Genomic DNA, 42096 nt, shown 5'->3' with positions numbered 1-42096 from the left:
GACGCCAAGAAGAGCCTCGACGCCCTCCTCCCTCTCATCGACTGAACCAGACCGCTCAAACAAAGGGCCCCGGTTCACAAACAACCGGGGCCATTGCCTGCAAAGAAGCCCGAAAGCATCACTCGGCGGCGATCGCATGCCCGCCGCTGAGCAAGCCCGCGAAATAGTCGATCGTCTTCACCAGACCCTCTCGCAGGGGCACGCGCGGTTCCCAGCGGAGTATCTCCCGCGCCTTCGAAATATCGGGGCGACGCTGCATCGGATCGTCCTGCGGGCGAGGATAATACACGATCTTGGAGTGTGATCCTGTCAGATCGATCACCATCTCCGCCAGCGCCCGAATGGTAAACTCACCGGGATTGCCGATATTGACCGGACCGATCACCTCGCCGTCCGTCGCCATCATGCGGATCATCGCCTCCACCAGATCGTCCCGATAGCAGAAGGAACGGGTCTGCAAGCCGTCGCCGAAAATAGTGATCGTCTCGCCCCGCAGCGCCTGCATGATGAAGTTCGACACGACGCGACCATCCTGCGGATGCATGCGCGGGCCGTAGGTGTTGAAGATACGGACCACTTTGATGGCGACCTTGTATTGCCGGTGATAATCGAAGAACAGGGTTTCAGCGCAACGCTTACCCTCATCATAACAGGCCCGGATGCCGATCGGATTGACATTGCCCCAATAGCTTTCACGCTGGGGATGGACGAGCGGGTCGCCATAGACCTCCGATGTCGAGGACTGAAGCACCTTCGCTTTCATGCGATCGGCCAGTTCCAGCATGTTGATCGCCCCGATCACGCTGGTCTTCGTCGTCTGCATTGGATCGTGCTGATAGTGGACGGGCGAAGCCGGGCAGGCAAGATTGTAAATCTCGTCAACCTCCGCATAGAGCGGCACAGATACATCGTGACGCATAAACTGGAACCGCGGATGACCGGCGAGATGTTCGATATTGCTGCGCGTTCCCGTGAGGAAATTGTCCACACACAGGATCTCGTTGCCCTGCGCGAGCAACTGCTCCGAAAGATAAGAACCGAGAAATCCGGCGCCACCGGTGATCAGAATACGCCTCGACATGATCTTCCCCCTGGTTTGTCGCCCTTCTGGGCAATTCTCTTCCGGAGGCGAGAAGCCGGGATTACCGGTCCTGTGTTGGATAGGATATACTCAGGAGATCAAGATCTTTTGCGCTGAAGCACCACAGTGAATGTAAGATTTGCCAAGGCTCATCCGGGCAATGGTAAATTCCTCAAGGCGTCACTATTTCTTCAACAGACGAAACTTCAAAGATCAGACCATTCTCTTCTGAACCCATACACAACACCACCCGCCACCGAGGATTAATAAAACATTAATAACAATATAAATTTAACATTATCGGCATTCAATCACTCCGCATCCATCAAATCTGTTTAATCAGATTTGATGGTTCCAACTCAAAATACTTACTATTCATCATGGTCGCATCGCGCGGGCCAACGCGCGATCAGCCGCCGGCATGACCGGTTTCGAAACCAGCGGCCTGTTCATAAGCGAGTGCAAATTCGAGCGTTGCGCGGTCTCCCCGCGGCGGGCCGACGATCTGGATGCCGCTCGGCAGGCCGTTCGCCCCGAAACCGGCGGGCATGGCCGCGACGGGCAGGCCCGCCATGGTGGGGCCGATCACCACTTCCATCCAGCGGTGGTAGGTGTCCATCGGCTTTCCGGCGATTTCGCCCGGCCATGGCAGGGTCACATCGAACGGAAAGACCTGCGCGGCTGGCAGGAGGACGAAGTCGTAGCGCGAGAAGAGCACGCACATGTATTTATACCAGTTCGTGCGGACGACGGAGGCCGCATGGATATCCGCCGCGCTCTGCGAAAGCGCCAGATCGAACTCGTAGAGATATTGCGGATTGAACAGCGCCCGCGTTGCAGGCTTGTCGTAGAAGCCGCGTAGCCCGTGCGTCACGTTGAAGCTGCGCAGGGTGATCCATGCCTCCCAGAGCTTCGGCAGGTCAAAATCGGGTGTGATTTCATCGATCTCGCAGCCAATCCCGGCAAGAACGGAGAGCGCCTGACGATCCACGTCGAGCACACCGGGTTCGAAAGGCAGATAGCCGCCGAAATCGCCGAGCCATGCGATCTTCATGCCCTTCGTCTGCGCTGCGCCACGCAACGCCAGATCCTCATCGGCCAGCGACAGCGGATCGCGCGGATCGTAGCCGGATTGGGTGGCAAGAAGCCGGGCTGTATCCGTAACCGTCTTGCCCATGGGGCCGGAAATGCCGAGTTGGCCCATGAAGAATTCCGTACCCTTGCCATTCGGCACGCGCCCGAAACTCGGTCGGAAGCCGATGACATTGTTGAACGCGGCGGGGTTGCGAAGCGAACCCATCATGTCGCTGCCATCGGCCACCGGCAGAAGCCGCGTGGCCAATGCCGCCGCAGCACCGCCACTGGAGCCGCCGGCGCTCTTCGTGCGGTCGAAGGGATTGCGGGTCGGCCCGTGGACAGGGTTGGTCGTGTGCGAGCCAAGGCCGAATTCCGGCGTGTTGGTTTTGCCGATGAAGATGGCGCCCGCCTGCCGCACCCGCTCGACATGAATGGAGTCCACCGTGGAGACGAAGCCCTTGAAGATGGGGGAGCCCCAGGAACAGGGCATGCCCTTCACTTCCGAAAGGTCTTTCACCGCCTGCGGGAACCCGTGCATCCAGCCACGCGAATGGCCATCCGCCAACTCGCGGTCGCAGGTTTGCGCCTCGTCCAGCAGTTCGTTGCGCGGGCGAAGGTAGAGAATGGCGTTGATATCAGGATTAAGCCGGTCGATGCGGTCCAGATAGGCTTCCATGACCGCGACGCAGGAGACACGCTTTTCATGGATGGCGTTCGAAAGGGCGACGGCGGAAAGCCGGGTCAGGTCGTCAGTCAATGCACGTCTCCTCAATCCAGCAGGGCGAACAACCCGGCCATCAGGCGGCCACGGTCGATCAGGCTGTCGATTTCGATATGTTCTTCCAGCGTGTGGTAGCCCGCGCCCCGTACACCGAGACCGCACAGCGTGGCAATGCCCATGGCGCCGGTGAAATTGCCATCCGACCCGCCACCGGAACTGCCATGCGGCAAGGCAACGCCCAGCCTGCCGGCCAGCGTCGCCGCCTTGTCGTAAAGCGCCATGGTTTCCGGCCGCCCGGGCTTCCACACCGGGCGCGTCACGCCGCGGGAAACCGTGAACTCCACCTCATTCTCAACGCCCGACAGGGCCAGCATGCGGGCGATCCCGGCCTCCAGATCCTCATCTGTCTTGGCCATGGACAAGGCTTGCGCCGTGCAGAGCGACGACACGCAATTGACCCATTGGCCACCCTGGATGACCCCGACCGAGAAGGTGCAATCCTCGCCGCTCATCGCGTCGATCTCCAGCACCTTGCGCGCCATTTCACGAATGGCCGAACGCCCCGCTTTCGGCGAAACACCCGCATGGGAAGGTTTGCCGCGCGCAACGAGATTGTAGCGGGCAATGGCGTAGCGCCCGGTGACGACGCCGTTGTTCTCGCGCGCCGGTTCCGGCACCAGAACATAACGGTTACGCGCCGCCTCCATCTCGATCAGTTCGCGGGTGGATGGCGTGCCGATCTCCTCGTCCGGCGTCAGCAGGAAGGTGACGGGCAGTTTGGTTTCGATACCAGCCCGGATCAACTGCCTCATGGCCTCGAAGGCAATGAAATTGCCACTCTTCATGTCGAGAATGCCGGGGCCGTACGCCCGGTTTCCCTCGATGCGGAATGGCAAGGCACCGAGCGTTCCAACGGGATGAACGGTATCGAAGTGACCGGAAACGAGAATACCCGGCATGTTGGCCCTGGGATGGCCAAAGCGGGCGCGCAGACTGCCGCCCAGCCCCATCCGCCCGGGAATGCGCTCCACCGTTGCGCCGAGCGTCGCGAAGTCGTGGGCCGCGAGGTCCATCATGCGGTTGACCGCATCGGCATCATAAGTCGGGCTTTCGCACTCCACCCAGGGCTTGAGGCCCTGCAGCATTGTGTGGGTATCGAAGGGAAGTTCCGTGAAATCCATGGCTCAGTTCTCCCGTTTCGCCGGCTGACTGACCGGGCGACAGGTAAAAATCCGGAAAAGCCCCGGCCCCTTGCAAGGCCGGGCCAGGCGGAGGGAAATCAGGCGGCGAGGCGCTTTTCCACGATGCGGGCAAGCAGGCTTGCCCCGACCGGCAGAATGCCATCGTCCAGCACATAGCCGGGATTATGCGGCGGGACCGAACCTGCATGGCCAACGGTGCAATAGACACCAGGAACCTTGAACAGCATGTCGGCGAAGTCTTCGCTACCCATCACCGGCTCGCTTTTGGTGTAGACGTTTTCGACCCCCACGATGTCGCGGGCGGCGTCGGCAAAGCCTTCCACCAGCGCATCGGTATTCACCAGCACGTCGAAGACGTTGCGAATGTCCGTCTCGATCTCGACCTCGAAGGAGGCCGCCAGACCGGCAGCGATGGCGCGCATGCGTGAACGGATCTGCTCATTCACCTCCCGGTCGAGATAGCGCACCGTGCCGGAAACCGTCGCCTCTTCCGGCACCACATTATAGGCCGTGCCGGAATGAATCTGCGTAACCGAGAGGACGGCGGCCCGAAGCGGCGAGATGTTGCGCGAAACGATGGATTGCAACGCCGAGACGAGTTGCGTCGCGACGATGATCGGGTCCTTGGAAACTTCCGGATGCGCGCCGTGGCTGCCGCGGCCCTTGATGCGGAAATCGAAGAAATCGGCACCCGCCATCGACGTGCCGGGCTTGATGCCGATCTTCAGCGGATCGTCGTTCGGCGCATTGTGCAGGCCATAGATTTCATCGCAGGGGAAGCGCTCGAACAGGCCGTCGGCGATCATGGCGCGCGCGCCGCCACAACCTTCCTCGCCCGGCTGGAAGATAAAGACGGCGGTGCCCGCGAAATCGCGGGTTTCGGCCAGATAGCGCGCCGCACCAAGCAGCATGGTGGTGTGGCCATCATGACCGCAGCCGTGGAACCGGTTCGGGATCTTCGAGGCATAGGGCAAGTTGGTGCGCTCCTCCATCGGCAGCGCGTCCATGTCGGCGCGAAGCCCGATGGTGCGGCCCTCGCCCTTCGCCCCCTTCAAGATGCCGACAACGCCGGTCTTGCCGATGCCGCGATGCACCTCGATGCCGTAGCTTTCGAGCTTTTCGGCAACGATGCCGGAGGTGCGCACCTCCTCGAAGCCGATCTCGGGGTGAGCGTGAATATCGCGGCGAAGGGCGGTCATTTCATCGTGCCAGGAGGCGATTTTCTCGATAACGGGCATTTCTACATATCCTTGCAGATCAACAGGCGGGGGTCAGGAAAAGACAGGGCCAAGCGGCGAAAGGCGAAGGCCGGGACGGAGTTTCATCCACGGCAGGGACGCAGGGTCCACAGCCATCGGGCCGGGCGCGGCGCAAACGAGAATGGTTTCGGCAATCGGCTGAAAATCGGCGCGGAAGTGCACCGAACTCTTGTTCACGAGGATGCTCGCCGTCTCCGGCTCGATGCCGAGATAGCGGAACAGGCCCCGATCGGCCATCTGCACCTTGTGCGAGGCCACGGCCACCCGAACGCCGCCGATGCGCAGGCAGGCCGACGGCCCGAGCCGCATCAGCGTATCACCGTAATAGGGACCATTGACGCGGGTGAAACCATCCGACAGCGCTTCCACCACGAAATCGGCCTCGAACGGCGCATCGCCGGGAATGTTCGACTTGCCGCCAAGGGCGATGTGGATCGTCGCTCCGACACCAGCGGCCTGCGCCGCAAGCGCGGCCTCGGGATCATAGAGCAGGCCGAGCGCGGCATTCTGCGCATTGTTATCCACCAGCGCCCGCAGCATGCCGGTCGTGTCGGAATCACCGCCGGCACCGGGATTGTCCTGCGTGTCGGAAATGATCACCGGCCTTGCGGCGGTGTCGGCAATCCGCATCGCCTCCTTAACCCCTTCATCCGGCGTATAGACCTTGCCGGCAAAGGCTTCCTCGCTGGCATCGATCAGCGCCTTCAGGTCGTCGGCAGCCTTGTCCGCCGCGTCCCGTGTTTCGCCATAGGCCAGAACCGTCGCACCACAATCGGCAAAATCGGCGGCGGGAAAGCCGGTGAAGAAGGACATGGACACCACGCCATCCCGTTCTTCCAGCGCTTCGAGCTTCGCATAGATCGACCGCGCCGGCTCCATTTCCGTGCATTGCCAGGAGATGGGAATGAGGTAATCGATCTGGCGGAACGCCTTGGCGAAACGGTCACCGTTCATGAGCTTGTCGAGCAGCACGGCGGCGCGGTAGCCGGTCAACGCCATATCGACATGCGGATAGGTGCGGTAGCCCACCATGACGTCGGCGTCCCGCATCGACTGCTCGGTCATGTTACCATGCAGGTCGAGGCTGACGGATACGGGGATGTCGTAACCCACGGCCTTGCGGATGCGAGCGATGAGTTCCCCCTCACCGTCGTCCAGATGCTCGCACACCATCGCGCCGTGCAGATCGAGATAGATACCGTCGAGCGGCAGCGCCGCGACGATGCCAGCCACGATGTCGGTGGCGATCCGCTCGAACGCCTCTTCCGTGACATGGGCGGAGGGGACTGCACTGGCGCGCAGCACCGGCACCACCTCCCAGTTCGCTTCGCGGGCATAATCGAGCGCGCCCTCGATCCCGGTATTGGCGCCCTTCACAAGTTCGATCATCTCTTCCCCCCGGCAGAGCGGCAGATGGCCGGACCCTTTCAGGAAGGCTTCGTAACTCGCCTTGGTCGGAGCGAATGTATTGGTTTCATGAATGAAACCGGCAAAGGCAACGCGCCGGGACTTCATTGTTCATTCTCCTGATGATTATGCGGCTTCCGGCGCAAGCGGCCGAAAATTGGCGAAATCCCAATGCCGTCCGGGGGCGGCATCGATAAGTTGGCGGGTATAGGCATGGGCCGGGTTGGTCAGCACCTCATAGCCTGTGGCATATTCCACGATGCGGCCTTTCTGCATCACGATCACATCGTCACAAATCTGCGCGGCGACGCGCAGATCGTGCGTGATGAACAGGATGGCGATACCGAGCTTTTCCTGCAAGTCCGCAAGGAGGTCGAGAACCTGCGCCTGCACGGAAACGTCGAGCGCCGACACCGCCTCATCCGCCACCAGAACCTTGGGGTTCATGGCAACGGCGCGGGCAATGGCGATGCGCTGGCGCTGACCGCCGGAAAACTGGTGCGGATAGCGGTTCACCGCATCTTCCGGCAAACCGACGATGGCCAGCAGTTCGCGCGCACGCTTCAACGCATCGGCCCTCGAAGTACCATAATTCATCGGCCCCTCGGCAATGCTTTCGCCCACGGTGATGCGCGGGTTGAGCGAGCGATAAGGGTCCTGGAAAACCATCTGGATATGCTGACGATGGGGTTGCAGCGTCCGGCGCGAGAAATCGGCGATTTCCTGGCCCGAAATGCGGATCGAGCCCGAAGTCGGATCGATCAACCGCATGATGCAGCGGGCAACGGTGGACTTGCCCGAACCGCTTTCTCCGACGATGCCGAGCGTGCGGCCCTTCTTCAGCGTGAAGGACACATCCGTGGCCGCCTTGGCGCCGGTGGGCGCCTTGCCGAAAAAGCTCTTCTTGCCATAAACCTTTTCCAGTTCGGAGGCCGACAACACCACCTCGTCGGACACCGGCGGACGCGGTTCGCGCGGCACGAGACTCGGAACGGAGGACAGCAGCGCGCGGGTATAGTCCTTTTCCGGCGCGGTCAGGATCTTATCGATCGGGCCGTTTTCGACGAGATTGCCCCGGTTCATGACATAGACCGTATCCGCGATCTCGGCCACCACGCCCATGTCGTGGGTAATGAAGAGAACGGCTGTGCCCTGCTTTTCCTGAAGCTCGTCGATGAGCTTCAGGATCTGCTTCTGGGTGGTCACGTCGAGCGCCGTGGTCGGCTCGTCGGCAATCAGCAGCTTCGGCTTCAGGATCAGCGCCATGGCGATCATGATGCGCTGGCGCTGGCCGCCGGAAAGCTGGTGCGGATAGGAGGCGAAGATGCGCTCCACCTCCGGCAAATGCACCTCACGCATCATCTCCAGCACGGCTTCCTTCTGCTCACGGGCCGAAAGCTTCGTATGCTCCTGCAACACTTCGCAGATCTGGTGCCCGACCGTCAGAACCGGGTTCAGCGCGGTCATCGGCTCCTGAAAGATCATGGCGATCGACCGCGAGCGCAGTGCCCGCATCCGGGCGGCGTCGGCCTTGAGCAGGTCCTCGCCTTCAAACAGGATCTCACCGCCGCGCGGCTCCAGCGACTGGCGCGGCAGAAGCCCCATCGTGGCAAGCGAGGTCACCGACTTGCCGGAACCGGATTCACCGACGAGGCAAACCGTTTCCCCGGCGCGGATGGTAATCGAAATGCCGTTCAGCACCGGCGCGCTTTCCTCGTCGCCGGTCAATGCGATGACGAGATTGTTGACGCGCAGAACCTCCGGCGCACCGGCGGGATCGAATGGGGTCGTCGTGGTCATTTCGAGGCCTCCCTCTTCTTCATGCGCGGATCGAGCAGGTCGCGCGCGGTATCGCCGAGAAGGTTGATGGAGAGAATGCACAGCGACAACGCGATACCGGGCCAGAAGATGAGTTCCGGCTTGATCTGGAAATAGGCACGCCCCTCGGCCATGATATTGCCCCAGGTGGGGATCTCGGTCGAAACACCGGCGCCGAGGAAGGACAGGATTGCCTCCGTCAGGATCGCCGAGGCGCAGACATAGGTCCCCTGCACGATAAGCGGCGCCAGCGTGTTCGGCATGAGATGCCGCCAGAGGATTTTCGGCAGGCTGGAGCCCGCGGCAATTGCTGCTTCCACGTAGGGTTCCTCACGGGCCGACAGCACCACCGAACGCACGAGGCGCACGACGCGGGGAATTTCCGGCACGGTGATGGCAAACATTACGGTCCAGATACTCGCCCCCGTGAGCGATACCACGGCGATGGCGAGCAGCAGGCTCGGAATGGCCATCAACGCATCCATGATGCGCATGACGATGGCATCGAGAATACGGAAGAAGCCGGAGACAAGCCCGATGCCGAGCCCGATGGCGACGGAAATGACTGCGGCGCCAACGCCGATGAACAGCGAAATGCGGGCGCCATAAAGAACGCGCGAAAGCAGATCGCGGCCATAGGCATCCGTGCCGAGCGGATAGAGTTCGCTTGCCGGCTTGAGGCGCGCGGACGGCGTCATGGCCACCGGATCGTGCGGTGAAAGCAGCGGTGCGAGGATTGCGAGGAGGACGATGACCGCCAGCACCAGAAGCGCCAGAGCGGGAATGAGCATCGACCGGCGGTTTTTGCCCTTGCTCAGGAAGAGGGGCAGGCGCATGGCAGCGCCAAAGGGTGAAGACTGGGCCATCAGTACCGAATCCTCGGGTCGAAGAAGGAATAGGAAAGGTCGATCAGCAGATTGATCAACACGTAGATGCCGCTGGTCAGCAGGATCATGCCTTGAATGACCGGATAGTCGCGGGCAAGGATCGCATCCACCGTGAGACGCCCGATACCGGGAATGTTAAAGACGCTTTCGGTGACGACCACCCCGGAAATAAGCAGCGCGAAACCTGTGCCGATGATCGTCAGAACCGGCACCGCCGCATTGCGCAGCGCGTGGCGGAAAAGAACGATGTTTTCACGCAGGCCCTTGGCGCGGGCAGTGCGGATATAGTCCTCGCCCAGCACTTCCAGAACCGAGGCGCGCGTCATGCGGGCAATCAGTGCCACATAGATGGAGGCAAGGGTGAAGGACGGCAGCACCGCCCGTTCAAGGAAAGCACCCAGCCCGGCCGACAGGCTCTTGAACCCCTGAACCGGGAACCATTTCAGATCGATGGCAAAAATCTGGATCAGGATGTAGCCGATGACGAAGACCGGCACGGAAAAGCCGATGACCGAAACCGACATGACCGCGTAATCGATCCAGGTGCCATGACGCCATGCGGCCAGCACGCCGAGCGGCACGGCGATCAGCACCGAAAGCGTGATCGTCATCAGCGCCAGGCTGATCGTCGGTTCGATATGCTTGGAAATCATCGCCGTGACCGGCGTATTGGAAATCAGCGACGTTCCGAGATCGCCCTGAAGCAGAAGCCAGAACCACGAGAAGAACTGCACCGCAATCGGCTTGTCGAGGCCGAGCGACGTGCGGATCTTTTCGAGCTGTTCGGGTGTGGCCATATCGCCGGCGATGATCGCGGCAGGGTCACCCGGCGTCAGGCGAAGGAGAAGGAAAACGAAGACCGCGACCGTGACCATCACCGGGATGGCCGCAAGAATCCGGCGAAACGTATAGGCGAGCATGAGCATCCTCACGTCGGTTATTCGGGACGGCCGGCGGCGCTATCGCAGGGCGCGCCGCCGGCTTTGGCGAACCGGGCCGGAAGGCTCAGTCCTTCTTTTCGACGTTCCAGAACACCGGAACCGGCGCCTTCAGCAGGCCGGTGAGTTCATTGCGCCACACGCTCGGGATCTTGTACTGGCCAAGCGGAATGTAGCTCACCTCGTCCATGGCATGCGCCTGAAGCTCGGCGGCCGCAGCCTTCTGCTCGTCCAGCGTCTTGGCGGCAATGTACTTGGCGCGCAGCTCTTCCATCTTCGCGTCCGTCGGCCAGCCGAAGAAGCCCTTGGTGCCGCGCCCGTTCAGCATCGGGTTGTTCAGCGGCGTCATGATTTCCGGAACGATCCAGTTGGTGAAGAAGAGGTTCCAGCCGCCTTCCGCCGGTGGCTTCTGAGAGGCGCGGCGCGTGACAAGCGTCTGCCAGTCCATGGCCTGCATATCGACGTTGAAGCCGGCGGCCCGCAGTGCGGCGGCGGCCACAACCGGCTGCGCCTTGATGGTCACGACATCGGTCGGCTGCATCAGCACGACCGGCGTGCCGTCATAGCCGGCTTCCTTCAGCAGTGCCTTGGCGCCTTCGATATCGCCGCTCTTGGTCAGCGTATCCGCACCCAGTTCGGATTCCAGCGGCGTGCCACAACCGAACATGGAGCCGCAGATCGTGTAGTAATCCGGATTACCGATCAGGGCGTCGAGCACGTCCTTCTGGTTCATCGCCTTCATCGCCGCCTGACGGATCTTCTTGTTGTCGAAGGGCGGATAGAGGAAGTTCATGCGGCCCATGGTCTGCGAGCCGAGGTTCATGACCTCGACGGTCAGCTCGTCATTGCCCTCGACAAGCGGCAGAAGATCGACAGAGGGCGTTTCCAGATAGTCGATTTCCCCGGACTGAATGGCATTGACCGCCGTCTGGGCATCCGGCATCGAAATCCATTCGACCCGGTCGACCTTGACGACCTTGCCCCCCGCAAGCCCGCTCGGCGCTTCCGAACGCGGCACGTAATCGGCAAACTTCTCGTAGACCGACTTGACGCCCGGCTGGTATTCCTCCTTGACGAACTTGAACGGGCCGGAGCCGATGATTTCGGTGATCGCCGTGTCCGCAGGCGTTTCGGCAATCCGCTTCGGCATCATGAACGGCACGACGGAAGACGGCTTGGCCAGCACGTCGAGCACATAGGTGAAGGGTTCCTTCAGCTTCAGCACGATGGTCTTGTCATCGGCGGCTGTCAGGCTTTCCGTCTTGTCGAACAGAACCTGGCCGGAGGTGTCGCGCTTGCCCCAGCGCTGCAGCGAAGCGATGCAGTCCTCGGCCGTCACCGGCGCGCCATCATGCCATTTCAGGCCGTCGCGCAGCTTGAACGTATAGGTCAGCTTGTCGTCGGAAACGGTGAAATCAGCCATCTGCGGCTGCGGCTTGAAATCCGCGTCATAGGACAGAAGCGTGTCCCACACCATGTAACCGTGGTTACGCACGATGTGGGCCGTTGTGATGATGGGGTCGAGAATGCGCAGGCCCGAATGCGGAACGGCAACGAGCGTGGTGGCGGATGCGTTTTCCGCAAAGCCGGTCACGCAGGCTGAAAGGGCGAGGAAGGCGGCGGCAATATGGCTTTTCAGCCGGCCTGCTTTTCTGGTCACTGGTGCATGCATTATTCGCTGTTCCCTTGTTATGATTTGCAGGTCACGAGCCGGCAAGCCGAGGGCGTTGGCCCGTGCGCAAACGCACGGAACCCGTCATCAGGCCGGACCGTTTTCTCAAACACCCGTCGCCGTCATTCGCGGGAATGCAGGCAACGGGAAACCGTTGACCACCGTGCCCGTCAGGGCAAGGCAGAGCGCAGGACGCACGTTTCCACACGCCGGAAAGGCGTCAAAAACAGCGTCAGCGGAAGCCGGGAACCATAGCGATCAATGATCGCCGCAGGTGCAAACCTTCATTCGCATCCGGACCGATCCCCGTGCACCTCCTGTTAAATCATGTGGAATGGAGCATCTGATGCATAGCGTTCCCCTTAGGATTATTTTACCGCGATGCGATTGCCATTCTTGTTATTCGATTATAGAGTTCCGAATAAGGTTGTCAACTTTATGCCGCATCGCGAAAGATGAATTCAGCAATCGCCTCTCCCGCACCCGCCGACCGTCGCGCCCGCATCGCAGCGCTGGAGAAGGCTTTCGCCGTGCTCGAACTGTTCGGGCCGGAGGCGCCGGAACTGAGGATCGCCGACATAGCATCGCGCGCCGGCATGAACCGGTCCAGCGCCCAGCGTCTCGTTCACACGCTTGTGAAGTCCGGCTGGCTGCGGCGCGATCCGGCAAGCGGGGTTTTCGCGTTGGCGCACCGGGCCGGTTACCCGGCCCATGTCTACCTCACCTCCAACCAGCTTATCGATCTGGTCATGCCACTGGTCGTGGAATTGAATGCCCGCACCGGTCTGAGCTGCGATCTCTGGCTGCTGGATGGTGGCGACGCCGTGACGCTGGCACGCGTGCCCTCGCCCGCGGCCTCGCTGGCGCTGACACCGGTCGGCAGTCGCGTCGCCCTTTCGGAAGCCGCCCCCGGCCGCGCCATCCTTGCCGCCATGACACCGGAAAATGCCGGCCGCCACCCTATGAACGACCAGACAGCCGCGCGTATCATCGGCGAACGCGAGGCCGGTTATGCCCATGACACCCCTCGCGCAACCGAGGCGGGCCATGTGGTGGCCGCTGCTTTTCGCGATGCAGCAGGTCAGCCCGTCGGCGCGATCTCCGCTTCCGGGCTGCGCAATGAAGCAGCCGTACACGAAATCGCGGCCCGACTGGTGGAGGCCGCAGCGCGCGCCGGCGACCTGCGGGTAACGCCGACGGTCCGGCCCGCCAATATCGAACCCAACGCCCGCTACATCTGGCCGCTCATCGATGACGAGGGCGATCCTCTGGCGGTAACGGCAGTGGCCAAGGGCCTCCATCTCCTGCAGTTTTTCCATCCGGACACGCCGCTTCTGAGCCTGACCGGGCTTTCTCGCCAGACGGGCTTTCCCGTGCCCACCGTCCAGCGCATCACCGACACGCTGATTGGCCTCGGCTATCTGGAAAAGGACGAGCGCAAGCGCGCTTTTCACATCTCCGTGCGATCGCTCGATCTCCTCTACCGCTTCCAGATGGGGAATGATCTCATTCGCTCGCTGTGGCCGCGCCTCATCCGCCTGCGCGAGGAGTGCGGCTTGCGCTGTTCCTTCTGCATTCTCGACGGCACGGAAATCGTGCATCTCCTGCATGTGCAAAGCCGGCCGCAACCGGCCTTCCGCACAGCCTATCCCGGCCGGCGTCTGCCGGCAGTTTCCTCGTCAGGGGGCCGCGCGTTGCTCTCCTGGCTGCCGGAAACGGAAATGGACGCCATCCTCTCAGCCAGCGCGATGGCGCCCGGCACGCCTTACACCATCACCGACAAGCAGGCGATCCGGAGCGATATCATTGCAGCACGCTCGCGGGGCATTGCGTTTACCGACCGCCAGTCGATCCGCGACGAGGTGAATGTCGCTGCCGCCGTTCCGGGCCCAGACGGTCGGCCCTGCGGCGCCATCGTCGTCTCCGCGCCGGTGCGAAGCTGGACTGCCGAACGGCTTGAAAAAGAGGTGGTGCCGCTGCTGATCTCCCACGCCCGAGGCGGGTTGCTGCTGGGCTGAGCCAGCCCGCGCTCGACCCCGGCGACATTTCGCCGCTTGCGATGGGCAAAACGCCTCCTTATACCCTCGGCAAAACGATCAACGAGACCACCGGAACCCGCCATCTTGCCGAACGTCTCTCAGAAAGCCGTCCGCCGCAGGCGTTCGGACCGTCATGGTGCGTTTCCCGGTCCGGGCCGCGCCGCGGTCATGCTTGCCGTCATCGCCCCCCTTTGCTGGCTACCGCAGGCGGCACTCGCCGCCCACACCATCGGGCGACTGGCGGAGGGCGCAGGCGTTGGCGATATTCTTCCGGGCGCCATCGGCTTCGCGCTGTTCGGCCTGTTGCGCGCCGCCCTCGATGCACTTGCCGGACGCCTCGCCTTCAAGTCCGCCCGGCGCGAATTGAGCGCAAGCCGCGACAGGGCGCTTGCGGCGCTCACCGCACGTTCGCCTGTCGATATTTCCCGTCCCTCTTCCGGACAGGCGGCCAGTGTCCTTGCCGAACAGGCGGAAATGATCACGCCCTGGCTTTCCCGTTACCTGCCCGCCAAGATCAAGGCGATGACGGTTCCCTTCGTTATCGTGGCCGCCGTCCTGCCATTTTCATGGATCGCTGCGCTTGCGCTGCTTGTCACCGCTCCGGTCATTCCGCTGTTCATGGCGCTGGTCGGAATGCGCGCCCAGAAGGCCAGTGAGCGTCAGCTAGCGCGCATGGGCGATGTCAATGCCTTCCTCATCGACAGACTGCGGGGCCTTGCCACCATCCGCACCCTTGGCGCCGTGGCGGATACAGCGACACGCTTGCGCACCGAAGCCGACGACCTGAAGCGCCGCACCATGACAGTTCTGAAGATCGCCTTCCTCACCTCGGCCACGCTCGAACTGTTTTCGGCACTCGGCGTGGCGCTGACAGCGGTCTATATCGGTTTTCACCTGCTCGGCTTCATCGACGTGGGCACCTGGGGGACACGGCTGACATTGGCCGAAGGCCTGTTCGTGCTGATGATCGCACCCGCCTTCTTCGAGCCCTTGCGCGAACTTTCCGCCGTCTGGCATGACCGGGCGGCGGGCGAGGCTGCGCACAAGGCGCTGTCCGCCCTTTCCGAGCAAGGCATGGCCTTGCCCACCGCAACCGATACCCTTGACGCCGGAACGTTTGCGCTTTGCGCCCAAAACCTGCGCTACACGCATCCGGGTCGCGAAGCCGCAACCCTCGACGGCTTTTCGCTTTCCATTGCACCCGGCGAAAAGATCGCAGTCATGGCGCCGAGCGGTGCAGGCAAATCCACACTGCTCTCGCTACTGGCCGGGCTCGCCAGCCCGGAAAGCGGCGCGGTGAGCATTTTCGGCCAGGACCCGGCTGCGGCACGCAAAGCCGGGGAAATCGCCTGGGTGGGACAGACCGCGCATGTCTTCTCCGGCTCCATCGCCGCCAATATCGCGCTCGGCCGCCCGGAGGTTGATGCGTCCGCCATCGCTGAAGCGCTCAGGGTCGCGCGTCTTTCGCGGGTTGCCGAGTTGCACGGACGCACACCGCTTGGGGAAGGCAGCACCGGCCTGTCCGGCGGAGAAATCGTGCGACTGGCCGTCGCGCGGGCCGCCGCAAGCAAAAGCGCACGGCTGATCCTTGCCGATGAGCCCACCGCACACCTCGACGCCGAAACGGCCCGGCTCGTCACCGAAAGCCTGCTCGATCTCGCGAGGGGCCGCACGCTGATCGTCGTCACCCATGATACGGAACTTGCCGCCCGCATGGATCGCACCGTCATGCTTGCAGCGGAGGTGAACGCATGAAGGCCTTGCTGATCGTCCTCAAGACCTTTCTGGCCGAAAAACGGCTGATGCTGGCGCTCGGCTTCCTGCTGGCCGCGCTGACCGCGCTCGCGGGCATTGCGCTTCTATCGGTCTCCGGCTGGTTCATCACGGCAACCGCCCTTGCCGGGCTTACCAGTGCAGCGGCCCTTGCGTTCGATGTTTTCGCGCCGTCCGCCGGCATCCGCTTTCTCGCGCTGTTTCGCACCGCCGCGCGCTACGGTGAACGCGTGGTCAGCCATGATGCAACGCTTTCGGTCCTTGCCGGCATGCGCGAAACCCTGTTTCGCGCCTTCGCGACTGCCCGCGAAGCCCGCGCGCTGGCGCTCAGCCCCGCCCGGCTGCTGTTTCGCCTGACGCTCGATGTCGATGCGCTGGACGGCCTTTACCTGCGTCTGCTGATGCCCGCCGGCGTCGCACTCGTTTCCGTGCTTTTCACCATGCTCTGTCTCGCCTTCATCGATGGCTGGGCGAGCATCGCCATCGGACTGTTCCTCATCGGAGCGGGTTTTACGATTGCCACCGTCGCCGCACTGCGGGCGCAGAAGCCGGCGCGCTTTCGCGCGGCGGCGCTGGAAGCCCTGCGAGGACAGGTCATAAATCTCGTCTCCGGCGCCACCGATCTGCTCATGACCGGACAGATCGCCGCCCGCCGGCAAGCCGCTACCTCTGCCGAAGCACGCCTTGCCGCAACGGACGACCGGCTGAACCGCATCGAAACCATCACCGGCTTCGGGCTTGCAGCGCTGGCGCCGCTCGCCGGTGGCGGGCTGCTCCTCGTGCTTGCCCTTCTCGTGGAACGCGGCGTGATCGGCGCACCAGGGGCCGCCTTCGCGCTGCTTCTGGTTCTTGCCGCCGCCGAACCCTTCACCGGATTGCGGCGCGGGGCGCTGGAAGCCGGCCGCATTCTTGTCGCCGCCCGCCGCATTGCGCCACGCCTCGCCGCGACAGCACCGGAAATCATCCACCAATCGCCGCCGGAAGGCGAGGTCGTGCGCCTCACCAACGTCACCGCCCGGCATGCGGGTGCCGCACGCGCGGTCCTGACGGACCTGTCGCTGACGATCACCGCAGGGGAGATCGTGGCGCTTACCGGCCCGAGCGGTGCCGGTAAATCCACGCTAATGGCCCTGATTGCCGGTGAAATTATCGCGGAAAGCGGTGAGGTCGCCGTAGCGCGAGCGAGCCTTCTCACCCAGCGTGCCGAACTCTTTGCCGACACGCTGGCCGGCAACCTGCGGCTTGCGCGACCTGGCGCGACGGATGCGGAGTTATGGGCGGCACTGGAGGCCGCAGGCCTTGCCGAAACCGTTCGCGCCCTGCCGGATGGGCTTGCCACCTGGCTGGGGGAAGGTGGGGCCGGCCTTTCCGGTGGCGAGCGCCGACGCTTGTCGCTGGCACGCCTCCTGCTCACCGATTGCCCGCTTCTTCTGCTCGACGAGCCCACCGAGGCGCTCGACCTCGAAACCGCCCGCGACATCATGGCGCGCCTCACCTTGGCCCGGGGCGATCGCAGCCTGCTGATTGCAACCCACAGAACCCATGAAGCCGCCATTTCCGACCGCATGATTGTTATTGAAAGCGGTCAAATATCCGGAAATTTCAAGCGTATGGATGCAGGATACGGCGAAGTTGCATCCCGACTGCGGAAGGATTGACGCGCTGCCATTTTGTCGCATTGCGTGCAAAGCGGGATAACAATAAGCAAATTACAGACGGTGTTTTCAGCAGTCCAGAGACATCATGCACCTTTCCGGCTTCATATCGCAATTCGTGCGCATCCTGTGCGCCGTTGCCCTTCTCTCGGTGGGCTTCGGCCACCGGGTTCCGGATGTGCGCGCCGTCGAGTTCGTCGCCACAGCCTATGCATTGCCCGATGGCTCGCTTCCTGATCTCTGTCTCACGCTTGGAGACAAGGATGCGAGTGGACAATTTCATTATCGTGATGGAAGCTGTGATGCCTGTCTGATTTCCGGGGCGATCACCCTGCCCCAGCCTGCGGCTGAGGTCGGCCCTCGCCCGATGCCACAGGGCTTTGTCCTGCGACCGGACAGGGCGCGTTTCGACGCGCCACCCGTGCTGATATCCGAGGCAGCGCCACGGGCACCGCCTCGCGCCTGAAGGCTCCAGCGCGCCCAATGCCGCACCCGCCAGCGGCATCGGGCAACATTCCGGCATTACATTTCTGGAGATCGAGATATGGAACTCGATATCGTGGCGCTATCGCGCCTGCAATTTGCGGTTACCGCGCTCTACCACTTCCTTTTCGTGCCACTCACCCTAGGCCTGTCGGTCCTCGTTGCCATCATGGAAACGGTCTATGTCATGACCGGTCGCGCGATCTGGCGGCAGATGACGAAGTTCTGGGGAACACTTTTCGGCATCAACTTCGTGCTCGGCGTTTCGACGGGCATCGTCATGGAATTCCAGTTCGGCATGAACTGGAGCTATTACAGTCATTATGTCGGCGACATCTTCGGCGCGCCGCTTGCCATCGAAGGGCTCATGGCCTTCTTCCTGGAAGCGACCTTCGTCGGCCTGTTCTTCTTCGGTTGGGATCGCATGTCCAAGGTCGGGCATCTGATCGCAACCTGGTGCGTGGCCATCGGCTCCAACTTCTCGGCCCTGTGGATCCTCATCGCCAATGGCTGGATGCAGAACCCGGTCGGCTCCACTTTCAATCCCCAGACCATGCGCATGGAAGTGAGCGACTTCTTCGCGGTCCTGTTCAACCCGGTCGCCCAGGCCAAGTTCGTGCATACGGTTTCCGCCGGTTACGTCACCGCCTCGATCTTCGTGCTCGGCGTTTCCGCGTGGTATCTCCTGAAGAACCGGCACGCGGAACTCGCCAAGCGTTCCATGACGGTTGCCGCATCCTTCGGCCTTGCCGCGTCGCTTTCGGTCGTCGTTCTCGGCGATGAAAGCGGTTACGGCGCTGCCGAACACCAGAAGATGAAGCTCGCCGCCATCGAAGCCATGTGGGAAACAGAACCGGCGCCCGCGGCCTTCACCGCTTTCGGTTTCCCGGATACGGAAGCCCGTGAAACACATTATGCGGTGCATATTCCGTGGGCCATGGGCCTCATCGGCACCCGCTCTCTCACCACGGAAATTCCCGGCATCGAGGATCTCGTGAAGAGTGCGGAAGCCCGCATCCGCAAGGGCATCGTCGCCTATGATGCGCTCCAGACCATTCGCGCCGCCGGCGCAACCGGCACGGTCGATCCGGCCATCAAGGCGAAATTCGAGGAGAATGGCGCCGATCTCGGCTATGCGCTTTTGCTGAAGCGCTATGTGGACGATCCGCGCACGGCCAGCGAAGAGCAGATCGTCAAGGCGGCCAACGACACGATCCCGAGCGTTCCGACCCTGTTCTGGGCGTTCCGCTTCATGGTCGCGCTCGGCTTCTACTTCATCGCGCTGTTCCTGGTGTTCTTCGTGGTCACCAGTCGCCACACCCACACCAAGCGTCCGTGGCTGCTGAAACTCGCCGTCTTCTCCATCCCGCTGCCGTGGATTGCCGCTGAACTGGGCTGGATCGTCGCTGAAATGGGGCGCCAGCCGTGGATCATCGAAGGCGTTCTGCCCACAGCGGCGGCCGTCTCCAACCTCGGCGCGACCACACTGCTCGTCACGATCGGCGGTTTCGCCGCGATCTACACCGTCCTGTTCATCATCGAAATGGGTCTGATGGTTCGCTCCATACGCAAGGGCCCGGAAGCGGACGATCACCGTCCGGAGCCGGAACTCATTTCCACGACCATCGTACCGGCGGAGTAAGACCATGATCCTTCATACGCTTCTCGACTACGAAACCCTCCGGGTCATCTGGTGGCTGCTGCTGGGCGTGCTGCTGATCGGCTTTGCCGTGATGGACGGCTTCGACCTCGGGGTGGCGACCCTGATGCCCTTTGTCGGCAAGACCGACACCGAACGGCGCGTTGTCATCAACACCATCGGCCCCGTCTGGGAAGGCAATCAGGTTTGGCTCATCCTGGGCGGCGGCGCCATCTTCGCCGCCTGGCCGCCGCTTTATGCCGTATCCTTCTCCGGCTTCTATCTCGCGATGTTCGCGATCCTCTTCGCGCTCATCCTGCGTCCGGTCGGCTTCAAATACCGCTCGAAGCGCGAAAGCGTCGTCTGGCGCACAAGCTGGGACTGGGCACTGTTCATCGGTGGTCTGGTGCCGGCGCTGGTCATGGGCGTGGCCGTCGGCAACGTGCTCCAGGGCGTGCCGTTCCATTTCTCGGACGATCTGCGCATCTTCTATGACGGCACGACGCTGTTCGAACTCCTGAACCCCTATGGCCTTCTGGCCGGCCTCCTCTCCGTTGCCATGCTGGCCATGCACGGTGCGGGCTGGCTGACGCTGAAGACCGCAGGCGAGGTCAATGCCCGCGCCCGCAGGATCGGCATGATCGCTGCCATCGCGACCATCGCGCTCTTTGCGATCGGCGGCTTCTGGCTCACCCTGATCGATGGCTACCGCTTCACGAGCACCATCGATACGGGAGGCCCTTCGAACCCGCTCTACAAGACCGTGGAAGTGACTTCGGGCGTCTGGTTTCAGAACTACGCCGCCCACCCGTGGATGATGATCGCTCCGGCGCTCGGCTTTCTCGGCGCGCTCGGCTCCCTCCTTGCCTTTGCGGCAAAGAAGGATGGCCTTCCCTGGCTGATGAGTTCGGTGTCGATCCTCGGCATCATCTCGACGGTCGGGCTCTCGATGTTCCCGTTCATCCTGCCGTCGAATGTCGATCCGAAATCCAGCCTGACGGTGTGGGATGCCTCGTCCAGTCACATGACGCTGTTCATCATGCTCGTCTGTGCCGTCATCTTCGTTCCGATCATCATTGCCTACACCTCCTTCGTCTACAAGGTGCTGTGGGGCAAGGTCGCTGCGAAGGATGTCACCGATCCCTCGAACCACGCCTATTGAGGAAAGGAAACGCTGATGTGGTATTTTTCCTGGCTTCTCGGTCTGCCGCTGGCCGCCGCTTTCGCCGTGCTCAACGCCATGTGGTACGAGCTGATCGACGACAAGAAAAAAGCCGACGCCGCCAAGCGCGGTTGAGACCCATGACATAGCGAAGCCGCCGGGAAACCGGCGGCTTTTTCATTTCGATCGAAAAATGCTACGTACGGTCGTCAACGCCACGGGGTAACGACCATCAGGCCGGATCAGGCTTCATCCTCTTCGGAATGACCGGTATTGGCCAACTGCCGCACAAGGCTCACGATGCGCTTGCGGACATCCTGATCCTTGATCTGGTAGAAGGCCTCAACCAGATCGCGACCCTGCTTGGAGAACTGCCATTCCGGTTCCGCCCCAGAGGTCTCGGCTTCCGGCTTTTTCAGGCCCTGAACGAAGTAGCTCGGCTCGAGGTTGAGCGCTTCGGAAATTGCGACAAGCTTGCTGGCGCTGACCCGATTGGTGCCCTTCTCGTATTTCTGCAATTGCTGGAAGGTTACGCCGATCTGTTCGCCAAGGCCGCTTTGCGACATCCCTCGCATCACGCGCGCCTGGCGAATGCGCGTGCCAACCTGAATGTCAACGTGATGCGGCTGCTTTGTCATTTGAATCCCCGAATATTGGTCGTCTGGCGACAATCTAAGGTCCTTCAAATTCGCGTGTTGTCAATCCCTGCGAATGCCTCTGCCAACGAGAATCCAGGCCATACTGCTTCATATCTGTCGGAGACTGGCATGAATCTCATCGGCAAGATGCTGGACAAAATGTGGATGTTCGCTTGTACCACCCCGCATGAGGGCGATGTCGATACCCTTTACCTCGGGAAGTCCGATGCCCGGCGCGAGGATTTCCAGATCATCGGGAACCGAGCAGCGGGCAATGGCCGCAATCGCGAGCCCGGCCCGGACCGGTGAAAGAAGACCGGCAATGCTGGGGCTGGAATAGGCGATACGGTAATCGCGGCCCGCCTTCGCGCAGGCCTCGATTGTCTTGGCGCGCGCCACGCATCCCGGCTGAAACATGGCGAGCGGCAGCGGCTCGGACTGATCAAACCGCTTGCCCTTGGCTGTTGCCCAGACGATCGGCTCAAGGCGAACGGTGCGCGAGATCTCGTCATGGGGTCGCCGCGTGACCATGGCGAGATCGAGTTCGTTGCGGCCTATCCGCTCGGACAGGTCTTCGCTGGGCTCGCAGGTCACATCGATCTGCACATGCGGGAACTTCTGGGCATAGCGCTTGAGGATATCCGGCAAAAGCGTGTAGGCATAATCGTCCGGCGCACCGAGACGTACGCAACCCGGTCCATGCGTCTGCGCCATTTTCTGCCAGAGCGAATCGTTCAACTGAAGAATGATCCGGGCGTGGGCGAGAAGCTGCTCGCCATGGGCCGTCAATCGCTTCGTCCGCCCCTGATATTCAAAAATCGGATTGTGCTCGAAAAGCGTCTCCAGACGCTTCATCTGCATGCTCACGGCCGATTTCGTGCGCCCGACCCTGTCGGCAGCCGCAGCAAAACTGCCGCTATCAGCAATTGCGACAAACACTTCCAGCAGCAATGGGTCAATTTTCCGAAAGCCGGACATCCAAACAGTTCAACCCTTTTGACCAGATAGGTGAATACAATTCGATTGTTCTCATGAAGTCAAGAAGATAGCGTTTTGTCAGAGGGCGCGTCCCTCATTGATTTTCACCCTGATCGCCAATCGGCACCAGCCGGCTGCGGAGCCTGAACGCTTCCGCGGGTTTGTCGCCGTGCGCCTATCTGCAACCGAGGAGATTATGAATGTCGAACAGTTTTCCGTTCAAGTCCAACGTCTATAAGTCGTTTCCGGCTGGCGATTTCTATCGTGCGAACGCCAAGAACTTCCCCGTCCTGAAGGGCCTTGCCGTTCAGGCGCTTGATCTCCAGCCGGGCGGCGTGCGCGAACCGCATACGCATCCGAATGCCAACCAGCTCGATTTCTGCATCAGCGGCAAGGGCGTGGTCGGCATCGTCGGGCCGGAAGGCGAAACCCACTATCTCGAACTTGGGCCGGGCGACATTTCCTTCGTGCCGCAGGGCTATCTGCACTGGATCGAGAATGTCGGGGACGAACCGCTCTCCTTCCTCGTCGTGCTGTCCCACGAAGAGCCGCAGACCATCGAGTTTTCCGAAATGTATTCCGGCGTTCCCAAGCAGACGCTCGCCAAGATGTACGAAATCCCCGAGACGGCTTTCGCGCAGATTCCCGAGCGCACCGTCGTGATCGGCGGGGCACCGGTGGAACGTGATTTTCGCGAAGCCGCTGAATGACATCAAAGCCATCGGCGGATCACGATCATGCGACTGAGAGACATCCTCATTCTTTGCCTTGTTGCGTTCCTGTGGGGATTCAACTTCATCGTGATCCGCTGGGGGCTTGATGCGTTCCCTCCACTGCTGTTTTCAGCGCTCCGTTTCGCGGTCTGCCTTGTGCCGATCGCGTTCGGGGTCGCCAGGCCGAATATCCCCTGGTCGCAACTTCTTCTTCTCGGCACGACACTCGGGCTTCTGGTCTTCGCGCTGCTTTATCTCGGCATTCATTTTGGCCTCGGCGCAGGTCTTGCCTCGGTTGTCATGCAGGCCCAGGTGTTTTTCACCCTGCTGCTGGCCAGCGTGGTTCTCGGTGAGGAACTGACCGGCCGGGCAATCGTCGCGTCGCTGGTCGCTCTCCTAGGCCTCGTCCTTATCGCGACCGGAGGAGACGCCTCTTTCACCGTGCTCGGCTTCGGCCTGACCCTTGGCGGCGCCTTCGCATGGGGCGTGTCCAACGTGCTGATGAAACGCCTTCCTCCCGTCAACGCGCTGAACCTGATGGTCTGGATCAGCCTCGTTCCACCGCTGCCCCTGTTGCTGGCTTCCTACGTCTTCGAAGGCCCCGAAGCCATCTCGACGGCCCTTCAGGGTGTATCGCTGCCGGGTACGCTCACCATCCTCTACACCTCTGCGGTCTCGACCATTTTCGCTTACGGGGTCTGGGGCAATCTCATGCAGAAATATTCGGCCTCCCGTGTCGCGCCCTTCGCATTGCTCGTTCCGGTCGCTGGCCTTGCCAGTGCCCGGTTCTTTCTGGGCGCCGAACTGAATACGGCCGAATGGCTGGGTGCCGCCGGCATCCTTCTGGCGCTCGTCATCAATACCGTGGGCCAACGTCGTCCCTTCGCCCCTCCCCTTCTTGAAACTCACCATTCCCTTGCAGCGCGCAAACACTGAACGCTGCCTCGCAGTCAAACCGGAACAGGCTTCTGCCCATGGAAAACGCAAACAAGAACGACAAGAACGACAACCTGCCGACCATCTTTGCGGAAATCACACGCATCCGGCAGATGGCGGAGGAGAGCAAGCTCGATCTCCTCGCCTATATGCTGCGCACGGCGGAATGCGAGGTCATGGAGTTGTTGCTGAAGGATCGCGCGATCCAGAAAGTTCGCAGGAACTGACCGGCTGACACAGGGAAGGCTCAGGTGAACAGGGCGGCAACCCTGCTCATAATTTCGGGGTCAGCATGTCGAAGCGGTCGCGAATGGTCGAGCAGGTGTCGCCACCCAACCGGGCGATGGCGTCGATGCCGGCGGGATCGACATGCAGCCGCTCGTCCACCACGCCTTCGCGATAATGGGCATAGACGATCTCGCCCATGATGATCTGTCGCGACTTGCCAAGCTCAAGGGTGATATGCCGGCGGCATTCGAAGGCGGCGGGCGCTTCCCTGATCCACGGCGCGGCGATCTTCCTGCCGGGCATGGCCGTCAGCCCCGCTTCCTTCAACTCGTCCACACCGCGCGGATATCTCGCCGCGCAGGCATGCATCGCCTCGGCAATATCGAAGGACACGATGTTGACCGTGAACACCTCCGTCATGCGGATGTTGTGGGCGGTGTCCTTGAACGACATGTCCGGATTGTTCTCCACACCAAGCGCCAGAATGGGCGGATCGGCGGAGAGGCAGTTGAAGAAGCTGAAGGGTGCTGCGTTGATGCGTCCTTCCTCGTCCACCGTCGTGACGAGCGCGATGGGGCGCGGCACGATGGTGCCGATCATCAGCTTGTACTTGTCGCGCGGAGAAAGGGCCGCGAAATCGAAGCCGGTAGAGGCGGCTTCGGCTGTCGATTTGTTTTCAGGTGTCATCGGCAGCAACCTCCTGCCCTTGCAATTTCGGATGTGACACGGTGTCGGCTGAAAAGCTTTTTTGAATACCGCCTGTCCCCGTGTGGAAAATTTCGGGATAGCCGTTCCAGAAGGAACGCCGGCCCCGGTGCCAGCCGCCGATGACCCGCGAAACGCGCTGCACGGCATCCGCCGGACCAAGGGCGTCGAGCAGAACGATGGTTGCCTCGCCCCCGACCGTCAGTGCCGCCGTTTGTCCCATGATCCCGGCCGCCGTTTCCGCGACGAACGAGAAGACACGCTCGAGGTCATCCCTGCGGGAAAGCTGAGCAACATTCGCATAGAGATTGGCCATCCGGATCAGCGAGGCATCGCCATAGGGCGTAAACGGGTTGAGAACATTGTTGGTGGCGATCGCGGTCGCCACACCCTGTTCGGCCAGACGGTGCACCGGAGCCACGCCGCGCGGCACCAACCGGTCGGCGTCGCGCCCGTTGAGGAAAAGATCGGTGGCCGGCAGGGTCGTCAGCGCGATGCCGGCCTCGGCGAGTTGGCGTCCCCTCGCCTCCAGCCGATCCGGAGCCATCGCGGAGAGATTGGTCAAATGACCAACAGAAACCCGCCCGATATAGCCGCGTCGGATCGTTTCGGCAATGACGGCCGCGAGGTCGCTGCGATCGGGGTCGAGGCTGAAATCCAGATGAAAATCGACGGCGACGTCATGCTTTTGCGCGAGATCGAAGATCATCGCCACATGCCGCACCGGATCCGGGTCCGTATAGGGGCAACCGCCGACGAGATCCGCGCCATCGGCGAGAGCCCTGTCGAGCATGCCGAAGGTTTCCGGCTCCTGGGTCAGTCCCTCCTGCGCGAAGGCGCAAAGCGTGATGTCGATGGCGAAGGCATACTCGCTGCGAATGCGCTTCAGCGCATCGAAGGAGCGAAAGCCGGCGCGCGGATCGATTTCGACGAAGCTCAGCATACGCGTCGTGCCGTGGGTAATCGCGCTCTCCACCACCCGCGCCGCCCGCGCGTAAACATCGCTTTCGGTGAAGTCGCGTTTTGCCCCCGCAGTCTCCCTGACCGCTTCGGCAAGCGTACCCTCGCAGATGGAGCACCGGTCGAGAATGCACGCCTTGTCGAGATGGACATGGCTGTCGGCAAAACCGCCGAAGGCAAAGGCGCCCCTGGCGTCGACGACCTCGACAGCCTCGCAGCGCAGACCGGCGGCAAGCGCCGTGATGTGATCCCCGCAGACCGCGATGTCGACCGGTGCGCCGGTGTTACCGACGACCGCGTTGCGAATAAGCAGATCGACTGTCGTCATGCATCCCCCGGTATGCGGCAGGCTTTCGCGCTCAAAGGCTGTCTCCCGCATAGTGGCAGGCAACACGGCCGCCTTCCGGGCGCGGGCGCACCGAAGGCGCCTCACGTCCGCACCGCTCGGTGGCCATCGGGCAGCGGGGATGGAAGGCGCAGCCAGCAGGTGGATTGAGGGGGCTCGGCGGTTCGCCACCCATCAGCGCCCGCGTCCGGTTCGGCGCCCTGACATCCGGGATCGTCTGCAGGAGAAGCCGGGTATAAGGGTGCTGCGGATTGGCGAACAGCGCTTCCGTTTCCGCTTCCTCGACGATGCGGCCGAGATACATGACGGCGATGCGGTCAGCCATGTGTCGCACGACGGCGAGGTTGTGGCTGATGAACAGATAGGTGAGGCCGAGTTCATCCTGAAGGCGGCGCATGAGATTGAGGATTTGCGCCTGCACCGACACGTCGAGCGCCGAGGTCGGTTCGTCGCAGACGAGGAATTCCGGCTCGGAGGCGAGTGCGCGGGCAATGGAGATACGCTGCCGCTGGCCGCCCGAGAACTCATGCGGATAACGGCCTGCGTCATCCGGCGAGAGGCCGACGATCTTCAGCACCTCCGCCACGCGGGCGTTCGTCGCCTCGTCGCTGTCGCGAAGGCCGAATTCCCGGATCGGCTCGGCGATGATGTCGCCGACGCGCCAACGAGGGTTGAGGCTTGCATGCGGGTCCTGGAAGATCATCTGTGCTTCCATCGGCGCGCCGTTGCGGTCGGGTGCGAAGACGATGGAACCTTCGGTCGGGGCGTAGAGGCCCGTGACGAGGCGCGCGACCGTCGATTTGCCGCAGCCCGATTCCCCGACGAGCGCCAGGCATTTGCCGCGCCCGACGGTGAAGGTCACGTCCTGGACGGCGCGCAGATAGCGCTTCGGCTTGCGCTCCAGCACCCGGTTCAGCCAGGGCGCCGAGACATCGAAGGTACGGGTCAGTTGATCCACTTCAAGGGCATTGTCGGGACTTCTCATGCGACGCCTCCGTCATGGATGAGGCAGGCGGCGGAGCCTGCGCCAGCGGGAACAAGGGATGGCCGCAACTCGCGGCAGCGCGGTCCGGCATCTGGACAGCGCGGATTGAAGGCGCAGCCCGGCGGAATGGCGTTGAGGCGGGGCATGGCCCCGTCGATCTGGGCGAGACGTTCGACGCGCGCACCCAGCGCCGGGATCGATCCCATCAGCCCGCGCGTATAGGGATGCTGCGGTCGGTTGACGACCTCATCGACCGGCCCGATCTCCACCACCCGCCCGGCATACATCACCGCCACGCGGTCGGCGGTTTCGGCGATCACGCCCATATCGTGCGTGACAAGCATGACGCCCGCGCCGTGTTCGCGGCACAACGTCTTCAAAAGGGCGGTGATCTGGGCCTGAATGGAGACGTCAAGCGCTGTCGTCGGTTCGTCGGCAATGATGAGCTTCGGATTGCCGGCCAGCGCCAGAGCGATGACCACCCGCTGGCGCATACCGCCGGAAAACTGGTGCGGGTAATGATCGATCCGCTCCTCCGCGCCGGGAATACCGACCTGTTTCAGGAGTTCGACGGCCCGGCGGCGACCGCCAACGCGGTCGAGATCGGTATGAAGCCGGATCGTTTCCACGAGTTGCTGGCCGACAGAGAACAGTGGGTTGAGCGATGTCAGCGGGTCCTGAAAGATGGCGCCGACCAGGCGCCCGCGCACCTTCGCCATCTCCTTTTCCGAGAGATTGTCCGTACGCTCGCCAGCAATGCGAATTTCGCCGCCGCTGATCCTTCCGGGCGGCTCCAGCAGACCGAGCACCGACATGCCGGTCATGGATTTTCCGGCTCCGGATTCACCGACGACACCGAGAATTTCACCCTGATTGACGGTGAGCGAGACATCGCTCAACGCGTTCAGAACGCCATGGCGGGTTGGAAACTCGACCGACAGATCCCTGACGTCCAGTGCTTTGGTCATCGCGAAGGCTCCGGGCGTGGATAGCTGGGGGGAAAGATCACCTCGACGGACGGGTGCAGATAGGTCCGTTCCGGATAGCGCGCGACGAGCCCGTCGAACTGTTTCTGTGCCGTGATGCGCGCTGCCTTGAGATCGAAGCCGGCCACCGCGCCGTCGCGCATCGAAAGGCGGCCATCGACGATGGTCGCCTTCGTAACCCGGCCCGTAGCACCATAGACCAGCGTCTGGACGGGATCGATGCGCGGCGCGATCATGCCGTCGGCCATGTCGAAAACGGCGATATCGGCCTTTGCGCCGACGGCGAGACGACCGAGATCGCCGCGGTTCAGCGCGTCGGCCCCGGCAATCGTTGCGGCGTCATAGAAATCGGCAGCCGAACCGGCGTCACCGGTGCCCGAGGCGACGCGGTTCATCATCAGGCCTACCGCCATGTTCAGCACCATATCGGGCGGGGCGGTATCTGTGCCCATGCCGATGCGAATGCCCAAGGCCTTCAACCGGGAGAACGAGTTCAGCGCCGAACCGTGACGCGCAGAAACCAGCGGACAGTGGGCAACCGTGACGCCATGGGTAGCATAACGAGCGAGGTCGTCATCTGTCGCGACGGTGGCGTGCGGCGCGATCAACCGGGAAGACAGCAGGCCGAGCCCGTCCAGCCATTGCGGCGCGGTCATACCGTAAAGCCGCTTCACGGTTTGCAGTTCCATCTCGCCCTGGGCCATGTGCAGCCGCACGGGCACGTTCAGCTCATCGGCCCGCGCGAAGGTTTCGCGTAGCAGCGTTTCCGTGGAGGTTTCCACCCGGTCGGGCGCGAACATGCCGGAGACGAGCCCATTGGCGCTGCCGTGAATGCGGGCGGCGAAATCGGCGGCCTCCTTCAGCCCGGTAAGGCCGCGTTCCTCATCGAAAAAGGGCTGCATCGCGCCCGCTTCGTCAAGGATCACGCCACCGGTGCGATAGGCGGGGCCAAGCCAGACGCGCAGGCCAAGCTCTTCGGCAGCCAGAGCCGCCGCCTCGAATTCGGCAACGGTTTCGCCCCACTGCCGGTAGAATAGCGAGGCGATCGGCAGAGCGGAGGTGATGCCGTTCAGAAGAAGCTGCGCGAAGGCGAAACGCTTCTGGAAGGCCAGTTCCTCCGGTGAATACATTTCATAGGCGCGCGGCGCATAGTCATGGGCCCAGACGCGCCCCTTTTTCCAGCCGGGCTGGTTGTCCATGGCCAGCACGGTCGTATCGAGATCGGAGAGCGCGTCGAGATCAACAAAACCCGGACCGACCAGCGCCTCGCCCATATCGTAGCGTGCAGCGACCTCGCCTTCGAAGTGGGAGCCCACAAAGATCACGCGGTCGGCCTCAATCACAACCTCGCCGTTTTCGATCAGCCGGCGTCCTTCCGGCAGATCGGCAATCACGAAACGGGCACAAAGCGCCCAGCGGCCCTCGGGCCGTTTGCCAAGCGGCAGATCGGACCATCTCATGGGCGTTCTCTCAGGCTCTTGCCGTCGCGCGCCGCGATATTGCCGGCGGTGACGACGAGCTTGCGCGGCGCATGGGTGACAACCGCTTCGGCAAGGGTTTCTCCCGCCAAAAGCACGACATCGCCGCGCCCGCCGGCAACGAGTGCGTGGTCGCTCCGCTCCATGACCGCCGCGCCGCCCGTGGTGCAGACATTAAGCGCCATGGCCACCTCGTCGTCGCGGCGCAGGTTGTTCTTCATGCCGAGCAGCATGGCGCGCTCCAGCATGTCGCCGTTGCCATAAGGCCCCCAGGTGTCGCGGAACCCATCCACACCCGCGCCGAAGCGTACACCGGCTGCGTGAAGTCGCTTGAGGGACGGCGCATCCCGCGAGGGCGGCGCGGTGGTCAGGATCGGCACGTCGAGTTCTGCGCAGGTGTCGATCAGGCCCTGCGTCATGGTCCAGTCGGGGTCGCCAAGGCAGAAGGCGTGGCTGACAGCCACCTTGCCCTGCATGGAATGGGCGCGGATGCGCTCGAAGATCATCTCCATGGAAAAGGCGCCAAGCTCGGCGCTCTCATGCAGATGGATATCGATGCCCCTGCCGTATTTTTCGGCCAGAGCAAAGATGGCGTCGAGATGGCCTTTGGGATCGCGGTCCATGCCGCAGGGGTCGAGACCGCCAACGAGATCCGCCCCCATCGCCATCGCCCTGTCGAGAAGCTCCAGCGTGCCGGGACGGCGCATCAGGCCGGATTGCGGAAAGGCGACGATCTCTATTTCCACCACGCCGGCGAGCTGGCGACGGGTTTCCATCACGCCTTCGATAGCGATAACGCCCTGATCCGTATCGACATCGACATGACTGCGGATCAGCGTCGTACCGTAGGACACCGATTGCAGCGACTGACGCATCGACTGCACATGGGCGTCGAGCCCGTAGTCCCGCTTCACCTTGCGTTCATTGTCGATCTTGTCGATGAGCCGGGGGCCGACCTCGTTGCGATACCAGGGAAAGCCAAGGAGAGACTTGTCGAGATGGGTATGAGCGTCGACGAGGCCGGGAATGGCGATGGCGCCCCCGGCATCCTCGGTCACGACACCCTCAGCTTCAATCCCGGCGCCGATCGCCGCGATCCGTCCGTTACGGATCAGAATATCGGCGGTCGCTTCCCCCATGGGTCTCGCGTTCTTGATCAGAAGATCGGACATGACATTACCTCAGCGAAGTTTGGGGTTGAGCGCATCGCGCAGCCAGTCGCCGAGCACATTGATCGACACGACGAGAAGACAGAGCTGGAGTGCGGGAAAGAGGACGATCCACCACAGGCCGGAAAACAGATACTGGTTGCCGATGCGGATCAAGGTTCCAAGCGAGGGCTGCTCCAGCGGCATGCCGACACCCAGGAACGAGAGTGTCGCCTCGATGAGAATGCCGAGGCCGAAATTCAGCGTCGCGGTGACGAGCAGCGGCGTCGTGGTATTGGGCAGGATGTGACGCAGCATGATGCGGCGTGCGGGAACGCGGATGAGACGGGCGGCCTGCACATATTCCTTGTCGCGCTCCACCATGGTCAGTGCCCGCACGGTACGCGCATATTGCACCCAGCCGGAAAGCGAGATGGCGAGAACGATAACGGCGGAGGCTCCCGCCTCGCGCAGACCCGGCGGCAGCAGCGAGCGGGCGATGGCCGAGACAAGAATGGCGATCAGCATGGTCGGCATCGACAGGAGCACGTCGCCGACACGCATCAGAAGGCCATCGGCCCATTTGCCGTAATAGCCGGCGACGAGGCCGAGCGTCGCGCCCACCGTGAGCGACACCGCGACGGAGGCCGCACCGATGATGAGGGATGCCCGCGATCCGTAAAGAATGGCCGACAGCATGTCGCGGCCCTGAAGATCGGTACCGAGCAGGAAGGGCCATTGACCGTCCGGATGCCAGATCGGCGGTATCTCGGCGTTAAGCAGTTCCAGCGCCGCGAGATCGTAGGGGTTCTGCGGCACGATGAAGGGCGCAAAAAGGGCCGACAGGACGAGCACCGCAAGCACGATGGCGGCAATGACGGCCGAGGGATGGCGCTTGAAGCTCCACCACAGGTCGGAATTGCGCAGGCGAGCGAGGCGTGAGGCGCGTGGTTTTGCGGCAATAGCGGTCATGGCGGTTTCCTGTCTCAGCTTTTGCGCAGGCGCGGATCGATAACCGCATAGGCGATGTCGACAACCGTGTTCAGCACGACGAAGATGAACGAGACGATGCAGAGATAGGCCGCCATCACCGGAATATCGACGAAGGTCACCGCCTGCATGAACAGCATGCCCATGCCCGGCCACTGGAAAACCGTTTCGGTGACGAGCGCGAAGGCGATGAGATTGCCGATCTGCATGGCGGTCAATGTGATGACCGGCATGAGACAGTTTTTCAGCGCATGGCGGAACCACAGCGACCGGCGCGGAACGCCGCGAGCGCGGGCGAACTTGATGAAGTCGGCGCGCAGCGTTTCCAGCATTTCAGCCCGCACGAGACGCATGACGAGGGTGATCTGGAAAAGCGAAAGCGAAAGCGCCGGCAGCACCACCGCCGCGCGGCCGGATGACGTGAGGAGGCCCGTCGTCCACCAGCCGAGCGGAACCACTTCGCCGCGCCCGTATCCCGGCAACCATCCGAGGGATACGGAAAACGTCAGGATGAGCAGGATGCCGACGAGAAAGCTTGGCAGGGATACGCCGACGACCGATGTGAACTGCAGGCTCTCCGCCCACCAGCGCCCGCGCCCGATGGCAGTAAAGACACCGAGCGGGATGCCGATCACGAGCGAAATGAACGTCGCTATGAGCACGAGTTCGAAGGTGGCCGGAAACCGCTCGGCAATCAGCGTCGTAACCGCCTGCTGGTTGCGCCAGGACAGGCCGAATTCGCCCTGCGCGGCATTCACGACGAAACGTCCATATTGAACGAGGAAGCTGTCGTTAAGGCCAAGACGGGCGCGAAGTTCGTCGCGTTCCACCTGCGTCGCACTCTCGTTCATCATCATCTCCACGGGGTCGCCGAGGAAGCGGAAGATCAGAAAGGCAAGAAAGGCGACGGTCAGCATCACAAGGATGGCGTTTCCGATGCGCTTGATGAGAAAGACGATCATGGTCGACAGTCCGATCCGGGATGGACAGAAAGAGAGCGCACCGCCGGCCGGCAGGGGCTGGCGGTGCGCTGTGTCTTACTTTTTGACCAGCCACAGACGCGGCAGGTTGTCGGGCATCAGCGGCAGGTCGGCCACCTTGTCGGTCGTCGCCCAGGTCAGCGGCTGCTGGTGCAGCGGGATCATCAGGGCATGATCCCTGGCCACCTTGAGCGATTCCGTCACGAGCGCGAGACGCTTGGTGCGGTCGAGTTCAGTGGAGGAGGCTTCTGTCAGCTTGTCGAATTCCTTGTCGGACCAGCCGCCCCAGTTGAAGATGCCGAAAGTGCCTTCCTTGGTGTGCAGAACCTGTGACGTGAGGCTGTAACCGTCCAGCATCGGCAGGGTCGCCCAGCCGAGCGTGTAGACATCGACCTTGCCGCCGGAACGCTTCGGCGTCTGCACGGCGCGCGGGCCCTGATCGAGCTTCGGCTTGAGGCCGATGCGTGACCACATGGAGGCGATGGCCTGACAGATCTGCTCCTCATTCACCAGCGTATCCGAACAGTTGAAATCGAATTCGAAGCCTTCGGCGCCTGCTTCCTTCAGCAGCGCTTTCGCCTTTTCCGGATCGGCCTTCACCGGCGTGTCGAGGGCGGCGTCATAGCCGGGGATCGGCGGGGCGACCAGCGTGCCGGCATTGCGGGACTTGCCACGCATGACGCGTTTCTGGATGAGGTCCAGATCAATGGAGATCTGCAATGCCTGACGCACGCGCAAATCCTTCATCGGGTTGGGCGCGCCGGAGATGAGCTGGTCGCGCTGGGAAAAGCCCAGCATGACCGTACGCAGGTCAGTGCCTTCGAGCAGCTTGACGTTCGGCGAGGCTTCAAGACGCGGGATATCCTGCACCGGAGCCTTGTCGGTGAAGTCGATATCGCCGGCCAACAGGGCGGCGACGCGCGTCGCGTCCGAGGCGACCGGCGAAAACTCGATACGGTCGAGATTGTGGACCGGCTTGTCCCACCAGCCATCGAACTTGACGAAGACGGATTTGGCGTCGGGCTGACGGCTTTCGACCTTGAAGGGGCCAGTGCCATTGGCGTTGTAGGTAGCGTAGCCTTCCACGCCGGCGCCGACATCGGTCGGGGCTTCGGCATTGTTGTCCTTCAGCCAGCCGGCGTCGAAGATGTAGATGGTCGTCAGGTCATTGAGGAGAAGCGGGTAGTTCTCCGTCACGTCGATCTCGATCGTGTGATCATCGATAACGCGCGAGCCCTTATAGGCCGGTATATTGCCCTTGAGCGGCGACTTGGGATCGGCGGCGCGCTTCAGCGAGGCCTGCACGTCTTCTGCCGTGAAATCGGCGCCGTTGTGGAACTTCACCCCTTCGCGCAGCTTGAACCGCCAGGTGGTGGGCGAAACGATTTCCCAGGACGTCGCCAGCGCGGATTCGATCTTCAGGTCGCGATCGTAGCGCACAAGGCCCTCATAGATATGGTTCAGCACGCCAAGCGTGAAGCTGTCGCCATAGGAATAGGGGTCGAGGGAGCCGATGTCCCGCGATGCGCCCCAACGGAAGGTTTCGGCGGCAGCCGGTGCGGCTACGGCGAGTAGCGTTACGCCGGCCAGAAGGATTCTGGAAATTCTGCTCATATCGTTCCCCTATAATTGTATGCGATATTGTTGCCAGAGTTTGCGAAATCGTATTCAATGCGCACTGGAATTTCGGCAATTCAATTGAACGATCGCCACTCGAATGTTGCATTGCCTGCGCTTCTCAGCGAGCTTTATCGCAAATTGAATGCAATCTCAAGAAAATATTGAATTCAATAATTTGCATTAGAAAGAATGCACGGTTTGGGGTATAACGGCCCGAAGTCGAAATCAGCGACACGCCGGAGGCCCCAATGTCGACACAGCAAAGCCGCAGCGATGCGATCTATGCTTCGCTCAGAAGGGCGATCCTCGAGCAGGCGCTGAAACCCGGCGTCAAGCTGCCGGAGGATTCGATCGGCGACACGTTCGGGGTCAGCCGCACCAGCGCCCGCAATGCGCTGCTCCGGCTGGCATCGGATGGACTAGTGGAGATCAGGCCCAATCGCGGCGCGGCGGTTGCCATGCCGACTCTGGAAGAGGCCAAAGAGGTTTTTTCACTGCGCCGCTGCCTTGAGCGAGAGGTGATCGAGCGCCTTTGCACGCGCATGCCGAAGGACGGCATAGACGCGCTCGTTTCCCATATCCGCGAGGAGGAGCGTGCGTTGCGGGCTTCTTCGCCGCGTTCGATCCGGCTTGCCGGTGAGTTTCACATCCTTCTGGCCGAACTGACGGGTTCGAAACTCCTGATCGACTTCATCAGCCAGATCGTTTCGCGCTCATCGCTTATCCTCGCGCGGTTCGGGCGTCCGCATTCGGCGGAATGCGGCATCGACGAGCATATCCAGTTGATCGAGGCGTTGAAGAATCTGGACAAGGAGACAGCAATCCAGATCATGGATCATCACCTGCACGCCGTCGAAGACCGCGCCAAGGCGGACGATGGCGATGCCGAGCCGGATATCGCGCAGATCCTCAACCACTACATTACGGAACAAAGCCAGCGCTGAGCGTTACCGGCCGAATTGCACGCCGTCTTTGCATGCAAGCCTTCGCATATCCTTGATGCGACTGGCGGCAAAAGGCTTGTTGCCACATCGGCGACGGAAAGCGCCTCGCGCGCGCCATGCACCAGAGGCCGTCCTGCCCGGTCTCTGCCCGGGCAGGACGGCAGATCATCAACTGCCGAGGATGGCGGCCTTCATCGTCTTCACATTGTGGTGGAACATGTCGATATAGGTCGAGGCCGGGCCGTCCGCTGCCGACAGCGCGTCGGAATAGAGCGTCCCGCCGACCTTCAGCCCCGTCTCCTTGGCAATCTGCTCTACCAGCCGGGGATTGGTGATGTTTTCCACGAAAATGGCCGAGGCCTTGTCTTCCTTCACCTGATCAACCAGCTTCGCAACATCGGCGGCGGAGGCCTCCGCCTCGGTGGAAATCCCTTCAGGTGCGAGGAACTTCAGGCCGTATTCATGCTCGAAATAGCCGAAAGCGTCGTGCGACGTGATGATGACGCGCTTGCTCCTGGGGATGGAGTCGATTTCAGCGCGGACTTCCTTGTCAAGCGCGTCGAGCTTTTCAAGATAGGCCTTCTCGTTGGCCTTGTAGGTGTCGCAACCGGCCTTGTCGGCTTCGCAGAAGGCCTTGGCGATGTTCTTCACATAGATTTCGCCGTTCCTGACTGACTGCCAGGCATGCGGATCAAACTCGCCATGATGGTGATGCTCCTCATGGCCGGCATCGGCCTTCTTCTCGTCGTGGTGCTCGTCCTCTTCGCCCTTGATCGGCTTGACGCCCTTGCTCACCTGAACAACCGATGCCTTGGTGCCGCTCGTCTCGATGAGGCGCGACATGAAGCCTTCGAGTTCGAGGCCATTGACCAGAACCACATTGGCCTCGGCCAGAGCGGCCGCGTCCGCCGGGCGCGGCTCGTACGTATGTGCGTCGCCATCGACGGGAACGAGCGTCTTGAGGTCAATCCGGTCGCCGCCGATATTTTTCGCGAGATCGGCGATGATCGAGAAGCTGGCGACGACCTTGAGATCGGCGGCCGAAGCACCGGAGGCAAACCCGCAAAGGGTGAGCAGGCTTGCAGCCGTTGCGATACGAAACGTCCTGAACATGGAAAGCTCCTTTTGTTGATCAGGCTGTCTTGTGGCGGCTGGAGCGGAGAAGGCTGGACAGCATTCCCCGACGGCCCGCCAAAGCGGAGAAAACGTAGATGGCGCCGGCGCAGAAAATGATGGCCGGCCCGGATGGCATGGAAGCGTGGTAGGAAAGAAGCAGGCCGCTCAGCGACGAAGCCACCGCGATGGTGATCGCAATCAGGCAGAGGCTTCGAACATCGTTCGACCAGAAGCGGGCGGCGACCGCCGGCAGCATCATCAGCCCGACCGACAACAGCGTTCCAAGCGCCTGAAACCCGCCAATGAGGTTGAGGACCACGAGCGTCAGAAACAGGAAATGGACCGGCCCGCCAATGCGGCTGACCGAACGCAGGAACAGCGGATCGAGGCATTCGGCCACCAGCGCCCGCCAGAAGATGGTGAAGGCAACAAAGGTAACGAGCGCAATACCGACGATGAGGGCAAGCGCCTCATCGTTCAACGCCAGCACCGAACCGAAGAGAACATGCATCAAATCGACACTCGACCCCCGCCAGGAGACGAGCAAAACCCCCACCGCCAGCGAAATGAGATAGAAGGCGGCCATCGAGGCATCCTCCTTCTGAACGGTGAAGCGAGAGACGACACCCGAACCGAGCGCGACCAGAAGTCCGACGACCAGCCCGCCGATCGTCATCGGCAGAATGTCGAGACCGAAGAAAAGAAAGCCGAGCGCCGCACCGGGCAAGATGGCGTGCGACATGGCATCGCCCGTCAGACTCATGCGCCGGAGCATAAGGAAAACGCCGACGGGAGCGCAGCTGACCGACAGAACGATGGAGCCGAACAGAGCACGCTGCATGAAGCCATATTGCAGGAAGGGACAGATGAAATATTCAAACATGGGCGACAACCTGTCCGGACGCATCGTCAAGGGATCGACCGTCGCCGCACCAGGCGGCGTTATCGTCCCATGCCTCCTGAAAGCCGCGGGCGCGTAGGAGATTGTCCACGGTCAGCACGGTATCCGTCGCACCACAGCCCACCAGCGTACGGGCCATCAGCAACGTCCGAGGAAAATGCGCCCGCACCAGAGCGTGATCGTGAAGAACGCATAACACGGTTCGTCCTTCGGCAACCCAGCGCTTCACCAGCACAACAAGATCGCCGATCGTGCGCTCGTCCACGGCATTGAAGGGTTCATCCAGCAGAATGAGATCGGCATCCTGCACCATGGCACGGGCGAAAAGCGCGCGCTGCATCTGCCCGCCGGACAGGCTGTCCAGCGGACGCTTCTCGAACCCGGTGAGGCCGACGGCCGCAAGACAGGCGGCAAGGTCGGTTTTATCGGCCGGCGTCATGCGACCAAGAAGTCCACGTTTCTGCCAGAAGCCGAGCGACACGAGGTCGATGACACGGGCAGGAAACGTTCTGTCCAGTTCGGATTGCTGCGGCAGATAGGCCAACCGGGAGAACTCCGAAATGCAGGCACCGCTGATCGGCTTCAAAATGCCGGCAATACCCTTCATCAACGTCGATTTTCCCGAGCCGTTGGCGCCGACAACCGCCGTCAACGTACCGCGCCTGATCTCGCCGCTCAGGTGGTGGACTGCCGCATGGCCCTGATAGCCCAGCGTCAGATTATCGAATTTCAGGCAAGTGTCAGACATCGCATCCTCGGGGGTTGACAGCGCCTAATTATGTAATGTTATTACGTTCGTCAAACGAAAAGTAATGTAATAACATTTCAAAAGACAATTGCCATTCCGGTCATGTGCTGGCGGCAAGAGAGCTTAGCTTCACAAAATCAACAACATCAGGGATGACACCATGCACACGTCACTGCGCCGCAATCTTCTGGTCACCGCCGCCGTCGCCGCACTTGTTTTCACGGCCCCCTTTGCAATGGCAGAGGAAAGCCATGATACGCAGGAGGCCTGGAGGCTGTTCGTGGCAGACCACACGCAACCCGTCGTGCGCGCCATCGACTTCGCAAACGGCAAGGAACTTGGCCGCTATGACCTGAAGGGCCATGCGACATTGACGGTAAGCGCCTCCGGTCAGACCGTTTTCGCGACGCAATCCGACGCCGATATTGTGCATGTCATCAAAACCGGCATCGACTTTTCCGACCACGGCGATCACCGCGATCTCGCGGTGTCGGAAACCGGCCTTTTGCCTGTAACCTTCGAGGGTAAACGCCCCTTCCACGTCGTGCCGCACGACGATCACCTGATCCTGTTCTACGATCGCGGCGGCAAGGCGGAAATCATCAACGAAGCGGCCCTTCTCGAAGGCAGAACGGATGTCCGCACCCTCGATACGGTGAAGCCGCATCATGGTGTTGCCGTGACAATGGGCGATCACGTTCTTCTTTCCGCTCCCAACACGGAGGTCGCAACGAATCCGGAGGAATTGCCGCCGCGGATCGGCTTGCGGGTGATCGACGCCAATGGTGCCCAGATTGGCGACATTGCGAAGTGCACGGACCTGCATGGAGAGGCAACCTCGGCCAGACTGGTTGCCTTCGGCTGCAAGGAAGGTGTGCTTGTGGCGCGGCCGGACGGGATTAACGGGCCGAAGATCGAAATGCTGCCCTACCCCGCCAGCTTCCCGAAGGGCCAGACCGGCACGCTGCTGGGTGGTAAGGCGATGCAGTTTTTCCTCGGCAATTACGGTGAAGACAAGGTTGTCCTGATCGACCCCGACAGCGACAACGCCTACCGTCTGGTGGAATTGCCGACACGACGCGTCGATTTCCTGCTCGACGCCGCCAATCCGCGCAATGCCTATATTCTGACAGAAGACGGCGACCTGCATGTCCTCGACGTGATCAAGGGCGAGATCGTTCGCAAGGCCAATGTCACGGAACCCTACAGCAAGGACGGTCACTGGCGCGACCCGCGTCCGCGGCTGGCCGTGGCGGACGGGCAGATCGCCATCACCGATCCCCGCCACGCTCTCGTGCGCGTCGTCGATGCCGCAACCTTGCAGGAAAGCCGCACCATTGCCGTCGAGGGCCAGCCCTTCTCGATTGTCGCGGTGGGCGGCTCCGGTGCCGCCCATTGAGACTGAGATCGAAACCGTAATGTCCGGAGCCGTTGCGACGGCTCCGGACACGGCGTTCAAACCATACCCGCGAGGCTCAGATGTTAAGGGATGCCCATCCGGAAACGCGCAACAAGCTGACCCGAAACCAGCAACTGGTCCTGTCCACGCTGGAGGGTTCTGCCCAACCACTCAGCGCCTACAACATTCTGGATCGCCTGCGCGACAAGGGCCTGAAGGCGCCGCTTCAGGTTTACCGCGCACTCGACAGGCTCATGGGGGCCGGTCTGGTTCACCGCCTGGAAAGCATGAACGCCTTCGTCATCTGCTGTCACTCCCGCGACGGACACATTCATCCGCGCATTACGGCTTTCGAGATCTGCGAGGCCTGCGGAAAAGTCAGCGAGTTCCACGACGAGAGGGTCGAGGACGCGCTTCTACGCCGGGCTCGCCTCGACGGCTTCAAGGTCCGCAACACCTCCATCGAAATGCAGGGCATCTGCCGGGAGTGCCGATAGCCACCACCCCTTCGCCACCCTTATCGAGACACCAACAGGAACAAGCTTCCATGACCCAGAGAAAACTTCCCGTCACCGTCCTTTCCGGCTTTCTCGGCGCAGGAAAGACTACGCTTCTGAATCATATTCTCGCCAATCGCGATGGCTTGCGCGTCGCCCTCATCGTCAACGACATGAGTGAAGTGAACATCGATGCCGCGCTGGTACGCGACGGCGGCGCGAATCTTTCCCGCACCGAGGAGCAACTGGTCGAAATGACCAATGGCTGCATCTGTTGCACGCTGCGCGACGACCTGCTGACGGAAGTGCGGGCACTCGCCGAGCAGAATCGCTTCGATTACCTATTGATCGAATCGACCGGCATTGCCGAGCCGCTGCCCGTCGCCGCCACCTTCGATTTTCGCGACGAGAACGGCATGAGCCTGTCGGATGTTGCGCGTCTGGACACGATGGTGACCGTGGTCGATGCCGCCAACCTTCTGGCCGATTACGGTTCCGCCGATTTCCTCTCGGACCGTGGTGAAATCGCAGGCGATGGCGACAACCGCACCATTGTCGACCTTCTGGTCGAGCAGATCGAGTTCGCCGATGTCGTCATCCTGAACAAGATCGGCACGGCAACACCGGAGCAGCGCGACGCCGCCCGCAAGATCGTCGTCGGCCTGAACCCGGATGCGAAGCTGATAGAGGCCGATTTCGGCCAGGTCGATCTCAAACAGGTACTCGGCACCGGGCGATTCGATTTCGCGAAGGCAGAACAGCATCCGCTGTGGTTCAAGGAGCTCTACGGCTTCAAGGATCATGTGCCGGAAACCGAGGAATATGGCATCCGCTCGTTCGTCTATCGCGCCCGCGCACCCTTCGACCCCGGACGCTTCAAACATTTCCTCGACAGGAGCTGGCCGGGCGTGGTGCGCGCCAAGGGTTTCTTCTGGCTGGCGACACGGCCGCATTATGTCGGCGAGATCAGTCAGGCCGGCGCGCTGGTGCGTACACAGAAGATGGGCCTGTGGTGGGCCTCCGTGCCAAAAGCGCAATGGCCCGACGATCCGGGCTTTCTCAAGATGATGAAACCCTATCTCGATCCGGTCTGGGGGGACCGTCGCCAGGAAATCGTCTTCATCGGGGCCGAACCTATGGACGAGGCGGAGATCCGCGCCGCGCTTGATTCCTGCCTTGTCAAAGCGGAAGGCTATACGCCAGAGAAGTGGAAAACCCTTTCCGACCCCTTCGCAAGCTGGTCTCCGAAGGCCGCATGACACTAATCTTGCGCTCGTTCGTGCCAAAGAACGGCTCTATCGACGGAACAAGCTTGCCGCGTGCGACGTTGATTGATAAGGCAGTGCGGAACGCTAAGCAGTCACAGAGGACATTATGGCAACTGGCACGGTAAAATTCTTCGCCCAGGACAAAGGTTTTGGTTTCATCACCCCCGACAATGGTGGTCCGGATGTGTTCGTTCACATCTCGGCTGTTGGCTTCGGCGGCGCACTTCAGGACGGCCAGAAGGTCAGCTACGAAGTCGGCCAGGACCGCAAGACTGGCAAGTCGAAGGCTGAAAACGTCACCGTTCTCTAAGCCTGCCTGATCGGCCCCGTCTATTGGCGAGGCTGAAATCGATTAAATGGCCCCTTCCCCTGTCAGGCAGAGGAAGGGGCCATTGCATTTGTGGCCCGACCTGCCGACGAAACGGGCCCTGCAAATGAGTCAGCCCGCAGCGGGTCATGACCTGATTCCCATTGCGGCGAACAGCTGGACATCAACGATGCCGGCACCCCCATTCAAGGTTTCCCGTCACGTATTCACGCCACTGATTCTTGTGATTGCCATCGCGCGATAATCTTGATAATTTCACACATCTTTAATTCCGGGATTTGTGAAGCATGTTCCAGCCTAGGTGTTTAGTCCCGGCATTTGATGGTGCATTATTCAGCCATGAATGGAGGGATGCGCTATGGGTCAAATTCTACACGGGAGCGCCCGCACG

At 61.8% G+C, this 42096-nt stretch carries 38 protein-coding genes; 15 read left to right on the top strand and 23 right to left on the bottom strand.

All coding sequences use genetic code 11. From position 1 onward, the window contains the following. Positions 1-118 precede the first annotated feature (118 nt). From GGQ66_RS20735 to GGQ66_RS20695, 9 genes are all read right to left on the bottom strand, one after another. Positions 119-1081 carry a UDP-glucuronic acid decarboxylase family protein gene (locus GGQ66_RS20735; RefSeq protein ID WP_183795243.1) on the bottom strand — a complete coding sequence of 321 codons (963 nt, stop codon included), beginning with the start codon at positions 1079-1081 and terminating at the stop codon, positions 119-121. A gap of 409 nt (positions 1082-1490) precedes the next feature. Then, positions 1491-2915: an amidase gene (locus GGQ66_RS20730; RefSeq protein WP_183795241.1), complete on the bottom strand. Its 1425-nt coding sequence runs from the start codon at positions 2913-2915 to the stop codon at positions 1491-1493. Positions 2916-2926: 11 nt separating this feature from the next. Next, positions 2927-4060 (bottom strand): M20/M25/M40 family metallo-hydrolase, encoded by a 1134-nt coding sequence (locus GGQ66_RS20725; protein WP_183795239.1) that lies wholly within the window; start codon positions 4058-4060, stop codon positions 2927-2929. A 98-nt stretch (positions 4061-4158) separates the two neighbouring features. Then, positions 4159-5319 (bottom strand): M20 aminoacylase family protein, encoded by a 1161-nt coding sequence (locus tag GGQ66_RS20720; RefSeq protein WP_183795237.1) that lies wholly within the window; start codon positions 5317-5319, stop codon positions 4159-4161. Positions 5320-5352: 33 nt separating this feature from the next. Then, the gene (locus GGQ66_RS20715) at positions 5353-6855 is read right to left on the bottom strand and encodes a M81 family metallopeptidase (RefSeq protein WP_183795235.1); all 1503 of its coding nucleotides are present in this window, start codon (positions 6853-6855) and stop codon (positions 5353-5355) included. An 18-nt stretch (positions 6856-6873) separates the two neighbouring features. After that, the gene (locus GGQ66_RS20710; RefSeq protein ID WP_183795233.1) at positions 6874-8547 is read right to left on the bottom strand and encodes an ABC transporter ATP-binding protein; all 1674 of its coding nucleotides are present in this window, start codon (positions 8545-8547) and stop codon (positions 6874-6876) included. Continuing rightward, positions 8544-9356 carry an ABC transporter permease gene (locus tag GGQ66_RS20705; RefSeq protein WP_370686398.1) on the bottom strand — a complete coding sequence of 271 codons (813 nt, stop codon included), beginning with the start codon at positions 9354-9356 and terminating at the stop codon, positions 8544-8546. Before GGQ66_RS20705 ends, GGQ66_RS20710 begins: the two co-directional genes overlap by 4 nt. Positions 9357-9430: 74 nt before the next feature. Continuing rightward, the gene (locus GGQ66_RS20700; protein WP_183795247.1) at positions 9431-10372 is read right to left on the bottom strand and encodes an ABC transporter permease; all 942 of its coding nucleotides are present in this window, start codon (positions 10370-10372) and stop codon (positions 9431-9433) included. 85 nt (positions 10373-10457) lie between these two features. Further along, positions 10458-12062, bottom strand: a complete 1605-nt coding sequence (locus tag GGQ66_RS20695) for an ABC transporter substrate-binding protein (protein ID WP_183795228.1) — start codon at positions 12060-12062, stop codon at positions 10458-10460. 455 nt (positions 12063-12517) lie between these two features. Between GGQ66_RS20695 and GGQ66_RS20690 the strand changes: the two genes are divergently transcribed. The 7 genes from GGQ66_RS20690 to cydX all read left to right on the top strand — a co-directional run bounded on the left by GGQ66_RS20690 (position 12518) and on the right by cydX (position 20948). Beyond that, positions 12518-14080: an IclR family transcriptional regulator gene (locus tag GGQ66_RS20690; RefSeq protein WP_183795226.1), complete on the top strand. Its 1563-nt coding sequence runs from the start codon at positions 12518-12520 to the stop codon at positions 14078-14080. Positions 14081-14185: 105 nt separating this feature from the next. Then, on the top strand, positions 14186-15856 hold the full coding sequence (cydD, locus tag GGQ66_RS20685) for a thiol reductant ABC exporter subunit CydD (protein ID WP_237359019.1): 1671 nt from the start codon (positions 14186-14188) through the stop codon (positions 15854-15856). After that, entirely contained in the window at positions 15853-17532 is a 1680-nt protein-coding gene (locus tag GGQ66_RS20680; RefSeq protein WP_183795224.1) for an amino acid ABC transporter ATP-binding/permease protein, read from the top strand. Before cydD ends, GGQ66_RS20680 begins: the two co-directional genes overlap by 4 nt. Before the next feature lie 85 nt (positions 17533-17617). After that, positions 17618-17995 carry a hypothetical protein gene (locus GGQ66_RS20675; RefSeq protein ID WP_183795222.1) on the top strand — a complete coding sequence of 126 codons (378 nt, stop codon included), beginning with the start codon at positions 17618-17620 and terminating at the stop codon, positions 17993-17995. 78 nt (positions 17996-18073) lie between these two features. Then, on the top strand, positions 18074-19654 hold the full coding sequence (locus GGQ66_RS20670; protein ID WP_183795220.1) for a cytochrome ubiquinol oxidase subunit I: 1581 nt from the start codon (positions 18074-18076) through the stop codon (positions 19652-19654). Positions 19655-19658: 4 nt separating this feature from the next. Next, positions 19659-20813: a cytochrome d ubiquinol oxidase subunit II gene (gene cydB / locus GGQ66_RS20665; protein WP_183795218.1), complete on the top strand. Its 1155-nt coding sequence runs from the start codon at positions 19659-19661 to the stop codon at positions 20811-20813. A 15-nt stretch (positions 20814-20828) separates the two neighbouring features. Continuing rightward, on the top strand, positions 20829-20948 hold the full coding sequence (gene cydX / locus GGQ66_RS20660) for a cytochrome bd-I oxidase subunit CydX (protein WP_183795216.1): 120 nt from the start codon (positions 20829-20831) through the stop codon (positions 20946-20948). A 107-nt stretch (positions 20949-21055) separates the two neighbouring features. Here cydX and GGQ66_RS20655 read toward each other — a convergent pair whose 3' ends face one another. Beyond that, positions 21056-21451 carry a helix-turn-helix domain-containing protein gene (locus tag GGQ66_RS20655; protein ID WP_183795214.1) on the bottom strand — a complete coding sequence of 132 codons (396 nt, stop codon included), beginning with the start codon at positions 21449-21451 and terminating at the stop codon, positions 21056-21058. Between the two features lie 108 nt (positions 21452-21559). Continuing rightward, positions 21560-22429: a LysR substrate-binding domain-containing protein gene (locus GGQ66_RS20650; protein WP_237359018.1), complete on the bottom strand. Its 870-nt coding sequence runs from the start codon at positions 22427-22429 to the stop codon at positions 21560-21562. Positions 22430-22629: 200 nt separating this feature from the next. Here GGQ66_RS20650 and GGQ66_RS20645 point away from each other — a divergent pair, with 200 nt between their 5' ends. From GGQ66_RS20645 to GGQ66_RS20635, 3 genes are read left to right on the top strand one after another with little or no spacing between them, the layout of a single operon-like run. Beyond that, positions 22630-23139 carry a cupin domain-containing protein gene (locus GGQ66_RS20645; RefSeq protein WP_183795210.1) on the top strand — a complete coding sequence of 170 codons (510 nt, stop codon included), beginning with the start codon at positions 22630-22632 and terminating at the stop codon, positions 23137-23139. A gap of 27 nt (positions 23140-23166) precedes the next feature. Beyond that, positions 23167-24078: an EamA family transporter gene (locus GGQ66_RS20640; RefSeq protein WP_183795208.1), complete on the top strand. Its 912-nt coding sequence runs from the start codon at positions 23167-23169 to the stop codon at positions 24076-24078. Positions 24079-24116: 38 nt separating this feature from the next. Further along, positions 24117-24305, top strand: coding sequence for a hypothetical protein (locus GGQ66_RS20635; RefSeq protein WP_183795206.1), 189 nt, complete (start codon positions 24117-24119; stop codon positions 24303-24305). A 46-nt stretch (positions 24306-24351) separates the two neighbouring features. Here GGQ66_RS20635 and GGQ66_RS20630 read toward each other — a convergent pair whose 3' ends face one another. From GGQ66_RS20630 to GGQ66_RS20590, 9 genes are all read right to left on the bottom strand, one after another. Continuing rightward, a complete protein-coding gene (locus tag GGQ66_RS20630) occupies positions 24352-24993 on the bottom strand; it encodes a flavin reductase family protein (protein WP_183795204.1) in 642 nt (213 codons plus the stop codon). Further along, complete coding sequence (locus GGQ66_RS20625) at positions 24983-26299, bottom strand: amidohydrolase family protein (protein ID WP_183795202.1); 1317 nt, start codon at positions 26297-26299, stop codon at positions 24983-24985. Before GGQ66_RS20625 ends, GGQ66_RS20630 begins: the two co-directional genes overlap by 11 nt. A gap of 31 nt (positions 26300-26330) precedes the next feature. Then, positions 26331-27302: an ABC transporter ATP-binding protein gene (locus GGQ66_RS20620; protein ID WP_183795200.1), complete on the bottom strand. Its 972-nt coding sequence runs from the start codon at positions 27300-27302 to the stop codon at positions 26331-26333. Beyond that, positions 27299-28270, bottom strand: a complete 972-nt coding sequence (locus GGQ66_RS20615; RefSeq protein ID WP_183795198.1) for an ABC transporter ATP-binding protein — start codon at positions 28268-28270, stop codon at positions 27299-27301. Before GGQ66_RS20615 ends, GGQ66_RS20620 begins: the two co-directional genes overlap by 4 nt. Further along, complete coding sequence (locus GGQ66_RS20610) at positions 28267-29748, bottom strand: amidohydrolase family protein (protein WP_183795196.1); 1482 nt, start codon at positions 29746-29748, stop codon at positions 28267-28269. Before GGQ66_RS20610 ends, GGQ66_RS20615 begins: the two co-directional genes overlap by 4 nt. Next, positions 29745-30938, bottom strand: a complete 1194-nt coding sequence (locus GGQ66_RS20605; RefSeq protein WP_183795194.1) for an amidohydrolase family protein — start codon at positions 30936-30938, stop codon at positions 29745-29747. Before GGQ66_RS20605 ends, GGQ66_RS20610 begins: the two co-directional genes overlap by 4 nt. Before the next feature lie 9 nt (positions 30939-30947). Next, complete coding sequence (locus tag GGQ66_RS20600) at positions 30948-31886, bottom strand: ABC transporter permease (RefSeq protein ID WP_183795191.1); 939 nt, start codon at positions 31884-31886, stop codon at positions 30948-30950. A 14-nt stretch (positions 31887-31900) separates the two neighbouring features. After that, complete coding sequence (locus GGQ66_RS20595) at positions 31901-32866, bottom strand: ABC transporter permease (protein WP_183795189.1); 966 nt, start codon at positions 32864-32866, stop codon at positions 31901-31903. A gap of 75 nt (positions 32867-32941) precedes the next feature. Next, entirely contained in the window at positions 32942-34498 is a 1557-nt protein-coding gene (locus tag GGQ66_RS20590) for an ABC transporter substrate-binding protein (protein ID WP_183795187.1), read from the bottom strand. 254 nt (positions 34499-34752) lie between these two features. Here GGQ66_RS20590 and GGQ66_RS20585 point away from each other — a divergent pair, with 254 nt between their 5' ends. Continuing rightward, positions 34753-35448, top strand: coding sequence for a GntR family transcriptional regulator (locus tag GGQ66_RS20585; protein ID WP_183795185.1), 696 nt, complete (start codon positions 34753-34755; stop codon positions 35446-35448). 168 nt (positions 35449-35616) lie between these two features. Here GGQ66_RS20585 and aztC read toward each other — a convergent pair whose 3' ends face one another. Genes aztC through aztA form a run of 3 tightly spaced genes read right to left on the bottom strand, consistent with a single transcriptional unit; the run spans position 35617 to position 38213 of the window. Next, positions 35617-36561, bottom strand: coding sequence for a zinc ABC transporter substrate-binding protein AztC (gene aztC, locus GGQ66_RS20580; RefSeq protein WP_183795183.1), 945 nt, complete (start codon positions 36559-36561; stop codon positions 35617-35619). A gap of 19 nt (positions 36562-36580) precedes the next feature. Further along, entirely contained in the window at positions 36581-37447 is an 867-nt protein-coding gene (aztB, locus tag GGQ66_RS20575) for a zinc ABC transporter permease AztB (protein ID WP_183795181.1), read from the bottom strand. Next, on the bottom strand, positions 37440-38213 hold the full coding sequence (gene aztA / locus GGQ66_RS20570) for a zinc ABC transporter ATP-binding protein AztA (RefSeq protein ID WP_183795179.1): 774 nt from the start codon (positions 38211-38213) through the stop codon (positions 37440-37442). The genes aztB and aztA overlap by 8 nt, the downstream gene beginning before the upstream one ends. Before the next feature lie 160 nt (positions 38214-38373). Between aztA and aztD the strand changes: the two genes are divergently transcribed. The 4 genes from aztD to GGQ66_RS20550 all read left to right on the top strand — a co-directional run bounded on the left by aztD (position 38374) and on the right by GGQ66_RS20550 (position 41687). Beyond that, a complete protein-coding gene (gene aztD / locus GGQ66_RS20565) occupies positions 38374-39612 on the top strand; it encodes a zinc metallochaperone AztD (protein WP_183795177.1) in 1239 nt (412 codons plus the stop codon). 80 nt (positions 39613-39692) lie between these two features. After that, positions 39693-40109, top strand: a complete 417-nt coding sequence (locus GGQ66_RS20560) for a Fur family transcriptional regulator (protein WP_183795175.1) — start codon at positions 39693-39695, stop codon at positions 40107-40109. A 50-nt stretch (positions 40110-40159) separates the two neighbouring features. Next, complete coding sequence (zigA, locus tag GGQ66_RS20555; RefSeq protein WP_183795173.1) at positions 40160-41368, top strand: zinc metallochaperone GTPase ZigA; 1209 nt, start codon at positions 40160-40162, stop codon at positions 41366-41368. 115 nt (positions 41369-41483) lie between these two features. Further along, positions 41484-41687: a cold-shock protein gene (locus GGQ66_RS20550; protein WP_183795171.1), complete on the top strand. Its 204-nt coding sequence runs from the start codon at positions 41484-41486 to the stop codon at positions 41685-41687. Positions 41688-42096 lie beyond the last annotated feature (409 nt).

Origin of the sequence: Allorhizobium borbori, assembly GCF_014196535.1 — a bacterium.
Taxonomy (GTDB): domain Bacteria; phylum Pseudomonadota; class Alphaproteobacteria; order Rhizobiales; family Rhizobiaceae; genus Ectorhizobium; species Ectorhizobium borbori.
The sequence above is the reverse complement of the archived record's forward strand: the minus strand, read 5'-3'. Positions and strand labels throughout refer to the sequence as shown.

Coding starts and splice junctions, on each gene's coding strand:
- GGQ66_RS20735 (WP_183795243.1), bottom strand. CDS start 1,081: ATGTCGAGGCGTATTCTGATCACCGGTGGCGCCGGATTTCTCGGTTCT.
- GGQ66_RS20725 (WP_183795239.1), bottom strand. CDS start 4,060: ATGGATTTCACGGAACTTCCCTTCGATACCCACACAATGCTGCAGGGC.
- GGQ66_RS20720 (WP_183795237.1), bottom strand. CDS start 5,319: ATGCCCGTTATCGAGAAAATCGCCTCCTGGCACGATGAAATGACCGCC.
- GGQ66_RS20715 (WP_183795235.1), bottom strand. CDS start 6,855: ATGAAGTCCCGGCGCGTTGCCTTTGCCGGTTTCATTCATGAAACCAAT.
- GGQ66_RS20710 (WP_183795233.1), bottom strand. CDS start 8,547: ATGACCACGACGACCCCATTCGATCCCGCCGGTGCGCCGGAGGTTCTG.
- GGQ66_RS20705 (WP_370686398.1), bottom strand. CDS start 9,356: ATGCTCATTCCCGCTCTGGCGCTTCTGGTGCTGGCGGTCATCGTCCTC.
- GGQ66_RS20700 (WP_183795247.1), bottom strand. CDS start 10,372: ATGCTCGCCTATACGTTTCGCCGGATTCTTGCGGCCATCCCGGTGATG.
- GGQ66_RS20695 (WP_183795228.1), bottom strand. CDS start 12,062: ATGCATGCACCAGTGACCAGAAAAGCAGGCCGGCTGAAAAGCCATATT.
- GGQ66_RS20690 (WP_183795226.1), top strand. CDS start 12,518: ATGAATTCAGCAATCGCCTCTCCCGCACCCGCCGACCGTCGCGCCCGC.
- GGQ66_RS20680 (WP_183795224.1), top strand. CDS start 15,853: ATGAAGGCCTTGCTGATCGTCCTCAAGACCTTTCTGGCCGAAAAACGG.
- GGQ66_RS20675 (WP_183795222.1), top strand. CDS start 17,618: ATGCACCTTTCCGGCTTCATATCGCAATTCGTGCGCATCCTGTGCGCC.
- GGQ66_RS20670 (WP_183795220.1), top strand. CDS start 18,074: ATGGAACTCGATATCGTGGCGCTATCGCGCCTGCAATTTGCGGTTACC.
- cydB (WP_183795218.1), top strand. CDS start 19,659: ATGATCCTTCATACGCTTCTCGACTACGAAACCCTCCGGGTCATCTGG.
- cydX (WP_183795216.1), top strand. CDS start 20,829: ATGTGGTATTTTTCCTGGCTTCTCGGTCTGCCGCTGGCCGCCGCTTTC.
- GGQ66_RS20655 (WP_183795214.1), bottom strand. CDS start 21,451: ATGACAAAGCAGCCGCATCACGTTGACATTCAGGTTGGCACGCGCATT.
- GGQ66_RS20650 (WP_237359018.1), bottom strand. CDS start 22,429: ATGTCCGGCTTTCGGAAAATTGACCCATTGCTGCTGGAAGTGTTTGTC.
- GGQ66_RS20645 (WP_183795210.1), top strand. CDS start 22,630: ATGTCGAACAGTTTTCCGTTCAAGTCCAACGTCTATAAGTCGTTTCCG.
- GGQ66_RS20640 (WP_183795208.1), top strand. CDS start 23,167: ATGCGACTGAGAGACATCCTCATTCTTTGCCTTGTTGCGTTCCTGTGG.
- GGQ66_RS20635 (WP_183795206.1), top strand. CDS start 24,117: ATGGAAAACGCAAACAAGAACGACAAGAACGACAACCTGCCGACCATC.
- GGQ66_RS20630 (WP_183795204.1), bottom strand. CDS start 24,993: ATGACACCTGAAAACAAATCGACAGCCGAAGCCGCCTCTACCGGCTTC.
- GGQ66_RS20625 (WP_183795202.1), bottom strand. CDS start 26,299: ATGACGACAGTCGATCTGCTTATTCGCAACGCGGTCGTCGGTAACACC.
- GGQ66_RS20620 (WP_183795200.1), bottom strand. CDS start 27,302: ATGAGAAGTCCCGACAATGCCCTTGAAGTGGATCAACTGACCCGTACC.
- GGQ66_RS20615 (WP_183795198.1), bottom strand. CDS start 28,270: ATGACCAAAGCACTGGACGTCAGGGATCTGTCGGTCGAGTTTCCAACC.
- GGQ66_RS20610 (WP_183795196.1), bottom strand. CDS start 29,748: ATGAGATGGTCCGATCTGCCGCTTGGCAAACGGCCCGAGGGCCGCTGG.
- GGQ66_RS20605 (WP_183795194.1), bottom strand. CDS start 30,938: ATGTCCGATCTTCTGATCAAGAACGCGAGACCCATGGGGGAAGCGACC.
- GGQ66_RS20600 (WP_183795191.1), bottom strand. CDS start 31,886: ATGACCGCTATTGCCGCAAAACCACGCGCCTCACGCCTCGCTCGCCTG.
- GGQ66_RS20595 (WP_183795189.1), bottom strand. CDS start 32,866: ATGATCGTCTTTCTCATCAAGCGCATCGGAAACGCCATCCTTGTGATG.
- GGQ66_RS20590 (WP_183795187.1), bottom strand. CDS start 34,498: ATGAGCAGAATTTCCAGAATCCTTCTGGCCGGCGTAACGCTACTCGCC.
- GGQ66_RS20585 (WP_183795185.1), top strand. CDS start 34,753: ATGTCGACACAGCAAAGCCGCAGCGATGCGATCTATGCTTCGCTCAGA.
- aztC (WP_183795183.1), bottom strand. CDS start 36,561: ATGTTCAGGACGTTTCGTATCGCAACGGCTGCAAGCCTGCTCACCCTT.
- aztB (WP_183795181.1), bottom strand. CDS start 37,447: ATGTTTGAATATTTCATCTGTCCCTTCCTGCAATATGGCTTCATGCAG.
- aztA (WP_183795179.1), bottom strand. CDS start 38,213: ATGTCTGACACTTGCCTGAAATTCGATAATCTGACGCTGGGCTATCAG.
- aztD (WP_183795177.1), top strand. CDS start 38,374: ATGCACACGTCACTGCGCCGCAATCTTCTGGTCACCGCCGCCGTCGCC.
- GGQ66_RS20560 (WP_183795175.1), top strand. CDS start 39,693: ATGTTAAGGGATGCCCATCCGGAAACGCGCAACAAGCTGACCCGAAAC.
- zigA (WP_183795173.1), top strand. CDS start 40,160: ATGACCCAGAGAAAACTTCCCGTCACCGTCCTTTCCGGCTTTCTCGGC.
- GGQ66_RS20550 (WP_183795171.1), top strand. CDS start 41,484: ATGGCAACTGGCACGGTAAAATTCTTCGCCCAGGACAAAGGTTTTGGT.